General features: G+C 62.4%; 54 protein-coding genes (2 of these 54 running past the window's edge). 26 read left to right on the top strand and 28 right to left on the bottom strand.

Translation table 11 applies throughout. The features are described from left to right. Together cas3 and CKO25_RS03715 are read right to left on the bottom strand one after the other, a co-directional pair. Positions 1-1,597: the 5' portion of a CRISPR-associated helicase Cas3' gene (gene cas3 / locus CKO25_RS03710; protein ID WP_200386572.1), read on the bottom strand. The gene continues 1,076 nt to the left of window position 1, outside the view; only the first 1,597 of its 2,673 coding nucleotides appear in the window; the start codon lies at positions 1,595-1,597; its stop codon lies off the left edge, out of view. A gap of 424 nt (positions 1,598-2,021) precedes the next feature. Next, complete coding sequence (locus tag CKO25_RS03715; RefSeq protein ID WP_200386573.1) at positions 2,022-2,387, bottom strand: hypothetical protein; 366 nt, start codon at positions 2,385-2,387, stop codon at positions 2,022-2,024. 101 nt (positions 2,388-2,488) lie between these two features. On the opposite strand from CKO25_RS03715, the gene CKO25_RS03720 reads away from it, so the two are divergent. Then, positions 2,489-3,097, top strand: coding sequence for a nucleotide-binding protein (locus tag CKO25_RS03720; RefSeq protein ID WP_200386574.1), 609 nt, complete (start codon positions 2,489-2,491; stop codon positions 3,095-3,097). A gap of 126 nt (positions 3,098-3,223) precedes the next feature. Here CKO25_RS03720 and CKO25_RS03725 read toward each other — a convergent pair whose 3' ends face one another. Both CKO25_RS03725 and CKO25_RS03730 read right to left on the bottom strand, forming a co-directional pair. Further along, positions 3,224-3,802, bottom strand: coding sequence for a peptidylprolyl isomerase (locus CKO25_RS03725; protein ID WP_200386575.1), 579 nt, complete (start codon positions 3,800-3,802; stop codon positions 3,224-3,226). A gap of 191 nt (positions 3,803-3,993) precedes the next feature. Then, positions 3,994-4,623 (bottom strand): hypothetical protein, encoded by a 630-nt coding sequence (locus CKO25_RS03730; protein ID WP_200386576.1) that lies wholly within the window; start codon positions 4,621-4,623, stop codon positions 3,994-3,996. A gap of 304 nt (positions 4,624-4,927) precedes the next feature. Between CKO25_RS03730 and CKO25_RS03735 the strand changes: the two genes are divergently transcribed. Together CKO25_RS03735 and CKO25_RS03740 are read left to right on the top strand one after the other, a co-directional pair. After that, complete coding sequence (locus CKO25_RS03735) at positions 4,928-5,482, top strand: TerB family tellurite resistance protein (protein WP_242467373.1); 555 nt, start codon at positions 4,928-4,930, stop codon at positions 5,480-5,482. Positions 5,483-5,570: 88 nt separating this feature from the next. Further along, entirely contained in the window at positions 5,571-7,052 is a 1,482-nt protein-coding gene (locus CKO25_RS03740; RefSeq protein WP_200386577.1) for a helicase HerA-like domain-containing protein, read from the top strand. 40 nt (positions 7,053-7,092) lie between these two features. Here CKO25_RS03740 and CKO25_RS03745 read toward each other — a convergent pair whose 3' ends face one another. The 4 genes from CKO25_RS03745 to CKO25_RS03760 form a co-directional block, all read right to left on the bottom strand. Beyond that, positions 7,093-8,424, bottom strand: a complete 1,332-nt coding sequence (locus CKO25_RS03745) for an alpha-amylase family glycosyl hydrolase (RefSeq protein ID WP_200386578.1) — start codon at positions 8,422-8,424, stop codon at positions 7,093-7,095. Between the two features lie 188 nt (positions 8,425-8,612). Next, the gene (locus CKO25_RS03750; RefSeq protein WP_371829693.1) at positions 8,613-10,757 is read right to left on the bottom strand and encodes a glycogen synthase; all 2,145 of its coding nucleotides are present in this window, start codon (positions 10,755-10,757) and stop codon (positions 8,613-8,615) included. Between the two features lie 139 nt (positions 10,758-10,896). Beyond that, a complete protein-coding gene (locus CKO25_RS03755) occupies positions 10,897-12,735 on the bottom strand; it encodes an Hsp70 family protein (protein ID WP_200386579.1) in 1,839 nt (612 codons plus the stop codon). Beyond that, complete coding sequence (locus tag CKO25_RS03760; RefSeq protein ID WP_200386580.1) at positions 12,732-13,283, bottom strand: DUF2760 domain-containing protein; 552 nt, start codon at positions 13,281-13,283, stop codon at positions 12,732-12,734. Before CKO25_RS03760 ends, CKO25_RS03755 begins: the two co-directional genes overlap by 4 nt. Positions 13,284-13,602: 319 nt before the next feature. Between CKO25_RS03760 and CKO25_RS03765 the strand changes: the two genes are divergently transcribed. From CKO25_RS03765 to secF, 7 genes are all read left to right on the top strand, one after another. Further along, a complete protein-coding gene (locus CKO25_RS03765; RefSeq protein ID WP_242467375.1) occupies positions 13,603-13,851 on the top strand; it encodes a DUF2934 domain-containing protein in 249 nt (82 codons plus the stop codon). Between the two features lie 440 nt (positions 13,852-14,291). Then, entirely contained in the window at positions 14,292-14,834 is a 543-nt protein-coding gene (gene msrA / locus CKO25_RS03770) for a peptide-methionine (S)-S-oxide reductase MsrA (RefSeq protein ID WP_200386581.1), read from the top strand. A gap of 53 nt (positions 14,835-14,887) precedes the next feature. Beyond that, the gene (locus tag CKO25_RS03775; protein WP_200386582.1) at positions 14,888-15,598 is read left to right on the top strand and encodes an HAD family hydrolase; all 711 of its coding nucleotides are present in this window, start codon (positions 14,888-14,890) and stop codon (positions 15,596-15,598) included. 6 nt (positions 15,599-15,604) lie between these two features. Beyond that, positions 15,605-16,744 (top strand): tRNA guanosine(34) transglycosylase Tgt, encoded by a 1,140-nt coding sequence (tgt, locus tag CKO25_RS03780; protein WP_200386583.1) that lies wholly within the window; start codon positions 15,605-15,607, stop codon positions 16,742-16,744. A gap of 500 nt (positions 16,745-17,244) precedes the next feature. After that, positions 17,245-17,577: a preprotein translocase subunit YajC gene (gene yajC, locus CKO25_RS03785; RefSeq protein WP_200386584.1), complete on the top strand. Its 333-nt coding sequence runs from the start codon at positions 17,245-17,247 to the stop codon at positions 17,575-17,577. A gap of 192 nt (positions 17,578-17,769) precedes the next feature. After that, positions 17,770-19,626: a protein translocase subunit SecD gene (secD, locus tag CKO25_RS03790; protein ID WP_200386585.1), complete on the top strand. Its 1,857-nt coding sequence runs from the start codon at positions 17,770-17,772 to the stop codon at positions 19,624-19,626. Between the two features lie 116 nt (positions 19,627-19,742). Beyond that, positions 19,743-20,696 (top strand): protein translocase subunit SecF, encoded by a 954-nt coding sequence (secF, locus tag CKO25_RS03795; RefSeq protein WP_200386586.1) that lies wholly within the window; start codon positions 19,743-19,745, stop codon positions 20,694-20,696. A gap of 97 nt (positions 20,697-20,793) precedes the next feature. On the opposite strand, the gene rnk is transcribed toward secF, so the two are convergent. From rnk to CKO25_RS03810, 3 genes are all read right to left on the bottom strand, one after another. After that, positions 20,794-21,204 carry a nucleoside diphosphate kinase regulator gene (gene rnk, locus CKO25_RS03800; protein ID WP_200386587.1) on the bottom strand — a complete coding sequence of 137 codons (411 nt, stop codon included), beginning with the start codon at positions 21,202-21,204 and terminating at the stop codon, positions 20,794-20,796. 13 nt (positions 21,205-21,217) lie between these two features. Then, entirely contained in the window at positions 21,218-22,345 is a 1,128-nt protein-coding gene (locus CKO25_RS03805; protein ID WP_200386588.1) for an NAD(P)/FAD-dependent oxidoreductase, read from the bottom strand. Positions 22,346-22,463: 118 nt separating this feature from the next. After that, the gene (locus CKO25_RS03810) at positions 22,464-23,096 is read right to left on the bottom strand and encodes an arylesterase (RefSeq protein ID WP_200386589.1); all 633 of its coding nucleotides are present in this window, start codon (positions 23,094-23,096) and stop codon (positions 22,464-22,466) included. Here CKO25_RS03810 and CKO25_RS03815 point away from each other — a divergent pair. The 3 genes from CKO25_RS03815 (at position 23,095) to CKO25_RS03825 (ending at position 26,985) form a co-directional block, all read left to right on the top strand. Further along, entirely contained in the window at positions 23,095-23,784 is a 690-nt protein-coding gene (locus CKO25_RS03815; RefSeq protein WP_200386590.1) for an ABC transporter ATP-binding protein, read from the top strand. The two genes, CKO25_RS03810 and CKO25_RS03815, sit on opposite strands and share 2 nt — an antisense overlap. After that, positions 23,781-26,327 carry an FtsX-like permease family protein gene (locus CKO25_RS03820; protein ID WP_200386591.1) on the top strand — a complete coding sequence of 849 codons (2,547 nt, stop codon included), beginning with the start codon at positions 23,781-23,783 and terminating at the stop codon, positions 26,325-26,327. Before CKO25_RS03815 ends, CKO25_RS03820 begins: the two co-directional genes overlap by 4 nt. A 67-nt stretch (positions 26,328-26,394) precedes the next feature. Next, complete coding sequence (locus tag CKO25_RS03825; RefSeq protein WP_338115061.1) at positions 26,395-26,985, top strand: c-type cytochrome; 591 nt, start codon at positions 26,395-26,397, stop codon at positions 26,983-26,985. A 326-nt stretch (positions 26,986-27,311) separates the two neighbouring features. Here the strand turns inward: CKO25_RS03825 and CKO25_RS03830 are convergent, their stop codons facing one another. Next, on the bottom strand, positions 27,312-27,509 hold the full coding sequence (locus CKO25_RS03830) for an Alvin_2107 family globule sulfur oxidation protein (RefSeq protein WP_200386592.1): 198 nt from the start codon (positions 27,507-27,509) through the stop codon (positions 27,312-27,314). A 360-nt stretch (positions 27,510-27,869) separates the two neighbouring features. On the opposite strand from CKO25_RS03830, the gene CKO25_RS03835 reads away from it, so the two are divergent. From CKO25_RS03835 to soxZ, 5 genes are all read left to right on the top strand, one after another. Continuing rightward, positions 27,870-28,913: an AAA family ATPase gene (locus CKO25_RS03835; RefSeq protein ID WP_200386593.1), complete on the top strand. Its 1,044-nt coding sequence runs from the start codon at positions 27,870-27,872 to the stop codon at positions 28,911-28,913. Further along, positions 28,906-30,234: a vWA domain-containing protein gene (locus CKO25_RS03840; protein ID WP_200386594.1), complete on the top strand. Its 1,329-nt coding sequence runs from the start codon at positions 28,906-28,908 to the stop codon at positions 30,232-30,234. Before CKO25_RS03835 ends, CKO25_RS03840 begins: the two co-directional genes overlap by 8 nt. Before the next feature lie 53 nt (positions 30,235-30,287). After that, positions 30,288-31,796 carry a M48 family metalloprotease gene (locus CKO25_RS03845; protein WP_200386651.1) on the top strand — a complete coding sequence of 503 codons (1,509 nt, stop codon included), beginning with the start codon at positions 30,288-30,290 and terminating at the stop codon, positions 31,794-31,796. A gap of 382 nt (positions 31,797-32,178) precedes the next feature. Further along, complete coding sequence (soxY, locus tag CKO25_RS03850) at positions 32,179-32,652, top strand: thiosulfate oxidation carrier protein SoxY (RefSeq protein WP_200386595.1); 474 nt, start codon at positions 32,179-32,181, stop codon at positions 32,650-32,652. A 53-nt stretch (positions 32,653-32,705) separates the two neighbouring features. Next, a complete protein-coding gene (gene soxZ, locus CKO25_RS03855) occupies positions 32,706-33,017 on the top strand; it encodes a thiosulfate oxidation carrier complex protein SoxZ (protein WP_200386596.1) in 312 nt (103 codons plus the stop codon). Positions 33,018-33,188: 171 nt separating this feature from the next. On the opposite strand, the gene CKO25_RS03860 is transcribed toward soxZ, so the two are convergent. Further along, positions 33,189-34,169, bottom strand: coding sequence for a lysophospholipid acyltransferase family protein (locus CKO25_RS03860; RefSeq protein ID WP_207161954.1), 981 nt, complete (start codon positions 34,167-34,169; stop codon positions 33,189-33,191). A gap of 277 nt (positions 34,170-34,446) precedes the next feature. On the opposite strand from CKO25_RS03860, the gene CKO25_RS03865 reads away from it, so the two are divergent. After that, positions 34,447-34,875, top strand: coding sequence for a rhodanese-like domain-containing protein (locus CKO25_RS03865; protein WP_338115062.1), 429 nt, complete (start codon positions 34,447-34,449; stop codon positions 34,873-34,875). 29 nt (positions 34,876-34,904) lie between these two features. Here the strand turns inward: CKO25_RS03865 and CKO25_RS03870 are convergent, their stop codons facing one another. From CKO25_RS03870 to CKO25_RS03885, 4 genes are all read right to left on the bottom strand, one after another. Then, positions 34,905-35,447 (bottom strand): molecular chaperone Hsc20, encoded by a 543-nt coding sequence (locus tag CKO25_RS03870; RefSeq protein WP_200386597.1) that lies wholly within the window; start codon positions 35,445-35,447, stop codon positions 34,905-34,907. A 210-nt stretch (positions 35,448-35,657) separates the two neighbouring features. Continuing rightward, entirely contained in the window at positions 35,658-36,140 is a 483-nt protein-coding gene (iscR, locus tag CKO25_RS03875; RefSeq protein ID WP_200386598.1) for a Fe-S cluster assembly transcriptional regulator IscR, read from the bottom strand. Positions 36,141-36,288: 148 nt separating this feature from the next. Further along, entirely contained in the window at positions 36,289-37,083 is a 795-nt protein-coding gene (gene cysE, locus CKO25_RS03880; RefSeq protein ID WP_200386599.1) for a serine O-acetyltransferase, read from the bottom strand. A 26-nt stretch (positions 37,084-37,109) separates the two neighbouring features. After that, a complete protein-coding gene (locus tag CKO25_RS03885; RefSeq protein ID WP_200386600.1) occupies positions 37,110-37,916 on the bottom strand; it encodes an RNA methyltransferase in 807 nt (268 codons plus the stop codon). 76 nt (positions 37,917-37,992) lie between these two features. Between CKO25_RS03885 and CKO25_RS03890 the strand changes: the two genes are divergently transcribed. From CKO25_RS03890 to CKO25_RS03900, 3 genes are all read left to right on the top strand, one after another. Continuing rightward, positions 37,993-38,793, top strand: coding sequence for an inositol monophosphatase family protein (locus CKO25_RS03890; protein ID WP_200386601.1), 801 nt, complete (start codon positions 37,993-37,995; stop codon positions 38,791-38,793). A 149-nt stretch (positions 38,794-38,942) separates the two neighbouring features. Further along, on the top strand, positions 38,943-39,413 hold the full coding sequence (locus tag CKO25_RS03895) for an aminoacyl-tRNA deacylase (protein ID WP_200386602.1): 471 nt from the start codon (positions 38,943-38,945) through the stop codon (positions 39,411-39,413). Positions 39,414-39,513: 100 nt separating this feature from the next. Continuing rightward, entirely contained in the window at positions 39,514-39,996 is a 483-nt protein-coding gene (locus CKO25_RS03900) for a CDP-archaeol synthase (RefSeq protein WP_200386603.1), read from the top strand. Positions 39,997-40,078: 82 nt separating this feature from the next. Here the strand turns inward: CKO25_RS03900 and CKO25_RS03905 are convergent, their stop codons facing one another. Next, positions 40,079-41,032, bottom strand: a complete 954-nt coding sequence (locus CKO25_RS03905; protein WP_200386604.1) for a metallophosphoesterase — start codon at positions 41,030-41,032, stop codon at positions 40,079-40,081. Between the two features lie 200 nt (positions 41,033-41,232). Here CKO25_RS03905 and CKO25_RS03910 point away from each other — a divergent pair, with 200 nt between their 5' ends. After that, entirely contained in the window at positions 41,233-42,684 is a 1,452-nt protein-coding gene (locus CKO25_RS03910) for a GH1 family beta-glucosidase (RefSeq protein ID WP_338115063.1), read from the top strand. Then, complete coding sequence (locus CKO25_RS03915) at positions 42,681-43,583, top strand: glycosyltransferase (protein WP_200386606.1); 903 nt, start codon at positions 42,681-42,683, stop codon at positions 43,581-43,583. The genes CKO25_RS03910 and CKO25_RS03915 overlap by 4 nt, the downstream gene beginning before the upstream one ends. A 168-nt stretch (positions 43,584-43,751) precedes the next feature. On the opposite strand, the gene CKO25_RS03920 is transcribed toward CKO25_RS03915, so the two are convergent. From CKO25_RS03920 to CKO25_RS03965, 10 genes are all read right to left on the bottom strand, one after another. Next, positions 43,752-44,321 carry a Uma2 family endonuclease gene (locus CKO25_RS03920; protein WP_200386607.1) on the bottom strand — a complete coding sequence of 190 codons (570 nt, stop codon included), beginning with the start codon at positions 44,319-44,321 and terminating at the stop codon, positions 43,752-43,754. A gap of 282 nt (positions 44,322-44,603) precedes the next feature. Next, complete coding sequence (locus tag CKO25_RS03925; protein ID WP_200386608.1) at positions 44,604-45,473, bottom strand: amidohydrolase family protein; 870 nt, start codon at positions 45,471-45,473, stop codon at positions 44,604-44,606. Positions 45,474-45,577: 104 nt separating this feature from the next. Then, positions 45,578-48,883 (bottom strand): EAL domain-containing protein, encoded by a 3,306-nt coding sequence (locus CKO25_RS03930; RefSeq protein WP_242467376.1) that lies wholly within the window; start codon positions 48,881-48,883, stop codon positions 45,578-45,580. Between the two features lie 687 nt (positions 48,884-49,570). Further along, entirely contained in the window at positions 49,571-50,098 is a 528-nt protein-coding gene (gene rfaH / locus CKO25_RS03935; protein WP_200386609.1) for a transcription/translation regulatory transformer protein RfaH, read from the bottom strand. 272 nt (positions 50,099-50,370) lie between these two features. Beyond that, positions 50,371-51,108, bottom strand: a complete 738-nt coding sequence (locus CKO25_RS03940; protein ID WP_200386610.1) for an ABC transporter ATP-binding protein — start codon at positions 51,106-51,108, stop codon at positions 50,371-50,373. Positions 51,109-51,208: 100 nt separating this feature from the next. Further along, the gene (locus CKO25_RS03945) at positions 51,209-51,874 is read right to left on the bottom strand and encodes a DUF2796 domain-containing protein (RefSeq protein WP_200386611.1); all 666 of its coding nucleotides are present in this window, start codon (positions 51,872-51,874) and stop codon (positions 51,209-51,211) included. Positions 51,875-52,009: 135 nt separating this feature from the next. Continuing rightward, positions 52,010-52,456, bottom strand: coding sequence for a Fur family transcriptional regulator (locus tag CKO25_RS03950; protein WP_200386612.1), 447 nt, complete (start codon positions 52,454-52,456; stop codon positions 52,010-52,012). Between the two features lie 19 nt (positions 52,457-52,475). Beyond that, a complete protein-coding gene (locus CKO25_RS03955) occupies positions 52,476-53,330 on the bottom strand; it encodes a metal ABC transporter permease (protein WP_200386613.1) in 855 nt (284 codons plus the stop codon). Positions 53,331-53,333: 3 nt separating this feature from the next. Further along, positions 53,334-54,134: a metal ABC transporter ATP-binding protein gene (locus CKO25_RS03960; protein ID WP_242467377.1), complete on the bottom strand. Its 801-nt coding sequence runs from the start codon at positions 54,132-54,134 to the stop codon at positions 53,334-53,336. Next, the gene (locus tag CKO25_RS03965; protein WP_200386614.1) at positions 54,134-55,018 is read right to left on the bottom strand and encodes a metal ABC transporter solute-binding protein, Zn/Mn family; all 885 of its coding nucleotides are present in this window, start codon (positions 55,016-55,018) and stop codon (positions 54,134-54,136) included. Before CKO25_RS03965 ends, CKO25_RS03960 begins: the two co-directional genes overlap by 1 nt. A gap of 494 nt (positions 55,019-55,512) precedes the next feature. On the opposite strand from CKO25_RS03965, the gene CKO25_RS03970 reads away from it, so the two are divergent. Together CKO25_RS03970 and CKO25_RS03975 are read left to right on the top strand one after the other, a co-directional pair. Further along, positions 55,513-56,196, top strand: a complete 684-nt coding sequence (locus CKO25_RS03970; protein ID WP_200386615.1) for a hypothetical protein — start codon at positions 55,513-55,515, stop codon at positions 56,194-56,196. Positions 56,197-56,366: 170 nt separating this feature from the next. Then, on the top strand, positions 56,367-56,386 hold the beginning of the coding sequence (locus CKO25_RS03975) for a thioredoxin family protein (RefSeq protein WP_200386616.1). The gene runs 1,030 nt beyond the window's last position; only the first 20 of its 1,050 coding nucleotides appear in the window; the start codon lies at positions 56,367-56,369; the stop codon falls past the right edge of the window.

Genomic DNA, 56,386 nt, shown 5'->3' on the forward strand with positions numbered 1-56,386 from the left:
GGGTTTCCAGATCCTCCGCAGTCCCAGAGATCTGAATGGGTTCGAGGTGACGGCAATCGACATGCTCTCCGAGCGTCTCGTTGTCGCGCACCATCAATATCCGCGGATAGGGTATCTCAGGGCAGTTTGTTGCGCCCCAGGCGTTGAGCAGGGCGTCGCGGCGCTGGACTGGCAGGGTGGCACTCATCAAGATGACGGAGCAGCCCAGCGGTTTGAGCCAACGCAACAGGGCCTCGATCAGCCCACTGGTATAGGTGTCGTAGGCATGGATCTCGTCGAGCACGACGACCCGGTTGGCTAGTCCCCACAGACGCACGAAGTGGTGTTTGACATTGAGTGTGGCGAATAGGGCCTGGTCGATGGTGCCGACGCCATAGGGTGAGAGTAAGGCGCGCTTGTGCTGCGAGAACCAGGCGGAAGAGGCAATGGATTCGGCATTAGAGGCATCGATTCCGCGCAGTCGATGGATGCGTTCATCCAGCGCCGCAGATCCATGGACCAGTTGGATATCAATCCTTATCTCGGATGTGAGCCGACGGAGGAAGGCCAGGGCGCGATCAAACATGGCGTTGCCAGTCGCCTGGGTCGGCAGGGCCAGATAGAGACCACGATGCGCATTGCGGGCTTGGAGCCTGAGATGTGCGAGCAGCGCGAGCTCGGTCTTGCCTTCACCCATCGGGGCCTCGACGATGATCAGCGTCGGGCCGTCCGCCAAGCTCAACAGACGGTCGGCGGCCTGCTGGAGCGGCCGTGCCGTCACGGGGTATTCGGGTTGTCCAAGGATGAGTTGGATCAGTGTGTCGGTATCCGTCTCGCGCCTGAGCAGCGGTCGATGCCCTGGCCAGCCGATGGCGTCAAGTGCGATGTCCGCCAGCGCCCTGGCCTTTGCAGAATGCTCGGATAATAAATCGGCGCGTTCGCCCAGAGGAAACCAGTCGGTATTAGAGCCGATCCAGTCTGCCACGCTGGTCAGACCAGCGAGCCAGGCGACTGCGGGCAGGGACAATTCATCGAGCGCGGGTCCGTCACCAGGTTGCAGGGTTTCCCAGTAGACCCGCAGGATCTCGGCTCGAGTCTCCGACCACTCTCCAACTTCGTTCCGCGGCATCCCATCGCGGATTTCCAGTGTCCTTGGGATGTAGCCGTGATGGGCACCGACCGCCTTCGTGACGGCACTGATCCAACCGGTCTTTAAGAAAAGGGTCGGAAGCAGACGGCGTAAGAGAGCGGCTGAGGCGATGTCGTGACGTTGGATGCCGAAGGAGACCGGCTTAAAGATCAAGCCTGCCAGTTCGACGGTGCGTTGGCCCTCTGGCCATTTACTTTGGAAGCCTGGGATCGCCTTGCCGAAATCGTGGAGCCCGATGATGGCCGCTAGCCACTGACGGACCTCACCGGGAGGGAGTCCGAACGCACGCGCAGCCCAAGCTAAGGTTGCGGCTGATTCACGATCGAGGATGGCTTCCACAACCGCGGCGACATCAAGCATATGTGCAAGTAAGCCGTGTCCAATGGGATCACCGCTCTTAGCCCATACACGTCGAGCGCAATTGCCAAGTTCACTGAACCGATGCCGCCGAATCTCCATGGCCTTCATGTCTCGTCCAACGGATGTGAGACGCATCCGAAAAATGGATGTCAATCAAGTGTGTTTGTTTGTCCCCTCAAACCCGGGGAGTTACTCGATTCTAATCCGGTTCGATGCATGAGTGGAACTGTTTTCGTGTATGAGGAACTCTGCGTACTCAATGGCGACTTGAGAAACGAACGCCAGGGAATCCGCGGAGCTGTGCTGATGCAAGGCGCATCGACAGTGACTCCGCTAGACGAGCCAAACTCGCTGACGCTGGTCAATGCTGTTTGGTCTGGACAGATCAAGAGTCCCTGTCGTTGATCAGTGGTGCTCCTCAGATCGCTGCGTGAAGGATCTGAACTGTTCGTTCCTCGGAACTGGAATCCGACATGAAGCCGGAGGCGCCTGGCGGCATCCGGTTGCGTGGGTGAACTTGACGCCGCGGCCATCAGGGTCTAAGTGTCAGGTGTGCCTGTGCGCTGGACGGACTCGGACGGTCCGTCAGGGCGTTGGCGCACCGATCCGGGGCGGTCTGTCCCCGGCCATGCGGGAGGTTCCGATGACCGCGCCTTGCCAAACCCATCCGAATCACGACCACGTGCATGGCCCAGAGTGTGGCCACCTCGCGATCCGCCACGGCGACCATGTCGACTATCTGCACGACGGACATCTGCACCATCCGCACAGCGTCGATGGCGTAACGCATTACGACGAGCATCGGCTTGAGGTCGATGCGCAACACCCTGACGGCTGTCAGTCCAAGATGACTCGTTGCCAGGAGGATGGCCACGTTCACGGGCCAGGTTGTGGACACGCCGCCATTCCACACGGTGACCATGTCGATTATCTCGTTGATGGGCGTCTCCACCATCATCATGGTGATCATTGCGACGATCACGGCCCGGTCGAGCTGGTGTGAGGGGACCCACGCGCGTCCTGTTCTGGCACCGTAAGGGCGGCACCGGCAAGACCAGCCTCGCGATCGGCTGTGCATGTCGGTTCGCCCGTTCCCGGGTGCCGGGACAACGACCGCGTGTGTTATTGATCGACACCGACCCTCAAGGCAGTGCCGCCGCCTGGGGGGAACGCTATGCCGAGGACGCCGGGCTGGTGGTGCGTGCCGATAGCGGGCACGACCTCTGGGACCGCAATCAGGCGTTACTGGAGCGTTTCGATCGGGTGTTGGTGGATGCCGCGCCGAGCGTCACGGCCGAGACACTGGATCTGCTTGCCGGCACTGACCGACTGCTCATCCCAACCCGTCCAGCCTGGCCGGATGTCTGGGCACTGGAGGCGGTCGCCGAGTTGCTCGCTGATCAAGATCGCGCGGGTCACCGGCTGGTGGCTCGTGTGGTCTTCAATCAGGTGCGCGATGAAGCGCTCGCGCCGTTCGCCGCTGCGCTCGCCGAATTTGGGCTCCAAGCCCTACCGAACGTGATTCCCGCCGACCCGCAGTGGCCTGCGTTATTTCGCGGTGGGCCACCTCCAGACGCCGTTGCTGGATTACTCAGCGCGCTGGACTGATCCCGCTCCGCATCATCGCTCGGCGAGCGGGTTTTGCTGGTGTCGGACCGCGACTGGGATGGTGAGGCAGGCGCCACCGCGCGATGCGGCGGCGCCTGGTTTGGTGCGAGGGGGTCAGGATTCGATTTAGAGGACGCGGCAATCGGCGAGCATGACCTCGCTGCGCGTGCGGCCTTGTTGGCTCCCTTCTGCTTCCATCGCCTTGACGACGTCCATCCCCTCAACGACCTTGCCGAACACGACATGCTTGCCGTCGAGCCAGGGTGTTTCCGCGACCGTGATGAAGAACTGCGAGCCGTTGGTGTTGGGGCCTGCATTGGCCATCGACAGCAGCCCTGGGGTGTTGTGTTTGAGTTGGAAGTTCTCATCGGCGAACTTCTCGCCGTAGATCGATTCCCCACCGGTGCCATTGCCGCGCGTGAAGTCACCACCCTGGATCATGAACCCTGGGATGATCCGGTGGAAGGGGCTACCGGCGTAGGAGAGCGGCTTGCCACTCTTGCCGACGCCCTTCTCACCCGAACAGAGTGCCCGGAAATTCTCGGCGGTCTTCGGGACCACGTCAGCGAAGAGTTCGAAGGTGATGGTCCCAGCGGGCTTGCCGTCGATGGTGACGTCCATTTGGACCTGGGGGTTGGCTGCAAGGGCGGGAGTTGTCATAGCTGTTAGGAGCACACTGGTGATGAGAAAGGGTAATTTTGACATAAGCCGTTCCTGTCGTGGTGGGTGATCGAAAACCGCGTCTCCCGCGGCGCGAGCAGGCCGCGCGTTCGCGCGCGCAGCGCAGCGATCGGAACCGATCCATCACCGCGTTGAGAGACCCGATGGCGCAAGATAGCGAAAAATGAATCAGGATCAAAACTGAGGAGCGCGCGCGAGGCGGGCGCTGTCGAGCCTCAGGAGCTCTGCTCCGATTGGTCGGATTGCTCGCAGGGGAGGAGACCGTCCGGTGGCGGGTCACGCTGAAGCAGCGCATCCGGGAGCTCGCCGCGCCCAGCTTGGTAGAGTGAGCCGGATTCGAGCATGATCGTGACCATCACGACCAGCAACAAAGGCACCACGGCGATGCGTGCCCAGACGGCACTGGCCATGTCTTGGGATTCGAGTTTGCGTCGCTCCATTTCCTGCATGGCCGGTGGCAAGCTGCGCAGTTGCTCGGCGAGTTCGCCCTGGTCATCCTGGCCAAGGAAACCTAGACTCAGGATCGCCGCACACAAAAAGTAACCGATCAAGATCAGCCGGTAGCGGCGGCTTGCCAACCGCCAGTGGGTTTGGGCAAACCAGTTTCCGTCGTGGCGGGGGCGTCGGGATTGGCGCCAGGTAAAGGCAATCAGTCCCAGTGAGGCAACGAGCGGGATGCTGATCGCCAGCCACTTGACGCGTGCGATGACCGAATCCGGTTCCGCCACGGAGGCCGCGAGCAGGATTACCCCGATCAGGAGGTTGAAGACGATCAGGTTGATCATCGCCAACTCATGCGGTGCTTTCGCCTGGCGGCGGCTGGTTTCGGTAACCTCGAAGATCATGTTGTGACAGTCCTGAAGAGGGTGCGGTCGGTTGCCTCGGCGCGTCGCTGGGTGCGCCGTCTGGGTTGGCGCGTCGGTTGGCCGTTCACAGGCCGGCGATCCGCGGTCGGCCAACGGGCGGTCGATCGGAGCGACACACCGCCGAGCGTTCATTCTGTGATCTTTGACCCATTCAAGGCAATGACTCATTGGTGTGATCCATGGTGGTGCGCGGCGGGAGCTGGCGCGCCTCCTGACTGCGCGGTTTGTGCGATCATGAGTCCGTTGCGCAACCGCTGGTCTGCCGCTCACCGGATCAACCGGCATGAAGGGCCTGGTCGGGGGCGTTATTCGCACGCGGCGCCAGGCATCAAGCTGGACCGCCCATGATCACGGCACCCACGTCGATCAGGGCCAGGTTGCCGAAGGGGCCGAGACACGATCGAATAGGAGCCGAGAGGACATGGCGGAGATCAAGACCGCAGCAGAAAACAGCCCGGAGGCGATCCTCCGAGTCATTTGTCTCTTCATCATCAGCGATGGCGAAGTCAACGACGCGGAATTGCAGGCGCTCGATGACCTCGGGGTCTTCGAACGTTTCGGGGTGGATCGGGATGGCTTTGCCGCCATCTTCGACGGCTATTGCGATGACCTGATCGAGCATGCGGGCACCGCGCGCTTTGTCGGCCTGGCCGATCCCGAATGGGTCGACGCCATTTTGGCGCCGATCACGGATCGTGTGGCGCGCCGCACCCTTGCCCGTATGCTGCTCCTGTTGGCACGTTCCGACGGCTTCTTCGCGGATGCGGAATTGATGATTTATCGTCAGCTGTTGGATCGCTGGTCGATCGAGGTCGACTCGCTCGCCGACCCAGATTGATGTTGCATGCCGGATGGTAGCCCTGGGCGCGGTGATCGTCCGTGGTGACCAATATCGCGGCAGATTCAGTTATCAAGGAGGTCTTCAGATGTCGCACTCGATCCTTGTCGGGACTGGGACTGAGCCGGTCGCGATCCTCTCACGCATGGCCAACCGTCACGGTTTAGTCGCTGGTGCGACGGGCACGGGCAAGACGGTGACCTTGCAGCGTCTTGCCGAGCAATTCAGTCGCATCGGCGTGCCGGTGTTCCTTGCTGACGTCAAGGGCGACCTCGCCGGTATCAGTCTCGCGGGTGGTGGCAATCGGCGGGTCGCCGAGCGGGTTGCCGCCATGCGGCTCGAGCAAGAGGATGGGTTTGTCTATGCCGGCAACCCGGTGATGTTTTGGGATATCCACGGGGAACAGGGGCACCCCGTTCGCACCACCTTGTCCGAAATGGGGCCACTGCTGCTCGCGCGCCTGCTCAACCTCAACGAGGTGCAAGAGGGCGTCATCAACATCGTTTTCCATGTCGCGGATGAGAACGGCTGGCTCTTACTCGATTTGAAGGATTTGCGCGCGCTCTTAGTCTACGTCTCCGAGCAGGCGAGCAGTCTCCAGTCGCGTTATGGGAATGTGTCAGCGGCGAGTGTCGGTGCGATTCAGCGGCGCTTGCTCGCGCTCGAGAAGCAAGGCGGGGAACTGCTTTTCGGGGAGCCGGCGCTGGCGCTCCAGGACATGATGCAAACGGATGCGTCCGGTCACGGTTACATCAATATCCTGGCCGCCGAGAAGCTGATTCATACCCCAGCCCTCTATTCGACCTTTCTGTTGTGGCTGCTCTCCGAGTTGTTCGAGGAATTGCCCGAGGCCGGTGATCTGGATCGACCCAAGTTGGTCTTCTTCTTCGACGAGGCGCATCTGCTCTTTAAGGACGCCCCGAAGGTGCTGTTGGACAAGATCGAGCAAGTCGTGCGCTTGATTCGCTCGAAAGGAGTCGGCGTCTACTTCGTGACCCAGAATCCCATGGATGTCCCTGAAACGGTGCTGGGCCAGCTCGGCAACCGCATTCAGCATGCGTTGCGTGCCTATACGCCACGTGATCAACGGGCCGTGCGGGTGGCGGCCGAGACCTTCCGGCAGAACCCGGAGCTCGACACCGCCGCGGCCATCACAGCGCTCGGTGTCGGCGAGGCCTTGGTCTCGACACTCGACGAGCAAGGCATCCCGAGTATCGTGCAGCGTGTCGAGATTGCGCCGCCGGGCAGTCACCTGGGTCCAATCCCAGCCGATGCACGGCGTGACATCATGGAGCAGTCTTTGGTCAAGGGGGTTTATGACGTGGGCATCGATCGGATCTCGGCCTATGAGATCCTCGAGCAACGTGCGCAGGACGCGGCGGCGGCGGCGCACACCCCGGCGGTCGCTCCCGGGGCGGCGCGCGGCACGCGGCGCGGCAGCGCGCGACAAACGCCCATTGAGGCCTTTGCGACCAGCGCCATGCGCTCGCTCGGCAGCCAGATCGGGCGCCAATTGATGCGTGGCATCATGGGCTCGTTGAGCGGAGGCAACACCCGCGGGCGGAAATAACGGGGAGCTGATGGGGGGCGCGGGCTCCCGTCCACTGCGTTCAGCTCACCAGAGCCGGTTCGGTGATGGAACGCTTCGCGTCGCGCGTCCTCGTCTCTCCGGCACGCGACGGTGTCACCCAGACACGGGCCATGCCAGGTCCCAGGTCAAAATCGAACGAGCGCGTCAATGGGGTGACGGGCCACTCGGGCGAGACGTCCTGTAGTGTCTGTGTAATCCCGGTCAACTGCGCCAGATCCTCGACCCACAACTGTTGATGGTTCCAGATGTCCTTGTTCAGGACGAGCACCGCCTGGTCCTGGCCTTGCTCGTCGCTCTTGCGCAGCATCAGGAGTCCTGGGTTCGGAGACTGCAAGCGCTCGATCGGTCCCTCCTGGCAAAAAACCGGATGTAGGTCTTTGATTCGGTTGACCATGCCAATGAAGGATGTGAGATCGACCTCGGTGGTCTCCCACTCTTCAGGGCGGGTCGTCACCACATTCAGGCGGCGGCGAAACCCGAATTCATAACCGATCGGCATCATGAGGTGGCTGGAGAAGAGCGCGCTGAAGAGATAGCGTTGCTTTAAGGCGTTAATGTTGCCGTTGGACTCGTTGAAGAGTCGCTCGGTGTCGTGACTCTCGGGAAAGCTGATGGAGGGCGCGACCTGGCGTGTCAGATCGTATTGGTCGAGCAGCCATCCGCCATCGTAATCCCACCATTTCGAGCTATTGAAGATGGCGTCGAAACCGGCCGCCGCCGTCTCGCGGGTCTGCTCGGGCGAGCAGCCGAGGGTCTCGGCGACGAAGAGGACATGCGGATGTCGGGCGCGGATTCGGGTGATCAACTCGCGCCAAATCGAGCCTGGGATCTGATAGGCGGCGTCGCAGCGAAAACCACGGAAACCCAAGTCGATCAAGTGCTCGACCATCTTGAGACAGTAGTCGAACAGACCGGCGCGATCGGGTGAATGTTGGTGATCGAATTGCGCGAGGTCGTGCCAGACGACGCGGTTGCCGTCGGCTTCGACACAAAAGGCGCTGGCCACCTCGTTGCCCTCGCGCACGAACCAATCCGGATGTTCGCGAACGAGATGAGAGTCCTTGGCACAATGGTTGATCACCAGGTCGATCATCGCCGCGAGTCCAAGCTGTTGCGCCGTGGCGGTCATGTCACGGACCTGATCCTCCGGGCGGCGTGGAGACGGGGTCGTGACGAAGGCCTCATTGAGTGCGAAGTGGTCGGCGATCGAATAGAGCGACCCCGATTGTCCCGGGCGCTGAATGGGATTGACGAACACCCAATCGAAGCCCATCTCGGCGGCCCGTCGCAGATGTGGGGTCCAGTCCTCGAACCGGCCGGCAAGTCGTGGGAAGAGGTTGTAGATCTTCATCGAACCAAAGGGCTCCTCGCCGGGCCAGGGCTCGGCTGAATGGTGATGGCCATGGATGAGCGCGCATCTGACGCACTCATCCTCGAAGCAGCAGGTGCATCCGCCGGGACGGACGCGTCTGGATGCCACGCCAGTGGCTGGACCGGCGCGCTGGCGCTGGCTCCGGTGACGCGAAACGGGCGCGCGATTCAGCCCTCACGGATATAGTCGTAGATGTTCAGATAGTCCTGCCCCGGCTGGTTCCAGGAAAAATCGCTGCGCATGGCGTTCTTCATGAGTTCCCGGAAGTGGTCAGGATGGTTGCGATAACAGGCGATGGCACGTTCGAGCGCGGATTCGAGGCCGGCGTTGTCGAAGTCGCGGAAGACATAACCGTTACGCTCGTGCAGCGGCCGATGTGAATAATCCTTGTCGATGATGGTGTCAGCCAGTCCGCCGACTTCGCGCACCACGGGGATGGTCCCATAGCGCAGCGCGATCAATTGCGTCAGGCCGCAGGGCTCGAAGCGGCTCGGCACCAGCATCATGTCCGCCCCGGCATAGATGAGATGCGAGAGATCCTCGTCGAAGCCAATCTCGAGATGACAGTCCGGGCTGTCATTGAGCATGTGTTTCAGATTCCAAAAATCGGCATTGATGCCGTCGTCTGGACTGGAACCGAGCAGGACGAATTGAGCGCCGCGTTCGAGGGTATAGAAAATGGCATGGCGCACCAGCTCGAGTCCTTTCTGCGGATCGAGGCGGCCGATGAAAGCGACGATCGGCTTCTCATTGTCAGCCAGCATCAGCCGATGACGCAGTGCGCGCTTGTTGTCGTACTTCCCCTCGATGCTGTCGACGCCATAGCGGACTGGAATCTGGTGATCGATCTCAGGGTTCCAGACGTCGTAATCGATCCCGTTGACCACCCCACCATATTTCGCATGATGCAGATGCAGGGTCGGCTCCAACCCGAAGCCCTGTCCCTGATCCTTGGTCTCGAACGCATAGCGCGGTGAGACGGTGGTGACGAAGTTCGAGTAGACGATCCCTCCCTTCAGGAGATTCAATGCCTTGGGATACTTGTTGTCCCCGAGTCGCGCCCCGTCGAAGAAGCGCTCGGGGCGCTGGAGTCCGGTCGCCTGCAGGACTTCCACGCCGGTGACGCCTTGATGGGCAAAATTGTGGATGGTCAGGCAGACCCGTGGGTGGGTCATGCCAAGTGGCTGATAGAACTCGTACAGGAACACGGGAACCAGCGCCGTCTGCCAGTCGTGGACGTGGATCACATCAGGGTGTTTGCCGGCCTTCCAGAGGAACTCCATGGCCGCCCGTGAGAAGAAGGCGTAGCGCATGACGTCGTCGCGGAAGCCATAGATGCTGCCCCGATTGAAGAAGTTGTCGTGCGAATGCGGCTCGATGAAAAAGCACTTGCGACCATGCACGAAGCCGAAGAAGACCGTGCAGTGAATGGCTCCGTCATACCAGGGAACCCACAGATCCTGATACACCACGTGCAATTCGAAAATGTGGTCGAGACGCAGCGTGGCGTATTTCGGCAGGATAATCTCGACATGATTGCCACGGATCGCGAGCTCGCGGCTCAGTCCGAACACCACATCGGCCAATCCGCCAACCTTGGCGACCGTCGCCAATTCCGGGGTGATGTGGACGATGAACAGACTCGGGCGGCTCGGCATTGGGGGCGGTGGTGGTGGCGCGAGTTCGGCTGCAATAGGGGGCGATTCCGTCTCCTGGGTCTCTGGTGCCAACCATTCGGGCTCGGGCTCGGGAGCCGGTTCGGGCGCGTGCGCTGGTGGGGGTTCCTCGTCCCATGCGTCCACACGAGGCTCTGGGGCTGGAGGCGGCTGGGGACTGGCACTCGCGGTGCCGCTCGAACCAGCGTCCTCGAGGTGCGCCGAAACGACCTCTTGAGTGGGTTCGGTTGGGGAGCGGTCAGGTGTGGCGATGGGCGGGGCATCGTCCTCCCGCGCCCGCGCACTCACGACGCCGGGCCGTGACTCTGGCGTGGCGCTCGACGGGGTCTCGGCAGAGGCGGGATCCGGGTGCTTGGGCGGCGCCTGGACGCGGCTCAGGCCATCGCCTACGCGTTCGCCCCCAGCGGGCCCCGGGGGCGGCGTGGAGGCATCCGCCGCGGGCGGTCGCGGACGAGGGGGCGGCGTGGCCGGGTCGGAGGAATGCTGCGCTTGGGGTTCCGGGGGCCGGCGGGGTGGTTGTGGATCGGGCTGTGGTCGAGCCCCTGCGGCGGTCGTCTGATCGGGCCTGGTGCGTGGCTGTTGATTGGGCCTGGTAGGCGATCTGCTGAGCTTGGGTCCTTTCGGCTTTTTGGCCATGCCTCATGATTCCTGCTGCAATGTTCGGCTGCGACGCGCGGCCCGCTGGCAATGCTCGGGGCGACTGCCAGTTTAACCTAGGTCGTGGTGTCGCCGTGAACCGATCGGTCCAGCGGCGCACGCTGTGCACCCGAGGTGGTCAGCCGCCGCGGGTATTGAAGGCGACGTTCCACTGCTCGTGCGGCGCGTCGATCGGAATCGCCGTAAGTTCGAGAGTGCCCACCTCGGTGACGGTTGCCTGCAGCCGGACCTCGACCACTTCCCCCTGCTTGTGGTCTTTCGCGGGGAGGGTGGTCTGAATCTCGGCCAGTTCGTCGAGTTCGCCGTCACCCCACTCCTCAAGCAGCTCGCCGACCTGATCCTCGCGTCTGACACTGGAGCCAAAGAAGCGGAAGCGCACCGGTTCGCCGACGATCAAACCGAACTCCTGGGGCGGGGCGACCGGAGCGGATCCCTCCTCCAGCCCGAAGGGCACCAGGCAGAGGGCCTGGATCTCGGGTTCCAAGCCAGGAATGGCCGGCATGGCGCTTTCCACACCCACATAATAGGAGTGCGAGGTTCCGCCGCGGATCCGGATCCCCCCGTGGTGTCGGACATGGGCATAGAAGGCCGCGCCGCGCGCGACCGCCAAGTCGAGATCGCGGGCATCGAGACGGCGCGCCGGTGGTGCGTCCTCGGCGCTCAGCCATTGGTTCAGGACCTCAAGGACGCGCTCCTGCAGCAACGTGGCCTTGAACACACCACCGTTGAAGAGGACGGCGGTGGGATGCAGGAAGCTCGCGCCGGGCGTGGTGGCGACGAAGCCGGCGAGATCATCGGTCGCGCCGGCCTGCCGGCCGAGGAACGCGGCCAGGTGACGGGTGACCGCCGGGTCCTGGGCGTAGGGGAGACCGACCTTCGTCAGCGCGCCACGTGCTCGGCTGGCCGGCCGGCTGGCGGAATCGACGGCTGGGAAGAAGCCCTCGATCAGCGTCGACTGCACTTCATCCTGCGTCAGTTCGGTGCGAATGCTGCCGCCGATCAGCCGGGACCCGCGGCTCGGGACGACCACGGGCAGACTCGTGAGGCTGGCATCCGCGAGCAGGGACTCCTTAGCGACGCGGCAGCCGTGGGTCAAGGCTTGGAGCTGCCAGCGGTCCAATTCGACTCCCGACTTGGCGAGTTTCTGCTTCAACAGATGGGCAAGCGTCAGGTCCATGTTGTCGCCGCCGAGCAAGATATGATCGCCGACCGCGATGCGCGTCAGTTCCAACGCGCCCTCTTGTTCGGTGACGGCAATCAGCGACAGGTCCGTCGTGCCACCGCCCACGTCGACGACGAGAATCACGTCGCCAACCTGGACCTGATGGCGCCAGTCGCCCGCGCTCTCGTTGACCCAACTGTAGAGCGCGGCCTGCGGCTCCTCGAGCAGCACCAGATGCTCGATCCCGATCGCTTGGGCGGCCGCCGCCGTCAGTTCCCGGGCGGCGGGATCGAAGGATGCCGGAACGGTGACCGTGACCTGCTGGCGATTGAGTGGGTCATAGGGAAATTGCCCATTCCAGGCATCGCGCAGGTGGGCGAGATAGTGGATGGTTGCGTCGAACGGCGAGATGCGGGGGATCTCGTCGGGTGCCCCAGCCGGTAGGATGGCCGCCTGTCGATCGATATCCGGATGACACAGCCAACTCTTCGCACTCGAGACCAGCCGGATGGGCGTGGTCGTGCCCTGGTTGCGCGCAAGTTCGCCACAGACGCGATCGGGTTGGCTTTGCCAGGGCAGACTCAGGTCGCTGGCCTTGAACTCGTCGGGGTGCGGGAGATAGAGACACGACGGCAGGAGTGGGCGTGCCTCGACGGAACCAGGCCCCGTGAGTTGTGGAATCGAGACCATCCCCTGGACAATCGTCTCGCCCTCGCTCTTCTCCGAATCCACATAGGAGAGCGCGCAATGCGTGGTGCCGAGGTCAATGCCCACGGCATAGCGGTACTGGTTCATAGCTCGATCTCCGCGGCGGCAATGATCCGCAAGTCATGTCCACTGCTGGTCTGTGGCAGCGTCATCTTCTCGACTCGCCAACCCCGATGGACCAGGGTGCCATGGAAGGGTGGATCGCCAACGACGTTGCCCGTCGGGCGATTCGCCGCGGAGTCGAAGCCAGGCGCGAGGGTGACCCGGCTGCCCTCGGGCTCCTCGCGAACCGGGACGAGACTGAGATGGGTGTTGATGACCTCGCGACAGCCACGATGCACGACCCGCGCCGCCGCCCCGATCTCCTGGTCACGATAGGACTGGATGTCCTCCTGAAGAAAATCCATCAAGCGCCCTTCCCGCTGCAGCAGTCCGAGCAGCAGCAACGCTGAATCCGGCGCCGCGCTCGCCAGCGGGACGGCGGCAGGGGCCGCTGGCGTGGCCAGCGGGTGCGGTGTATCGCTCGTCGCGAGCCGCGCGACCGCTCGTGCAAATGCCGGGTCCTTCACGATACGTCGAAAGCTACTGAAGGCGATGAGTGCCCTCCGAAAGAAGGAAGGCGAGGCTGAAGCCATGAAAACATCCTCTTAAGAGATCGAATGGGCGAAGGTGCGGGCGGAAGGCGAGGCTGCCCGGATCCGCACGCGTGCATGTTACCGCGCGCATCGTCAATGCTCGACCTGTGCTGTTGCGGCCGGGTCGCGTGAGCGCACGCCAGACCGTCGCCTCCGCGGCCCATTCTGCTTGCGCCGGGTATAGAATCACGGGACTCGAGATCGGTCACGCGATCCGCTCCCGGCGTGGGCGCCCCGCCACGCATCCGCGGCCGCGCGCGCTGGCACTTGAAGTGGTCGCGCGGTGTGTGACCGCCTGTCTGTCTGCTTGAGTGAGATCATGACCATGAACCAGATCGTCCACCCCATGAGCGAGGCACCCAGCACTCACGAGCGTCATGAAATGATTGCGCTCGCGGCCTATTATCTTGCGGAACGCCGTGGTTTCGCCCCTGGTGGCGCGCAGAGCGACTGGCTCATCGCCGAGGCCGCCGTCGATGCCCTGATCGCCTCAGGCGCCGCACGGACAGCGCGGGCGTCGGGAACCCTGCGCGAAGGGCTGCGTAATGCCCTGAAACTCAGTGATTGAGCCGATCGGCGCCTGTGCCGGACGCTGGGCGAAGACGAACGATGGACCTTACGTAGGGCCGGGTGATGCGGGGTGATTCTTTCGTCGAGACAAAAAAAAGCGCGACGGGCGTCGCGCTTTAAAGTTACCACCAAAGGAGGATGGAGGAGTGCACCGAAGCGCGAAGCTTCAGTACATCACCAGTTTCTTATTTACTGTTTCGGTTGTCAACCCCCGCCGCGAGATTTTTGCAATTCGATATGGTCGAGATCCGCCAGCGTCGATCCGCCTGGAGCAGCCCCGCCGGTGACGAGCGGTCTAGTTGCGCTGTGCGGGAGGCGGCGGGTGACGCAGCAGGCGATCTCGATCCTGTTCAGGGATCCCACAACGAGGAGCTGTAACCGTGCCATGCCGCCCCAATACACTGTGCTCGATCCTTGTCTCAATGGGGAACTCAGCGCATGGCAACTGAATCAGCAACGCTCGGTGGAGGATGTTTCTGGTGTCTGGAGGCCGCTTTTCAGGGGCTGCGTGGTGTCGAATCCGTTGTCTCAGGGTATGCTGGCGGTGATGCGAAGCAGGCGAACTATTATGCGGTCTGCACCGGCACCACTGGGCATGCCGAGGTGGTGCAGGTGGCGTTCGACCCGGAGCGCATCGACTTCGCGACCCTCCTGCGCGTTTTCTTCACGATCCACGATCCCACGACGCCTGATCGACAAGGGGCGGATATCGGGCCTCAGTACCGCTCGGTGATCTTCTATCACGACGAGGTGCAGCGGCAGGTCGCGGAGCGCGTCATCGCGGAGCTGGAGCGCTCGGCAGTCTGGTCCGCGCCAATCGTGACGCAGATCCAGCCCCTTGAGACGTTCCATGCGGCGGAGTCGTCCCATCAGGATTACTATCGGCGCAACCCGTCGCAGGGTTACTGCCAAGTCGTGATCGCACCAAAACTTGCGCGGGTGCGCGCACGCCATGCCGAATTGCTCGACGAGACGCCCTGAACCGCGTCAAGGCACGGAAGGTTAATAAGACCGGGAGCTGAGATGAGAGCGCCATGACCACCGCCGCGATCCGCGTCATCACCCTCGATCTGGACGATACCTTGTGGCCCTGCGCGCCCGTGATCGAGGCCGCCGAAGAGGCCTTCTATGATTGGTTGTGCCGCCATACCCCCCGGCTCGCGACGGTCCATGATCTCGATAGTCTGCGGCGTCATCGCCGTGCCCTGATGACCGATCAGCCCGAGATCGCGCATGACTTGGGGCAGGTCCGGCGCCGTTCCCTGGCTACCCTGATGGCATCCTTCGACTATTCGGTGGAGTTGGCGGAAGAGGCCATGGCGTTATTCGACGTCCACCGCAACCGTGTCGAACCCTTTGACGACGTGCTGCCGGTGCTGCGTGGCTGGTCCACGCGCTTCCGTCTTATCGCCTTGACGAACGGAACGGCCAATCCAGAGGCGACGCCACTGCGGGGGTTGTTCGAGCGCCGCCTCACCGCCGCCGAGGCGGGAGCGGCGAAGCCTCATCCGGCGTTGTTTCAGTGTGCGCTGGCGCATGCGGGGTGCACGCCGAGCGAGTGCCTGCACGTCGGGGACGACCCCTGGATGGATATCGAGGCCGCGCGCGCGCTCGGAGTGAAGGCGGTGTGGGTCAATCGTGATGAGCGTCCCTGGCCGTCGGAACTGGCGCCGCCGGTGCTCACGGTCAGGGATCTGCATCAACTCGACGACTGGCTCGGTGGCGGTGGCGAACCAGCATGGTGAGACACGATGGAATTTGATGTTCTGGCCTCTGATGGTTTGACGCGGCGGGGCCGGCTGACCTTCGCGCGCGGAGTCGTCGAAACCCCTGCCTTCATGCCGGTTGGGACCTACGGCACCGTGAAGGCCATGACTGCCGAGGAACTCGAAGACTTAGGCGTGGAGATGCTTCTCGGCAACACTTTTCATCTGATGTTGCGTCCTGGCACCGATGTCATTCGCCGCTGTGGCGACCTTCATGACTTCATGCACTGGTCGCGGCCGATCCTGACGGATTCGGGCGGTTTTCAGGTCTTCAGCCTGGGGGCCTTGCGCAAGATCACCGAGGAGGGGGTACATTTCAGGTCACCGGTGGATGGTCAGGCGGTGTTTCTCGATCCGGAGCGCGCAATCGCAGTCCAACGCGCGCTCGGCTCGGACGTCGTCATGATCTTCGATGAGTGCACGCCCTATCCGGCCGACGAGGCGGTGGCGCGTGCCTCCATGGCGCTGTCGCTCCGCTGGGCGGCGCGTTCACGGGCGGCGCATGGTGACTCTCCCGCGGCCCTGTTCGGCATCGTGCAAGGAGGTATGCACGAGGGACCGCGTGCGGAGTCCCTGTCTGGTCTCCTGTCGATCGGGTTCGACGGCTACGCGATCGGCGGACTCTCGGTCGGTGAGCCTGCGAGCGAGCGACTGCGGATCCTGGATTTCCTCGCGGAGAAGATGCCCTGGGAGCGGCCACGCTACTTGATGGGGGTCGGAACGCCATGGGACATCGTGACGGCGGTCGGGCGCGGGATCGACATGTTTGATTGTGTGATGCCAACGCGCCACGCCCGCAACGGCTATCTCTTCACTCGGCATGGAACGGTGAAGATTCGCAATGCGAAGCATCGCATGGCGGAAGCGCCGCTTGATCCGGATTGTGGGTGCTACACCTGTCGACACTACAGTCGTGCCTATCTTCATCATCTCGACCGCTGCAAGGAGATCCTTGGCGCCCGCCTGAACACGATCCACAATCTTTACTATTATCAGACGCTGATGCGTGATCTGCGTGAGGCGATCGCCATGGGGCGCTATCGAGATTTTGTCGAGGCGTTCGAAAGCCAGCATGCCCCAGCGTCCGCTCTCGGGGGTGGCGCGCAGCCTCATCGTGCCTCATAAGGCGCTTCCATGTCGCGTGCCCTAGCCGCGGGGTTGCCCGTCGGCGCTCGGCTTGCGGCATGCCGCGGATCAAAGCGCGGACGCCCGTGGCGAGGACGCTGCAACTTGTTCCGGGCTATGCCATAATCCGCGCCGGAGTCGTCGATCCCGTGGTGCATCGTGTGACCCTTGGCGTTCAGCACGGCTTGGCACCAACCGGCACGCCCGGATGACGCATCCTGCAAGATGACACCGCCCTCGTGCGCGAAGGCAGATCCCGAGCGAGCGCTCGACGCCACGACCCTGTGTCTTGAAAAGACACATGGCCTCGGGTGCTGTCACCGCGACGATGATCGTGGTCATCCACGCGTGAGGCACCGCCGTGGCGGCGGCTCGACTCCTCTTGCACGACTCATTCGTTACAGCATTGTCACCAGGCCGAGGTTCCATGGGAACGCGGCCTTGTCCTGACCGCCGGATCGCGCTCGGGCGATCCCACAGACTAAAGGCATTCGATCAACATGAGCTTCTTTATCTCCGACGCACTCGCGCAAGCCGAGGGTGCTGCCTCCGGCGGCGATCCCTTTCTGGCTCTGCTGCCGCTCGTTCTCTTTGCGGTCGTGTTTTATTTCCTCCTGATCCGGCCCCAAGCGAAGCGCCAAAAGGAACACCGTAAGATGGTCGAGTCATTGGCCAAAGGAGACGAGGTCGTGACCATCGGCGGCATCGCCGGGCGGATCGCCGACCTTGGTGACAACTTTGCCGTGCTTGAGGTCGCCGAAGGCGTCACGGTGAAGATCCGCCGCGTGGCGGTCGAGTCGGTCATGCCGAAGGGCACCTTGAAGGATCTGTAACAAGCGACGGATCCTTGCGTGGGCGCGTGAGCTCGACAGGTCAAGGCGCGCCACGCAATCCCCAGGCCGCCCGCGGTGCGATCAGCGCCGGCGGGCGATCATCCCGCAGTGTGTTTCTTTACGCCCCACGCGTCGTGAGGATCGGCCTGCTCAGCCCCCGCGCTCGCACTCGCTGTAGCGACTGGAATTGCGATGAATCAATATCCCTTGTGGAAGAATATCCTGATCATTGGCGTCGTGATCGTCGCCTTGATCCTAGCCCTGCCCAATCTGTTCTCTCAAGATCCGTCGATCGAGATCACGGCGGCACGTGGATCGGAGGTGACCGATGCCAGTCTCGCGGAGGTCAAGGCAGTCCTTGAGAACGCGGAAGTCCCCTTCAAGCAAGTCGAGATCCGCGATGGCGGCAAGCTGTTCGTCAGCTTCGCGAGTTCAGGTGACCAGTTGCGTGGTCAAGAGGCCATCGAACGGACCCTCTCGCAACGTTACCGCACGGCACTGACCCTGGCCGCGGATCTACCCGGATGGGTGCGGGCGGTCGGTCTCAATCCCATGTCGATGGGACTCGATCTCCGGGGCGGGATCCATGTGGTGATCGACGTCGACATGGAGGCGGCCCTCGATCAGGCACTCGAGCGCTACGTTGGCGATATTCGGACCGAACTGCGCGACAAGCGCATTCGCTATCAAACGCTCGCGCGCGAAGGGTCGCGCATCCTGATCAAGTTCAATGACACCGAAGCGCGAGACACCGCGGAACGCGCACTGAGTCGCGAGTTCCGCGATCTCGAATTCCAGAGCTTGACCGAAGGGGGAAGTGCGGCGATCGCGGCAACCTTGCCGGTGGCCCAACAGGAGCAGATTCGCACCTTTGCCCTTCAGCAGAACATCACGACGCTACGCAATCGCGTCAATGCGCTCGGCGTCGCCGAGCCGAGCATTGCGCGACAGGGCGAGCGGCGGATCGTCGTGCAATTGCCCGGTGCCCAGGATCCCGGCCGTTTGAAGGAAATCCTCGGCGCAACCGCGACCTTGGAGTACCGCCTCGTCGACACCGAGAACAGTGTCGCCGATGCCATCGAGGGGCGCGTACCCGTGAACAGTCGTCTCTATCGTGAACGGGATGGCAGTCCCATTCTGCTCAATCGTCGCGTGATCGTCACGGGGGATCAGATCACCGACGCCTCGGCGGGATTCGACAGCCAGACGGGGAGTCCCGCCGTGTTCGTGAACCTCGACGGCCAGGGGGCGCGACGGATGCGCGATGTCACGACGGAGAACGTTGGTAAACCCATGGCCGTGGTCTTCATCGAGAATCAGACCACGACGGAGATGGTCGATGGGGAGGCCGTGAAGCGCACGCGCAAGGTGGAGGAGGTCATCAGCGTCGCGACCATCCGCGAGCCGTTCGGGCGCCGCTTCCAGACCACGGGTCTGGACGGGACCAACGAGGCGCATAATCTGGCCTTGCTGTTGCGCTCCGGCGCCTTGGCCGCCCCGATTCAAATCGTCGAGGAGCGTACGATCGGACCGAGCCTGGGGCAAGACAACATCGATCAGGGCGTTCGCTCCGTATTGATGGGACTCTTCCTCGTGCTCATCTTCATGGGTCTCTACTACAAGGTCTTCGGCTTGGTCGCCGATCTTGTCTTGGTCGTGAATCTGGTGATGATCGTGGCCATCCTGTCCCTGCTGCAGGCGACCCTCACCTTGCCCGGGATTGCCGGCATCGTGCTGACGGTCGGCATGGCGGTTGATGCCAACGTTTTGATCTACGAGCGAATACGAGAAGAGATTCGCAACGGAAACTCGCCGCAGGCCAGTATCCATGCCGGCTATGACAAGGCACTCTCGACCATCGTGGATGCCAATGTCACCACTTTGATCGCCGCTGTCGTGCTCTTCAGCTTTGGGACCGGGCCAATCAAGGGGTTCGCAGTGACTCTCTTCATCGGCATCATCGCCTCCATGTTCACGGCGATTCTGGGGTCGCGCGCCATCATCAATCTGATCTACGGTGGTCGCCGCGTGAAAAAATTGGCGATTTAAGCCGGATCGGATGAGAACGCAGCGAACGCGGATCGCGCACGGCCGGATACGGACCGACGCTGCGCCGATCCCAACCAGACACCCCCTCCGGGGTGTCGTCGAACAAGGGTGATGCGATGAAGGATTTGAGTGCCATCAATGAACTGAATATCGACTTTATGGGCATTCGCCGGCCCGCGGTCATCCTGTCCGGTGTGATCTTGCTCATCTTGCTGGTCGTCATGGTGTTCCGGGGGTTCAATCTCGGTCTCGATTTCACCGGTGGAACGGTCTTGGAGGTGGGATATCAAGAGCCGGTGGAACTCTCGGAGGTGCGCGCGGCACTGGAATCGAAGGGCTTCACGGGCGCGACTGTCCAACATTTTGGGTCGCGCACGGAGGTGATGATTCGCCTCGCCCCCCAGGAGGGTGAAGAGGCGAGCGCGCAGATGAGCGAGGAGGTCTTCCAGGCTCTCAGCGAAGCCGTCGCGGGTCGGGTTGAACTGCGTCGGGTCGAGTTCGTGGGACCACAGGTGGGTGAGGAGTTGCGCGAGCAGGGAGGGCTGGCGGTCTTGTTCGCCCTGATGGGGATCATGGTCTACGTGGCGCTGCGCTTCGAGTGGCGGTTCGCCGTCGGAGCGGTGGTTGCCATCATCCACGACGTCATCTTCACGCTTGGTATCTTCTCGCTCTTCTGGATCTCGTTCGACCTGACGGTGTTGGCCGCCATCCTCGCGGTGATCGGCTATTCCTTGAACGATACCATTGTCATCTTCGACCGGATTCGCGAGAACTTTCGCAAGATGCGCAAGGGGTCGGTGATCGAGATCACCAACACCTCGATCAATCAGACGCTGTCGCGGACGATTGTGACGTCCGGAACCACCTTGCTGGTCCTGATCGCCCTCTACGTGTTCGGCGGCGAGGCCATCAGCGGCTTTTCACTTGCCCTGATCATCGGAGTGGTGATTGGAACCTACTCGACGATCTTCGTTGCAACCGCGGCAGTGATCTTGTTGGGGGTCAGTCGCGCCGATCTCCTGCCCGTTCCGAAGGAAGGGGCTGAGTCCGGTGGGACGTCACTTCCCTGAGCCGTCCTGATTGCGGGTGCGGCGCGCGCGTCTGAACTTCCAAGCGGCGGCAGGCCGGGTGTGTGCCCGTTCGCCGCTGGGAGTCGCGGCACCTTGATCAGCGGTGAAAATCACCAGCGCGTTCGGGCTGGTAGATGATTTCAACGATGCGCACGCGCAGGCTCCCGCCGCCTGGCTTCGGCCATTCGATCTCGTCGTTCTCGGTGAGTCCGAGCAGGGCACTGCCGACCGGTGCGAGGATCGAGATGGTGCCGCTGTCATGGGCATCTTTGGGGTAGACCAGACGCAGACAGAATTCCTCCGAAGACGACTCGATGCGAAATCGCACCGTCGAGTTCATGGTCACGACGTTCGCTGGGACGTCCTTGGCGTCCACCACATCCGCTCGGTCCAGCTCGGCCGCGAGTTCAGCGCGGCCGGGTACCTTCGCATCATCAAGTGTTTCCAGCAGTCGCTCGAGTCGCTCCGCGTCGGTGGTGGAGAGGACGATCCTTGGTCGTGCTTGCATCGCGTGTCTTGCCTCATCGGTAGCTGCGCAAATAGAGCCATTCAAAGCCGCGCTTCATCCAATGGAAGGCGCGCCAGGATGGCAGAACTAAATTGTGTTTCTCGGTGCGGGCGACCAGCATCCCGGTATTGTTGGCGTCGACGATGCAGATCAACTCGACCTTGAAGGTCTCGTTTGCCGCTTCGCCGCGGAGTGCCTTGATCAAGTTCGTCGCGGCGGCACGTGCCTGCAGGTCGGCCATGTGCGCTTGCTTGGGCATCCAATCGGGTCCAGGAAAACTGCCTGAGTCCCCCGCAACGTAGACCTGCTCGAATCCCGGCACGCGGCAATGGGCATCGGCTTGCAGGAGACCACCCGACGAGCGGGGGAGGGTCGTGTTGTCGAACCAGGCGTTGCCGGTCATGCCCGGCATGAAGAGGATCAGATCGGCGTCGATCTCACCCCCTTCGGTGATGACCTTGGCGTCAGTGAAAGACTTGAGCTTGTGTCCAAGGTGTGTGGTGATGTCGCGCCGCTTCATCTCGGCCAAGATCCCGTCGACCGCCTTCGGACCGAGGCGGTTGCCAGGCCGTTCTGCGGGCGTGAAGAAGGTGAGCTGAAAGCGCTCGCGCCGCTTCTCCGCGCGTAACTGACTATCCATGCCGAAGAGGAACTCGAAGATGGGACCGCCCCGCATGGAACTGGGCTCGTTCGGGTTACCCGCAAATCCCATCGCGATGTGGCCTCCGTCCATGGCCTTGACCCGGTCACGAATCGCCTCCGCGGCAGCAATTCCTTCACAGGGCGTGATGGCGTGCTCAATACCAGGGAGCTTCTTGATGAAGCGTCCCCCGCTACAGATGATGAGTCCGTCGTTCGCGACCGGTCCCGCGGTTGTCTCGAGCGTGCGCCCGTCCGGGCTGAGCCCGGTCGCCTCCGCCGCGAGGTGCTCGACGCTCATCCGCTTGAAGAAGGGCGCGAGATCGATTCTGAGGTCCGCGCCCGTGCGAATCCCGCAGGGAATCCAGATCAGCCCTGGGTAGTAGATGAATTCGGGTTTCGGGCTGACCAGCGTGATCACGCACTGTGGTTCGAGGCGCCGGATGGTGCGAACGGCCGTGAGGGCGGCGAAGCCGGACCCAACGATGGTGATGCGATGCATGGATGACTCCGAATGATCTCAAGCGGAAGACGAGTGGCGGATCGCTGCCGCGGCCATTGTAGCGCGATCCGAGACACAATCCCGGTGCCGCGAGTGGCGCGGCGGGTTGGAGGTCTCCTCAGGTGCCGCGGTCGGCGCGCAACAGTGGCTCTAGGGTCGGCCACACATTCTCCAGGATCAGCGGTTGCGCCGCGGCTGTTGGATGGATGGTATCCGCTTGCATGAGCGCGCGGTCTTGCGCGACGCCGGCCAGAAAATCCTCGATCAAGGGGATGGATTGCTCGGTGGCGATGTCCCGGAACACGGCTTGAAAGCCCTCGGTGTAAGCCGCACCATAATTGGGCGGTAAGCGCACCGAGGCGAGGACAACCTGGCTTCCAGCGGCATGTCCGAGGGCGATCATCTCAGTCAGGTTGTCACGGATGCGCTCGAACGCCATTCCACGTAAACCGTCATTGGCCCCGAGCTCGATCAGCAGGATGGTCGGACGGTGTTGTTCGAGCAACGCGGCGAGACGCGTCACTCCCCCCGCAGTCGTTTCACCCGAGATGCTTGCATTAATGATGCGCTGTGGCAGTCCCTGGTCGCGTAAGCGAGCCTCGAGGAGGCTCACCCAGCCCCGTTCTTGGTCAATGCCATAGCTCGCACTCAGGCTGTCGCCGAGGATGAGGAGGACCGGTTCGCGTCCGACGTCCTGGCTCGCCGCCAAGCCCGGAATGATGAGAGTCGTCAGTAGGAGTAATCGGATCATGTCAGGTGAAAGGCCTCAGGCCGTGTCGAAAGCGATCGCCCTTGGGAAGCATGTTACTGGCCCAAGCGGTGGCTTGACCATCTTGGAACGACTCGACCTGGAGATCCTGCCCGGCGAGGCGGTCGCGATCCTCGGGGCCTCTGGTTCCGGCAAGTCGACCCTGCTCGGACTGCTCGCGGGGCTGGATCGTTCCAGCACGGGCGAAGTCTGGTTGTGCGGTGAACGGGTCGACGATCTCGATGAGGACGGGCGCGCCGCCTTGCGCAGCGGACGGGTCGGGTTCGTGTTCCAGAATTTTCAACTGCTCACGACGCTGACGGCACGCGAGAACGTTCTCCTGCCGCTGGAATTGACGGGGACGCGGGATGCGGCGCAGCGCGCCGATGAGGCCCTTGAGCGCGTCGGTCTGACCGCACGTGCCGGGCATTATCCGCGCCAACTCTCCGGTGGCGAACAGCAGCGTGTGGCGATCGCTCGCGCCTACGCACCACGTCCGGAGGTTCTCTTCGCCGATGAACCAACCGGCAATCTGGATCAGGTCACGGGAGAGCAGATCATCGATCTGCTGCTGGACCTGCGCAGTGAGGCCGGTGCGGCGCTCGTCTTGGTGACGCATGATCCGCGGCTGGCCGAGCGCTGTGATCGGCGTCTGCACATGCGGGCTGGACATCTGGAGGCCGGCGCGTGAAGACCTGGCGCATCACACTGCGGCTCTTGAATCAGGACTGGCGCAGCGGAGAACTCTATCTTCTGGCTTCGGCGTTGATCTTGACGGTTGCCGCAATCACGGCGGTCGGCTTCTTCACCGACCGGGTCGAGGGCGCGATGGCACGCCAAGGCGGTGAGCTCATTGCGGCGGACTTGGCGCTGGAATCAGCCACGCCCGTGCCCGCGACCTACGCCGAGCAGGCGCGTGCGCTCGGGCTTGAGACGGCACGGTTCATCGACTTTCGCAGCGTGGTCCTGAGCGATGCGGGTCCACAGCTCGTTCAGGTCAAGGCCGTGGATCCAGCCTATCCGTTGCGCGGACAACTCCAGGTGCGCGACGGCCTCGAGGCGCCGGAAACACCGACAACGACTGGCCCGCCGCCCGGAGAGGCCTGGGTCGAAGCGCGCTTGTTGCACTTGCTCGAGGCCCGTCTGGGTGATGAGGTGACGTTGGGTGAGACCAATCTCCGGCTTGGCGCCATCCTGAGCGATGAGCCAGATCGTGCTGGAGCCCTGTTCGCGATGGCTCCGCGTATCCTGATCAACGAAACGGATCTGGCGGCGACGGGGTTGATCAGCGAGGCCAGTCGCGCCGAGCATCGACTCTTGATCGCGGGCGAGGCCAGTCGGGTGGAGCGTTACCGATCCGGGATCGCGACCAGCCTCCCGGTCAATCTGCGTCTGATCGACGCCGCCGATGCGCGCCCTGAATTCGCCGCGGCGGTCGAACGGGCGTCCCGCTTCCTCCATCTGGCGACCTTGGTCACCCTGTTGGTGGCCGGTGCCGCCATCGCCCTGGCAAGTCACCGGTTTGTCGAGCGTCAGACCGACGCCGTGGCCGTCATGCGATGCCTGGGCGCACCCCATCATCTTCTGATGCGGATTTTCATCCTGCGGTTGTTGGCGTTTGGATTGGTCGCGAGTCTGGTGGGATGTCTGATCGGCTGGCTCGGGCAACTTGGACTCAGCCTCATGCTGGCCGAATGGTTCACTACCGACCTGCCGCCACCCTCATGGACGCCCGTACTGGTTGGCCTGGCGACGGGTCTGTTGGCGCTCTCCGGCTTCGCGTTACCACCGCTCTTCCAATTATCCCAGGTCTCGCCCCTGCGCGCCTTGCGTCGCGACCTCGGCCCTCCCCGTGGCTCGGCCATCTTGACCGTCTTGGTGGCCGCGCTCGCCATGGCGCTGTTGATCGTGTGGCAGGCGGGGGACCTCCAACTCGCCTGGAAACTGATCGCTGGGGTGCTGGGCGCGGTCCTGAGCCTGGTGCTCGTGGTGTTGCTGCTGGTGCGAATTGCCGGGCGGATCGCGGGGCGCGCGCGCGGGGTCTGGCGGCTCGGCTTGGCGGCCTTGGCACGGCGCCCGACGGGTGCTGTCCTGCAAATCTCCGGTTTGGGGATCGGCATCCTGGCACTCCTGCTGCTAGCCGTGGTCCGCGTCGATCTGCTGCGCGCCTGGCAAGAGAATCTCCCGCTCGGGGCCCCCAACCACTTCCTGATCAACATCCAGCCGCAAGATGTCGAGCCACTCCAGGAGTTCTTGCGGGAGTCTGGTGTGACTGCCCAGGAGTCGGCGCAACCGCGGGACGCGTCAGCCGATGTGGGAGCGACCAGAATCGATCCGATGATTCGGGGCCGCTTGATTCGGGTCAACGCGCGCTCAGTCAGTCCGTCGGATTTCGCTGATCCGCGCGCGGAGCGTCTCGCCTCGCGTGAGTTCAACCTCAGCTATGCAACACAACTGCAGCCGGATAATCGAATCCGCGCGGGGTCCTGGTGGTCGGGCGAGGACGCGCAGGCTCAGTTCTCGGTCGAGGAAGGGATTGCCGAGACCCTGGGCATTCGCTTGGGTGACGAGATCACCTTTCTGGTTTCCGGTCGCGAGGTCAGCGCGCCGGTCACCAGTTTGCGCGAGGTGCGCTGGGACAGCTTCAACGTCAACTTCTTTGTCATCTCCTCACCGAGCGTGCTGGCCGCCGAGCCCGCGACCTTCATCACGAGTTTTTTCCTCCCTCGCGATCGCGCGAGCCTGGTCGCCGAGTTGGTCCGGCAATTTCCGAGTGTCACGGTGTTGGATGTGGACGCCTTGCTCGCGCAGGTCCGCCAAGTCGTCGACCGTGGTGCCATGGCGATCGAGTACGTCTTTTTGTTCACCTTGGCGGCGGGTTTGCTGGTCATGTACGCGGGCATTCAAGCCAGTTTGGAAGAGCGGCAGCGTGAACATGGCATTTTGAGGACGTTGGGGACTGGGCGCCGCGCGCTGTTGACGAGCCTGGCGGTCGAGTTCACCGCGGCGGGACTCATCGCGGGGACGCTTGCCTCGGTGTTCGCGGGATTGATCGGCTGGCTCCTGGCCGAGCAGTTGTTTGGACTCACGCTCACCTTCAACCCGTCATTGTGGCTGTTCGGCGTCTTGGGCTCTGCCCTGCTGATCGGGTTGGCCGGAACGATCGCGACCTATCCGTTGCTGATTCGCCCGCCGCTCAGGGCTATCCGAGACGCGGTTTCCGGGGGCGGTTGAGCCTGACCGCAACCGAGCAAACGCATCCTAGCGAGGCCAGTCGTGTGAGCGAATGACACCGGCGAGTGTGTCTGAGCCCAAGTGGGTGAGTTTGAATCCGAGCGAGTTGGTTGGCTTTCTGGGCCCGACCGTAGCGCATGCCGATCTGGCCGATGCACGGATGTTGGCCGAGACCTGTCACGGCTGTCATGGTCCAAACGGGGTCAGCATGGGGCCGGCGGCCCCGACGATTGCCGGTTTCGATCGTCAGTATCTGATTCGCGTCCTGCAGGAATTTCGCGAGGACGAGCGCGAATCCACGATCATGGGTCGGATCATGACCGGCTATCGCCCGGCCGAGATCCGGCGAATGGCAAGTTACTTCGCGGCGCAGACCTGGGCGTCCGCCGACGTGCAACTCGACCGGGTTGTCGTGGAACAGGGGCGTGCGATCCATGAGCACGCGTGCGTCGAATGCCATCAGGACGGGGGCCGTCATCAGGACCGGGATACCCCCCGCATCGCCGGGCAATGGCCCATCTATCTGCTCTTTCAACTGGAGTCATTCCGGGACCGCCCAACCAGTATTCGTCAGCCGTCGAAGATGCGTGAGGCCCTCGAAGCACTCTCGGACGATGACCTGGGGGCCTTGGCGCAATACTACGCGAGTGAACGGTGAGATCAGCCCATGATGGATTGATGCGAGCAGAGCGGTTTGAATCCGTTCCAACCTGTTGGATTCCACACCCTGTCACCCGGTTGCAGGCGCGCAGTGCCAGCATCTCGGATGCCGATGAGGACGCGCTGCGGAGTCCCGTGTGCTGATCGCACTGGGCCTCAACGGACGCTCAGGATCCCTCGCTTCAGTGCTGGGTCAGGACGAGGGGGCACTGGCTACCGAACTCGAGCGGCTGTGCTCATCGTCGATGTCCGACCCATGTCCCAACCCGGACCCGATTGGTTAAGGCGGGGAGCCCGCCTTGCTGGTTGCTTACAGATCGGGCTTTAGCCTTTGACCCACTTCTCGAAGTTGTCGGTGTTCTTCGCTTCGCCGTCGCTGTAGCCGGCCTCGTAGGGCTCGGTAAGGCGCTGCTCCTCGCGCTTGGGATTTTGCAGGAAACCGCACTGCCAGCCTTGGATATATTCGTCATCGACGCCGAGTTGTTCCATCTTAGTGACGGCATCGTAGTAGAACTGGTTCATGTCAGATCTCCGGGCACTTTCTTTTTGTGGAAGAATCATGCAGAAGGATAGCACCTGACGGTGCCCTGCCTTCGCGCTGGTTCGAACAGTCTGGCGGGATGCGAATCCCGTGTCCTCTCGTCTTTTAGGTGGAGCCTAGCCCTCACCCTTGCAGGAAGCATCGGGCTGAGAAGGGACATTAGAATACAGCGTTTTTCTTATGTTTGACAAGGCGATCGCGCATGCTGGACCGCCACTGGCCAGGTTCGCGCGGGCATGTCTTGTGAAGTTGACGTCGAAATCCCACTTTTTCTCTCAGACTGAATGAGAGTCGTCCGCGCCATCGACCGCTGCAAGAGCGATGAGGAACATTTTAACGCCATGCGTCCATCCCAGCTGCTTCGCGTCCTGGAGCGCGAATTCGCAAGTACTGCCCAGGGCCATCACACCCCCGTGATGCTTTGGGGCCCACCTGGTGTGGGAAAATCTCAAATGGTGTCGCAGATCGCCGCCAATCATCAGGTGCCGATGATCGACATCCGACTGTCGCAGATGGAGCCCAGCGACCTGCGGGGGATTCCCTTTCGGGATGGCCCCCTCGTCGAGTGGGCGGTGCCGGCCACCCTACCCGATACCGAGCGCCACGGACGTGCCGGGATCCTGTTCCTTGATGAGATCACCTCGGCACCGCCCGCCGTCTCCGCCGCGGCCTACCAGTTGATCCTGGATCGCCGACTGGGTGAATACTGTGTGCCGGAACACTGGGCGATCTTCGCCGCCGGGAATCGCCAGGGTGATCGCGGTGTCACTTACAGCATGCCCGCGCCACTCGCCAACCGCTTTTCGCATTTCGAGGTCGACACGCATCTCGATGACTGGGTGGCTTGGGCCTATCAGTACGGGGTGGATGAGCGCGTGATCGGCTTTCTCCGCTTTCGCCCGGAACTGCTGTTCGATTTCGACCCGGCGCACAATCCCGTTGCCTTTCCCTCGCCGCGTTCCTGGGAGTTCGCACACCGCTGTCTGAAAAAGTTCGAGGACACGCCGGAATTGCTGCAGGGCACCCTGCAGGCCTGCGTGGGTCCCGCCGCCGGGATCGAGATGGCCGCCTTCGTGCAGAGTCTGGATCAAATGCCCGACCTCGATGCTATTCTGGCCGGTGCTGAAGTGCCGGTGCCGCGGGAAATCGATCTTCAGTATGCGGTGGCGGCCGCACTGGTTGGTCGTGCCATCCGTGCCCTGCGGCATTCGGATGGAGAGGAGATGATCGGCCACATCCTGGCGTATGCAGAGCGGTTTCCGCAACGTGAGATGGGGGTGATGTTGGTATCGGACCTGCACCGTGCGGTCGGCGACCGACTCTTCGCCGTCCCTGCCTTCGCGTCCTGGGCGCAGGTCGTCGCCGATGTCATGCTCTATGAGTGATGCGCAACCGAAACGGGCTCGCGATGCCTGGTCTGGCGCCGCTCTGCAAGCCATCGAAACCAAGTTGGCCGCGGCACGAACCCGCCTGATTCTCGACAAGCCGTTCCTGGGCGCCTTGGTCATGCGTCTGCCGATGCATGCCTCTGATCCCGATTGGTGCCCGACGACGGCGACGGATGCGCGTGCCTTCTACTATAACCCCGACTACATCGGCAGCCTGAGCCTGAATCAGACCCAGTTCATGCTCGCGCACGAGGCGTTGCATTGCGCCTTGTCGCACTTTGCCCGGCGCCAGCATCGCGTGAAACACCGTTGGGATCTTGCCTGCGACTATGCGATCAATCCGCTGCTGATCAACGACGGACTCACGCCACCGCCGAATGCGTTGATGATGCCAGCCTACCAGGGGATGACGGCCGAGGAGATCTATCCGCTGATCTCCGAGCAGGATGAATCGGAAACACTCGACAGGCACGCCTACGATCAAGACCAGCACGAGGGCGGCAGTCGCGCCGGCATGACCGAGCGGGATCTGGAGCGAGACGGCCAGACACAGGAACAAGACCCGCAAGAGGCCGGCGGCCAAGGGGCGGGTGCGGACCATCCTGAGACCTCCTTGCGGAGCGAGCAGGGTCAACTGGGACAGCAGGGGTCCGGCTTGGCCACCGCGCCCCCGCCGCTCAGCGCCGAGGAGCAGGAGACCCTGGCGGTGCAGTGGCAGCAGCGGCTGGCGGGTGCGGCGCTGCAGGCGCAACAAGCGGGAAAACTCGGCGCTGAGATGGCGCGCCTGCTCGAGCATCTCTTGCAACCGAGGCTTCCCTGGCGGATGCTGTTGGCGCGCTACATGACGTCCGTTGCGCGCGAGGACTACAGCTATGCACGCCCGTCACGGCGACCGGGTGACTTCATCCTCCCGAGCTTGCGTAGCCATCGGATCGAGTTGATCGTGGCGGTCGATACCTCCGGGTCGATCAAAGAGGCGGAGTTGGCGGAGTTCGTCGGTGAGATCGATGCACTCAAGGGCCAGATTCGCGCCCGCGTGACCCTCTTGCCCTGCGACGCGGCACTCTGCGACGGCGCGCCCTTCTGGTTCGAGCCTTGGGATACGTTCAGGCTCCCAGCCCGGATCGGCGGTGGTGGAGGGACCAGCTTCCGACCGGTCTTCGATTGGGTTGAGCGTTCGGGACTGCGCCCGGATCTGCTCGTCTATTTCACCGATGCGCATGGCGAGTTCCCGACTGCCGAGCCCGTGTTTCCGGTCATCTGGCTGGTTAAGGGTCGCGCACAGGTGCCCTGGGGCCAACGCATCCAATTGAATTGAGGGTGACGATCGCGAATGGAACTCCATCACCCCGTCATGCGTCTCAGCGAGTGATGAGAATCAGAACCCTATTCATTCGTGTCCGTGGCGCCCTGTTGCTGCTGCTCCTGCTGGCTTTCGTGAGCCGTGCGGCGGCCGAGATCGATCGGCTCCCGGACATTCGGCTCCCGGACATGGGGAGCTCGGCGGATCGGGTCATGACCCGATCCGCCGAGGCACGCTTGGGGAAGGTGTTCATGCGCCAAGTCCGCAAGGCGCTGCCGGTCTGGGATGATCCACTCGCTTCCGACTACATCGAGACGCTCGGGCGGAGTCTGGTCGAGGCTGACGAGACCGCGGCTGGTCGCTTCACCTTCTTTCTGATCGATCAGCCAACGGTGAATGCCTTCGCCGGCCCGGGCGGCTATATCGGTGTCTATGGTGGTCTGGTGTTGGCCGCGAATTCCGAAAGCGAGCTGGCGGCGGTGATGGCGCATGAGGTCGCTCATGTCACTCAGCGACACCTCATGCGTGCTTTCGAGGATCAGAGCAGACTCGGGATTCCGACCATGGCCTTGATGATTGCCGCCGCCGTCTTGGGCGCACAAGTCTCACCCGACGCCGGTGCGGCAGCCGTGGCCGGGGTCCAGGCCGCCGCGATTCAACGCCGGATCAACTTCACGCGTGAGAACGAGCGCGAAGCCGACCGAATTGGCATCCAGACCCTCGCACGGGCCGGTCATGACCCATTTGCCATGGCGGGGTTTTTTGATCGGCTCTCGAAGGCGACGCGTGTCTATGAGACAAACGCCCCGGAATTCCTGCGCACGCATCCCGTCACGGCCGAGCGGATCGCTGATTCGCTCGGCCGTGCCGAGCGTTTCGGGGCCCGGCAACGCCCGGATAGTCTCGGATTTTTGCTGACGCGCGCCAAATTGCGCGAGCGCTCGTATCAACGGGCCGAACAGTCGGTTGCGCATTTCAACGAAACCCTGCGTAAAGGGCGTTTCCGCGACGAGGTTGCCGAACGGTACGGTTATGCCCTGGCCTTGCAGCGTGCGCGGCGTTTCCGAGATGCGAAAAATCAGTCTGATCAACTGCTTGCAGGGCATCCCAGTCAGGCGGAGTTCATCATTCTCGATGCCGAACTCAACGTGTCCCTGGGAGAGCGAGAGACGGCTTTATCACATTTGCGCCAATCGGTCAGCCTCTTTCCGAGCCAATGGCCATTGCGCGTGGCCTACGCCGATGCCTTGCTCGCCGCTGGTGAGCCAGCCCGCGCGGTGAGTGAATTGCGGTCCGTTGTGCGTTTGCGCCCGGGCAATGCGATGCTCTACGACAAGATCGTTCAGGCGGCAACGCAAGCCGGCGACCAAGCCACCGTCGATCGCTTCCGGGCCGAAAAGCTCTATGTCGAGGGAGACCTGGAGCCAGCGATTCGGCAGCTTGAGCTGGCCTTACGGCGCCGCGAGGTTCCGTACCATGATGCCGCGCAGATTCAAGCGCGGCTCGATCTCTGGCGTGAGGAAGAACGCGAGGAACAGCGCCGAGGCAACCAGCCGTTGCGGGCGGCTTCACCCTGATCAGCGTTGAAGTCCGTTCCAGTTCGCTGCCGAGTGCGGTACCATTATTCCCTGCACCGGTGTCGGGAAAGCGCCCGCCCCTAGGATGGCCGCATCGCCCGTAACCGACACAAGAAGACGATCGTGAGAAGAATAAGATCAAGGTGATGTGGAGGATCCCACCGTTCTCGGTGACATGGTCCCAAACGGGGTCAAGATGCCGAGAACCTATCCGGTTGAACACGGTTGCGCGGCCTGAAGATGGATCCTCAAGAGACTGCTGTCCGGTCTCTCACCTTGCCTTGACCCGAAGTGGCGTCCGGTCGGAGTCAGCCGGCGGCCGCTCGTATGCGAGCGATGCAGATCGCATTTCAATCCACCCATGCTCCAAAGGAGATCATCCATGATCGATGCAAAACGTCGAATCCTGCTGAAGGGTTCAATCGCCGCGGGTTCAGTTGGTGTCGCGGTTGGCGCCGGGATTCTGTCGCCGAGTCTGGTGCTAGCCAATTGGAACGAGGCCGCCTTCAGCGCGAAGAGCCTGCCTGACGCACTCAGCAGCCTCATGGGCTCGGATGCGACCGAGACCAACGACGCGATCAAGATCAAGGCCCCTGACATCGCTGAGAATGGCGCCGTGGTGCCGGTGACGGTCGAGATGGATCTGGATGGAGTCAAGTCGATCGCGATCGTCGCGAGCGAGAACCAGACCCCTCTGATTGCGTCTTTCGACCTTGGTGAGTCAGCGATGCCTTTTGTGTCGACCCGGATCAAGATGGCACGGACATCCGATGTCGTTGCGGTCGTTCAAACCGGCGATGGCCTCTTCAGCAATGCGAAGGAAGTCAAGGTGACGATCGGCGGCTGCGGCGGCTGATTCGGAGAACCTCCCGTACATCTGGAACAGACTCAACCCCGAGGTAAACAACCATGTCCGATATCAGAATCCGCGCCCGGATCAAAGACGGTGAAACCGAAGTGAAGTGCTTGATGAACCATCCCATGGAAACCGGCTTGCGCAAGGATAGCAAGACCGACGAGCTGGTTCCGGCGCACTTCATCCAAGAGGTCGTCTGTAAACTCAAGGACGAGGTGGTCATGACCGCGAACTGGAGCGGTGGTGTCTCGCGGAATCCCTACCTGGCTTTCAAATTCACGGGTGGCGAGGTCGGTGATCCAGTCGAGATCACCTGGACCGACAACCTCGGTCAAACCGAGACCGCAACCGATCAGATCTCCTGACGAAGAGGGCCTGCGCGCTTGGTCACGCAGGTTGAACGCAGAGGTTCATGCACAAGGATGTGTATGATGCCGCTTCGCCGCACTCACCCCGCAGTCATCCATTCCCCCTCGATCACACGGCCTCGGATCCGACCAGCTGTGCCCACGTCGCCGTTCTAGCACGGGTTGGGATCATGATCTCAGCTGCTCTCGCAGCCGATCGATCCGCTCGAGGGTCTGGCGATCGTCGTATGGCCCAAGATAGATCGGTGCCTCCCCGTTCGGACGTTTTCTGAAGCGTTTGTAAGGCCAGAGATACTGTTCCGGACAGGTCGCAACGCACTGCTCGATGCCGCGGTTTAAAGCCGTGGCCGCCGCGAGATCGTCATCGCTGTCGATTCCCTCCGGCGCGGGCAAGCAGTGCATCCGGAATCCTTGATCCGCCGCGAGACGTTCGGCGAACATGAAGATGACGGGGGCGCCGGTCTTGCGCGCGAGTCGATTGACCAACAGCATCGTAAAGGCGGGGATGCCGAAAAATGGCGCGAAGACCGCGCCTTTGTTGGCCTTGGGTTCCTGATCGGGGAGGATGCCAACGAACTCACCACGTTCGAGTGCTTGCACCAACACGCGGATGCCTTTGGCCGTGATCGGTGCCAATTCGGCTCCACTGCGCGCGCGTGCGGCACGAATGAGATCGTCCAGATACTTCTGTGGCTTGTAAAAGATCGCTGTCGGGCCTTGGGCGGCCAGGTAGAGACCAGCGAGTTCCCAAGCGCCTAGATGCGGGGAGAGGACGATCAAGCCCCGACCGTTGCGGCGTTCCAACAATTCAGCGCCGCGGACCTCGCGCACGAGGCTCAGCACGGTTGCGGCGGGCCGCAGCCAGAGATAGCCGATTTCCAGGTAGGTCTTGCCGAATTCGCGTAGATTTCGGTTGCGCAGTTGTTGCTGGCTCGCGTGGTCCAGCTGTGGACAACAGAGTCCAATGTTCAACAGCGCATTGCGACGCTGCTTGTTGGGCCAAACGGCGATCAGTGCGCCGATCAGCATGCCCAGGCGCTGCAAAAGGCGTAATGGCAACCGGGCCATCAAGCGGACAACGCCGCTCGCGAGGGCGTCCTTGATCCCATGATCTCCCAATGGTTGGGTGGGGTTCGCGGGCTTCCTCAATGTGTTCTCCTCGAGACCGTCTCACGGTGTTCAGCGCGGTGATGATTCGATATGGGGGGGCGTGCATCCCAGTGCAGATTCTGACTGACTCCACGACATGAGGAGAGGAACCCGCATCATCGGCGGCTGTTCCACCTCTGGGATGTTGCCCCTGCGCCAGGGCGCGTCATCTCTCAACGGATGGGCTCCACGGCGCCCGACACAGTACACTCTCAGGTCTTGGTTCGTCACATCATTGTCGTTTCCGGATCACAACCACCATACGAGGAGCCACCACGTGAACCATGATCATCCCAGAGCGTTGACGCCGCAAGAGGCCTTCGACATGCTCGCGGCGCAACCTCAAGCGCTGCTGGTCGATATTCGCTCCTCAATGGAATTTCTCTTTGTGGGACACCCGAAAGGGGCGGTTCATGTTGCCTGGATCGATGAACCCGATTGGGTCGTCAATCCCCATTTCGTCACCGAGATTCGCAAACTCTTGCTCGGTGGCGCGGTGTGCGAGTCGGATGGCCCCTGCGCGCCGGTCATTCTCATCTGCCGCAGCGGGAAGCGCTCGCTCGAGGCGGGGAAGGCGCTGATCGAGGATGGTCTGCAGGCCGTCTATCACGTTGATGAAGGGTTCGAAGGCGATCTCGATGACCAACATCATCGCAGCAGCCTCGGCGGTTGGCGTTTCCGGGGATTGCCTTGGGAGCAGTGCTGAGGGCCGCGCGGTCGCTCAGGATCGGGGGGTTACTGAGCCCCCCGCCCCGCGGCCTCGCGTTGATGGGACTCGACATGGCGCAATGTCCGCAGAACCTCGCAGGCCGCGGCAAGATTCTGTCGCGAGGGTTCGGCCAGCAGGTGCTGCAGCTTTTTCTCGAGTGATGCGGCCTGCTCGGCGAGACTGGTTAGCAGCGTGGCGACTTCGGCAGCCGCGTCGGGCCGATTCGAGGCCTCGACACGACACTCGCGCAGCTCGAGTTCAGTGATGAGGTCGGCATGCTGTCGAGTCTGACGATCGGGGTCATGAGCCGGATCGGCGAGCAGTTCAACGAGATGAGCGGCGCGTGCGATGGGGTCGAGAAGGGTGCGGTAGGCCCGTTCGATTTCATTCAAGCCGCGCCGGAGTCCTGGCGTGATGCTGTCGTCGTCACCCGCATCAGGGCGCGTCGTGTCGTGCCAATCGCGATATCCCGCCGCGAGGGCACTCGCATCGATCGCAAAATCAGTCGGCAGGCCAAACAGGTCGAAGTAATTGCGACGGCCGTGGGGAACGGCGAAGATCCTCGTCAATGCCTCTGTGCCTCGAACAATCCAGCAGCAGGATCATCCTAGTCTAGCCGGGGCAAAATTCAAAGGATGATTCGCGACGTTTCGGGACGCTGTCCCGAGGTTCGGGCGAGACGACCTGATCCGACTCGCTCCGCACTCGGCGCGTCAGCCGGGAGGGGTGAGCATGGACAACCGCATGCGCGGCCGTGACCCGCTCCCGAGGATGTCCCGTCAGGCGTTGGCGCCGACCCGCCCGATGCCGAGTTTCACGTCGACCGCTGAGCAACTGTTGCCGGTACGTCCGGGATGCTCGTCTCGGCGGTCCACCAATTGCTGCAGGCTAATGCGGTTGAGGTAGTCATAGATGCGATCGCTGAGATCGTGCCATAAATCGTGGGTCAGGCAGGGTCCGTTGTTCTGGCAGTTGTTCGCACCACCACACCGAGTGGTGTCGACGTTTTCGTCCACCGCCGCGATGACCTCGGCGATATGGATGTCACAAGCCTGGCGAGCCAGGTTGTAGCCACCGCCCGGTCCGCGCACGCTCGTCACCAGGGAGCGGCGTCTGAGCTTGGCGAACAGTTGCTCCAGGTAGGACAGTGAAATGCCTTGTCGTTGCGCGATGTCAGCCAGGGCAATCGGTCCATGCCCCTGGTGAATGGCGAGATCGAGCATCGCGGTCACCGCATAGCGGCCTTTCGTTGTCAGTCTCACGTCTCACTTGCTCTGTATTGGTGTTGCATTGGGCAATGATACGTTACCCGACAAGGGTGATCAATTAATCCATGCGGCTCTTGTGACTAAGAGGCGCTTGGATCGCGCTGGCGATGCCGCCGCGGCAGCCTGTTCGTCATCGCGATCCTCAGTCCTGCTTGCGCACTGGGGTCATGTCGGTGTCCAGGACATCCGTCGCGGGTGGTATTTCCAGGGTGTCGAGGGTTGGGTCGTGTTCAAAGTGCTCCATGATTCCGTTCAATTCCAGTGCTTGTGACATGCGCTCCATGCGTTGATCCATATGGTGGATGTGGTCGAGCATGCGGTTGATCGCGTTCGCAACGGGATCGGGTGCATCACGGGTGGCGCCGTAGGCATCGAAACCGATCCGTTTGGCCGTGTCGGCGCGCCGCTGCGACGCCGCGTCCTGGGGCGGTTCGATGATGCGCCCCGGGACGCCGACAACGGTGGCGCCGGGCGGAATCGATTTAATCACGACCGCGTTCGAGCCGATCCGCACGCCGTCTCCGATCAGGAGTGGACCCAGCACCTTCGCGCCCGCGCCAACGACCACATCGCGTCCAAGGGTCGGATGGCGTTTCCCTTTCTGCCAGGTCGTGCCGCCAAGCGTCACACCATGATAGAGGGTGCAGTCATCACCGATCACGGCGGTCTCACCGATGACCACGCCCATGCCGTGGTCGATGAAGAAACGTCGGCCGATGACGGCGCCGGGATGGATTTCGATCCCGGTGAAGAGCCGGGCCACGTTCGAGAGCAGGCGCGCGAGCCACTTGAAATTCCGTCGCCACAGACGATGCGTGAGGCGGTGGATCAGAACGGCGTGGACCCCGGGATAGGTGGTGAGGACCTCGAAGCCATTGCGTGCCGCGGGATCGCGTTCGAACACACACGCAATATCTTCCTTCAGTCGATCAAACATGGAAAGCAAGCCTCCGCGAAGAGCGTTCAGGTCTCGGGTGGCGAGAGCGCGCTCGGGGGCGTGCCGTCCGCGGCGTTGGGCGCGGATTGCCGTGCTCGCTTGCGACCTTGAGCGGCACTGAGAATGCCGCGCAGAATGTTGAGTTCGACTCGATCGGGGCGGGCGCGGTTGAACAATTGGCGCAGCCGCAACATCAGCTTGCGCGAGTGCTCGGGATCGCCATAACCAATGGTCACCAAGGTTTCGGCAAGGTGTTGAAACAGCCCCTCGAGTTCATCGGCGGTGGCGAGGTCGCGGGTGCCGGGGTTCGGTTCGACGGGACGGGTGCTCAGCACGCAACGGCGGATCTCATAGGCGAAAACCTGCACGGCCGCCGCGAGGTTGAGTGAACTGAACTCGGGGTTGGTTGGGATATGAACGAGTTGGTGGCAGCGGGCGAGTTCGTTGTTGGTCAACCCCGAGCTTTCGCGCCCGAACAGGAGCGCCACCTCACCGGCCGCAGCCTCCCTGATCAACTCCCGCGCGCACTCCGCCGGGTCGAGTGTCGGCCATTCCAGGGTTCGTCGGCGCGCGCTGGTGCCGATCACGAGGCGGCAGCCCGCGAGTGCCGATGGGAGATCCGGATGGATGCCGGCGTGTTGCAGCACGTCATCGGCGCCGCAGGCGCGTGCCAAGGCGTCGGCATCCAGGGCCTGTTTCGGTGTGACCAGTTCTAGACGCGACAGGCCCATGGTCTTCATCGCGCGGGCCGTTGCTCCGATATTGCCACTCAAGCTGGGCTCGACGAGGACGAAGCGGATGCGGGTCAGTGTGGTTGTCAGTGGCTCAGTCATGGGAGTGCAAGTTCTTCAGAAGATGATTACATTGTCAATCTTTGAATCATGACGCGCATCGGTTATCGTGCACCTTATGCAACATCCAAGCCTGAATATCGCCATCCGTGCCGCGCGCAGCGCGGGGAAGCTCTTGATCCGTTACCTCGACCGGGTCGATCTGCTCAAGGTCGAGTCTAAGAGCCACAATGACTTCGTCAGCGAGATCGATCGCAGTGCCGAGGCCGTCATCATCCAGGAATTGCGCGCGCGCTATCCAGATCATGCCATCCTCGCCGAGGAGAGCGGCGCGCAGGGCCGGGGAGATTGGCTTTGGGTCATCGATCCGCTCGATGGCACGACCAACTATCTCCACGGATTCCCCCAATTCTCGGTTTCCATCGCATTGCTGCATAAAGGACGGCTCGAGTGTGGTGTGGTCTATGATCCATTGCGCGAGGAGATGTACACCGCCGCGCGCGGACAAGGCGCGCAACTGAACGATCGGCGCCTGCGTGTCGCCAGTCGCCCTTCACTTCAAGGCGCGTTGATCGGAACCGGTTTTCCCTTTCGCAACCAGCGTCACATCGATGCCTATCTTGGCATGTTCAAGGACATGACGATGGCCACCGCCGGGTTGCGGCGTCCCGGTTCCGCGGCGCTTGATCTCGCCTATGTCGCGGCGGGCCGCACCGACGGGTTCTGGGAGATCGGCCTCGCGCAGTGGGATTGTGCCGCGGGGGCGCTGCTCGTGCAGGAGGCGGGCGGAACCGTCACCGATCTGGCGGGTGGGAAGACGTATCTCGAGACAGGCAACCTGGTGGCGGGGAACCTGAACGTGCACCAAGCCATGCTCGAACTCCTCCGGCCGCATCTGAACGAACGCTTGCCGGCCTGATCCGCTTAGGCCCTCTGCAGGGCCACCGGCGCGCTCAACAGACCCCAACATCAGCCCACCGGTCTGGTCCATGCTGCCTATGAGTCTGCCTTTTCTCGTGTCAAAAGGTCTAGACTATCGGTTGGTTCCAGCCGACGCAGGAGAGACCTTTGTCCATTGCAAAGACACTTGAGTGCTACCTCAAGGAACAATGCATCGAATACCGACTGGTGAAGCACGCCCATACCGGTTCGAGCATGGAAACGGCTGCAGCAGCACGCGTGCCGAGTGATCTGTTGGCGAAGGCGGTGGTGTTCCGGGCCGCAAGATCCTACATCCTCGTGGTGGTCCCGAGCGACGATCAGGTGGATCTTGAGCGGATCCAGGCGCTGGTCGAAAAACCCGTGCAATTGGCGACGGAAGAAGAATTAACGGGGCTTTTTCCCGATTGTGAGCCGGGTGCCGTACCGCCGATCGGGGTTGCCTACGAATTGCGAACCTTGGTTGATCAGCGCTTGCTCGGGCGGCACGAGGTCTACTTCGAATCAGGCGATCACGAGCACCTCATCAAGATCAGCGGCGATCAGTTTGCCATGCTTATGGACGGCACCGAGCAGGTCGATCTCGGGCGCACGATCTGAATGCGGGCATCCTCACCCAATCCAGGATGGGGTTTGATCAACGCGGGCGATCCGGGGTGTGCCGATCGCGGTTGTCTCGGCGCGGCCTGATCGTCTGATCATGTTCGCGGTCCTGCAGACATTTGCCCTGGTGGTTTGTGCCAATGCAGCGCCAGTTCTGGCCGCCTTGTTGCTGGGATCACGGCTGGCCTCTCCGCTTGATGCCGGATGGCTGCTGCGCGACGGACGCCCGCTGCTGGGGCGCTCCAAGACGTGGCGTGGCGTCGTAGCAACATTGGTGTTGACGCCACTGGTCGCGCTGCTCCTCGGCTTGTCCTGGACGGTGGGCCTGATCGTCGCGCTCGGTGCGATGTTCGGCGACATCCTCTCCAGTTACCTCAAGCGTCGCCTGGGTAAACCGTCGAGCGCGCCAGCCGCCTTACTGGATCAGGTGCCCGAGTCGTTGATTCCCGTGATATTGATCCGCTCAGCGATGGGGCTTTCATACGGTCAGGCGGCGCTGGTCGTGGTTGGCTTTACCGTCATCAACCTCGCGCTGACGCCCGTGGCGCGGTGGCTGCAAGGTTTGCGACGAGGGTGGTGATCCGCGGCTTGATCCGAGCCTGGAATCGCCTCGCTCCTGCCTGTCTCCTCGAGACCTGTTGTGCTCATCGGATGGCGAGGGCTCAGGCGCGTCGCAATTCGTGCACCGTCACTTCGGGGGGGCAATTCAGTCGTGCGTTGACCACCGAGGTGCCGGCGCCGACCGAGGTATAACCGATCAGGTCGCCGTAGCGCCAGGGGCCCGCGGCCATCGCGCGCGGACAGCGCGCGTCCCAAACGATCGGGATGCCACCCGGCAAGCAGATCTGGCCGCCGTGCGTGTGTCCACTCAGCATGAGGGCAAAGCCGGCATGGGCCGCCAGACGATAGATCTCGGGGGTATGGGAGAGCAGAATGGCGACCGCCGTCTCGGGAATGTGGGCGGTCGCCCGATCGATATTGTGAACCTGATAGTAGTGTGCGTCGTCGACTCCGGCGAGGTGCAAAACCTCGCCAGCGCGCGTGAGCATGACGGATTCGTTCAGGAGCAGCTGAATGCCGAGCTCCTCGAGACCGGGGACTAATCGCAAGCTATCATGGTTCCCCAGGATCCCGTACACGGGTCCCTGGAGATGCACGCGAATAGTCGCCATCCCGGCTAACACCCGGTCGATCGGCCCAAACGTGCGTGCGCGGTAATCGCCGGTCAGTACGCAAAGGTCGTAGTCGAGTCCGCGAACAGCCTGCGCGATCGCATGGGTGTTCTCGCTGTCCATATCGACGTGCAAGTCAGTCAAATGCAGGATGCGATAGCCATCGAATGCCGCGGGGAGCCGGGGGATGGTGACGCGGTGTTGTTTCACCTGAAGCTGGCGCGCATTGCGCTGGGCGCGGCCATAGAGTCCGCTGACGCGCAAACAGGCACGAATCACACCATGGATCGAGTACCAATTTTCTGGATAGAAAAAATGCGCCCCCGGGCGGCGCAAGACGAAGACTTCGTGGTCCTGTTCCAAGCCAAGGCGCTGACGCAGGTGCGTGCGACCAATACGCTGCGTCAGTTTCGAGAGATCCGTGATCGGGTCTAAGGGTTCCATGATAACCCTGTCGAATGTTTCACTGATCCATGGGGTGGCTCGCACCGCTTAGACGCCCCCCTCGCTGTTCATCAAGCGAATGGTATCATGAGCATCAGGTCCGGTGTCTGTCTGCCGCGCCGTGGGGGATTTGGGTTCGCGGGCGGCCAACCTGGCCCCCCCTGGTGTGGAAGGGACTTGGCGGATGGACCGAGTGTGGTGTGCTGGACTGTCGCACCTGCTTTGACGAGGCCCTCGCCAAGGTGAAGCGCATCCAATTTCCTGCTGGTTTTCAATGGGGAGCCGCGACCGCGGCCTTTCAGATCGAGGGCGCGGCCGACGCCGACGGGAAGTCCGCCTCGATCTGGGATCGCTTCGTGGCGCAACCCGGGCGCATCCGGGATGGCAGTCATGCGAAGGTCGCCTGTGACCATTATCGACGCTACCGCGAGGATTTGGATCTCATGGCGGCGCTCGGTATGGGTGCCTACCGTTTTTCGGTCTCTTGGCCGCGCGTAATCCGTGCGCCGACGCGTCGAGAAAACCCCGCTGGCCTGGACTTCTATGATCGTCTCGTCGACGGTCTGCTCGAACGCGGGATCACCCCGTTTCTGACACTCTACCACTGGGATCTGCCGTGGTTCGAACAGGAGCAGGGTGGCTGGGGGTCGCGCGAGACGGTCTGGCGCTTTGCTGACTATGCCGAGGTGGTCGCGCGCCGGCTCGGCGATCGCGTTCAGCATTGGGTGACGGTCAACGAACCCTTGACCGTGGTGACCGCCGGTTACCTCTCAGGCGATCACGCCCCAGGACGGCGCAACCTGATGCTCGCGTTGCGGGTTGTCCATCATCTGCTCTTGGCGCATGGTGCCGCGCTGCAACGGGTGCGCGATCGGGTTCCCGCTGCCCAGATCGGGCCGGCACTGAATCTCTTTCCGGTCGTTGCGCGCACACGCGCGGACCTGCGGCTGGCCGAGCGGATCGATCGATTGGTGAACCGACTGTTCGTCGACCCAATCCTGACGGGGCGCTATCCCGCGTTTCTGCAGCGGATCCTGTCACTCTTCGGCTGGACCCTGCGCCCGGGTGATCTGGAGTTGATCGCGCAGCCCATCGACTTCATCGGTGTCAATCACTATGCGCGGATCATCATTGAGCGAGGCGTCCTGCCCTGGTTGAGCGTTCGACTCGCGCGCAGCCCCGATCCGCACGCCAGTCATACCGATATGGACTGGGAGATCTTTCCACGTGGACTACTCGACACCCTCACCTGGCTGCGTGAGCGCTACGGCAATCCCCCCGTCTTCGTCACCGAGAACGGTGCGGCCTTCCACGATCGGGTCGAGGCGGATGGGCGGGTGCGTGATGCGTCACGGCGGGAATTTCTGGAGGCCTACCTCTTCATGTTGAATCGAGCGATCGCTGGTGGGAGTGACGTGCGTGGTTATTTCGTCTGGAGCCTCCTGGATAATTTCGAATGGGCGTTGGGTCTGTCCAAACGCTTCGGCTTGATCCATGTGGACTACGAGAGTCAGAAGCGGACGCTGAAAGCGAGCGCTGATTGGTACGCATCCGTGTGCCGCACGGGCGGTTTCGCGTTGTCTGAGTCGGTCTATCTCGCGCTCTTGGCGAGCGCGCTCAATGAGCCTGAACCCAGTGAGGCACATGCATGAACGCCAGCGTGATCATTCCCACCCTGAATGAGGCAAAGCTGCTGCCAGGATTGCTCGACCGCCTGGCGCGGCAGACCTGTCAGGATTTCGAGACCATCGTCGCCGATGCCGGCTCGACCGATGGGACCCGCGAGATCTGTCGCGAGCATGGGGTCATTCTGACCACGGGCGGTATGCCGGCGGTCGGGCGCAATCGTGGTGCGGCGATGGCACGTGGTGAGCGGTTGTTCTTCTTCGACGCCGATGTCCTGCCACCTGAGGATTTCATGGAGCAGGCGCTCGCGGAAATGGCGACACAAGGGCTGCGCCTCGCCACCTGTCGGTTCACACCCGATTCGGATCATCCACTCGATCAGTTGCTCTTCGAATTGGCCAACCAGTTCGTGAAACTGAGTCTTGAGGTGGACCCGCATGCCGGAGGCTTCGCCATTTTTGTCGACCGTGACCTCTTTGAGATGGTTGGAGGATTCAACGAATCCTTGCGTCTCGCCGAAGACCACGATTTCGTGCGGCGCGCGGCGCGTCATGCGCCTTTGGGGATGCTGGAGTCGACCCAAATCAAGATGAGCGTGCGGCGACTCGAGAAGGACGGGCGTTTCAGTTATAGCGCGAAATGCATCCGGGTCGAGCTCCATCGTCTCTTCAAGGGCGAAGTGACCGAGGATATCGTGGACTACCAGTTTGGCTATGATCAACCCAATCCATCCACGCGCCCGGATGAAACACTCGAGCGCCTCATTGCGAGAATGGAGGACTGGCGGCGCGAGTACGCCGCCATGCTCAAGCGCCTCTCCAATGACGTGAAACGCTCGCCCGAGGTGCACGAGGCGATGACCGATTTGCGCGGTCGCTTCGATCAATTGAAGGACGCGGTGCGGGCCTATGTAACGCGCCGCTGAGTCCGCCTGGCCCCGCTCGAACACGGCACGGGCTGGATTCGCACCCGCAGTCACTCCAGGCGTTTCAGTGTCCAGATAGGGTCCATGGCGCGCAGTGATTCCCTGCCGGATCCAGGTTCGCGCTTGGGCCTGCGGCCTGTCATGGACACCGCTCGGGAGCGGGTGCCTTCAGCTCGCGAGCACGACGTCTTCGTACAGGTCGGCCACGGACAGGGTGACCTCGAGGCCACCGCAGCGGAAGGTCAAGCCCCCGTCCTCGATGATCTCGTGGCGCCACTCTCCTGCCTCCGTGCGCCGAAACCGTTCCACGCGACGGCAGTTCTGCGCCACCAGCAGATAGTCGCGCAGGGACGGCAGGGTGCGGTAGGCGATGAGCTTCTCGCGCCGGTCAATGATCTCGGTTGAGGGCGAGAGCACCTCGGCGATCAGACAGGGCGATGTCTTGTAGAGCGACTCCCGATCGTCCGGATCGCAGGTCAAGACCACGTCTGGATAATAGAATGCCTCATGTGCCGACACCCGCACCTTCATGTCGCTGATGAAGACGCCGCAGGGTGTGCCGCGGGTCGCTGTGCGCAGGTGAAACGCGATGTTTAGGCTGATCCGATTGTGCGTCTCACCGGCTCCAGCCATGGCAAAGACCTGACCGGCGACATATTCGTGGCGGATGTCGCTGGCGAGCTCGCCTTGTAGATAGTCGTCAGGATCAAGGTGAAGAGGTGTCGCGGGTTGTGTCATAGGGGTTGTCCTCTGCCAGTGGGACGCAAGCGCGACCAGTTTACGCCACCGCGCCGGCGACGTCTTGCGGTCAGAGTACGAGTCAATCGGAGTTCCTCTCCATGCAGGAGGGAGTCGCATTCGTGCGGTGCGCAGTAGCACTACCCAAAGACTTGGATGATCGGCTTGCTTCGGATCGGCCAGCGGCTGCGGGGGTCTCGGCGGCAAGGATGTCGCCGTGAAGCCTCCAAGGATGGATTCACGGCGACATCCACAACTGCTGGCTGACCCGCAGCCGAATACTCATTGGTGACTGGGATGTCCGATTCGGATCCGCAGCATGGCCCGTGCGTTGTCCCGGCCGATTTGCTGTGCCACCTCTGTGGGCAGTTGCGCCAACCAACCACGGATGTGCTCGACCACCTGGTCGAAATTCCGCCATCGATTGACGCTGAAGGTATCCACCCCGATCACGAAGCGGTCTGGTCGTTCGATGAAGAGTTCGCGCCATTCGGGCAGCAAGCGACCTTCCGGCGCGATTCGCTCGTCCCGCACAGAGGTATCAATCCAGAGATGGTCCGGGTAGCGATCGAGATAGTCGCGCAGGCGTTCGGGGCGCGGATCGGTACCGAGATGTGCCCAGAGAATCCGGGCCTGTGGCCACAGCTCGAAAGTTCGGTCGATAATCTCTGGGTCTCCGTGAATCATCAGCACCAGGTTCCGCCGGGCCGCAAGGTCGACAATGGCTTGGAACACCGGGCTGTTGCGATGGCTGGCGAAGAGATGGATCTCACCAATGCCGACCCAGTGATGCTCGTCCAGCCATTGTTCCATGCGGGCTGGCAGTGTGTCATCGCGGAACCAGTTTTCCTTGTCGAGCGGGTCGCGGTAAAGACCGGCGAACGGGAAAATCCGTTCCGGGGCAGCTTGATAGAGCGTTTGCACCCGCTCTGGTGGGGTGCTGGTGACAATCGCCTGCTCAATGCCGGATCGATCGAACCGAGCCAGGATGTCCGCCGGTGTGAAATGGGCGGCGTCACCTTCCGAGTAGTGCAGATGCGCATCGAACAAGGGCATCCGCGCCATGGCCGGAGTGACCAACAGGCTCAACAGAAGACCGCCTACCAGTGTCCGCGGGACGCGCGAGGCTCGGTTGCGTGCATGCGGTGTCATCTCGGTGTCTCTCTATTGTCTTCGATGGTCTCGGTCTCTGGCGTGCTGCACCCTATCGCGCCCGGGGAGTCACATACAGTCTGTTGGTGCCGGCTCGGAATAGACTAGATCGCTGTACTCAAGGCCTGGAACAAGGCGTAGCAAAAACGGGTGTCTTCGCTGGCCTTGCGCAGGGAGATCGTCTGGCTGTGCCGTTCGAATGGACTCTGCTCCCCGTCCGGGGTAGCACCGACCTTCCAGTAGCCCATGGACCAGTCGGCGAAGAGCCGCTGCCCGGCATAACCGCGCACCACCACCAATGGCTCGCTGTGGCGCGGGTCCTCGGCGATGCGCGCCATCAGCGCCTCCACCGGCTCTTGACGTCCTTCAAGGAGTTGCATGAAGTAGCCGTTCTGGTAGATCAGCAGTCCGGTGATGCCCTCGGGCCGATTGCTCGCGCGCGATTGCGCGACGATCTCATCGATATGCTCGCGCCCGAGCGCCTCGTTGGCCCGGCTGAGGTAGATCAGGTAGTAGACCCGTGAGGCGTTGCATGGCGGCTGTCGATGGTTCTCTGCGATGGCCTCGAGCAGGGCCTGCTCGGGCATCGGCCGATACAGATGAAACCCCTGGAGCGCGTCGCATTTCAGTGCCTGCAGCTCGAAGAGCTGGGCCTCGTTCTCGACGCCTTCGGCGATCAGTCGCTTGCCGAGTGCGTGCCCCATCTTGACCATCGCGCTGATGATCAGGCGCGCATCCTCGCGGTGCTCGATGCCGTCGACGAATGCGCGGTCGATCTTGATCTGCGAGACCGGTAAGCGGAGTAGCTGCAGCAGCGAGGAGTAACCGGTGCCGAAATCATCGACGGCAACCTGCATGCCGAGTTCAGCGAGGGCATGCAGGATCCGCAGGTTTTTCTCGACGTCGGCGAACAGGGCGGTTTCGGTGAGCTCGAGCAGTAAGCGCGTTGTGTCGGCACCGGTGCGCTGAAGAATCAGTGCGAACTCATCGATGATGTGCTCATCGTTCAACTGTGCCGCGGAGAGGTTCAGCGAGAGGTAGGGCGGACTGTCTGGGTAGGCCTGTGCAAGCCGCTGCTGTGCGCTGCACGTCTGCTCGAACACCCAGCGCCCAATCTCGACGATGGCGCCGGACTGCTCAGCGATCGGCACGAAGAGGGCGGGCGAGACCGGACCGCTGCGCGGATGCCAGCGCAGCAGGGCCTCTGCGCCCTGGATGCGCAGACTGTTAGCGGCGAGGATCGGCTGGAAGGCCAGGCTCAGCTCGTTGCGCGCAATGGCGTGGCGTAGGCCGGTGACGAGGCTCAGACGCTCTTTGGACTGCTCACCCAAGTCGCGTGAGAAGGACCGCCAGGTGTTACGCCCCTGGGCCTTGCTTGCGTGCATGGCAATGTCGGCATTGCGCAGCAGCACATCGGCACTGATCGTGGTGCCGAGGCCGAGCGCGAAGCCGATGCTGGCGGTGCAGGTGATGTCGTGGTTGTCCAGCTGCAGTGGTAGGCGCAGCACGGCGTTGATCTGTTCGGCCAGTCGCACGACATCGTCGGTGTGCGTGACCTGTTCGCACAGCACCACGAACTCATCGGCACCCAGGTAACCGACGGTGTCGCCTGGATGAACCTGACCGAGCAGCCGTCCGGCGACCTGCACCAATGCCTGATCGCCGATCGGATGGCCGTAGTTGTCGTTGAGCAGCCTGAAGTCATCCAGATCGATAACGAGGACGGCCACCCAGCGCCGGCGGTGCTCGGAGCGCTGCAGCGCATGTTCGAGTCGGTCGCAGATCAGAATCCGATTGGGTAAACGCGTGTTCGGATCGTGGGTCGCGCGCCACCACAGATCTTGCTCGGCGAGCTTCTTCGCGCTGATGTCCTGTAGGGCGGCGACCAGCACCACGCGATCCGCGTCGATGAATTTGCTCAGCGAGGCGACAGCAGGGAATAGGGTGCCATCCTGGCGATAGCCAGTGATCTCACCGCGATGCCCCATTGGTAGATGCTGCAAGGGGCTTTGCTCGAAGGCGCGCATGGCCTCGCGATGACCGGGTCGCTGATGGGGTGGCAGCAGCAGATCGACCTGCAGATGAGTGAGCTCCGATAAGGTATAGCCGAACAACTTCGCCGCGCCAAGATTGGCTTGCAGGATCCGACCGTCGGCCTCGGCGGCAATCACGGCCACGTCGACGATATCGAGGATGCGATGAGAGAGGTCCGAGACGCCAGCATCGCAAACCGGGATCGGTCGATCATCCAAGTGAGACCGGGAGAATAACTCGGTGACGTTGGGTGTGCGCGGGCTTCGCGAGCGATAGCGCTCGGGAATCCGCGGCGCGATCCGGCCAAAGGACTGGATGATCTCGAAGGTGCCATCGGCTCGGCAGCGGGCGAGGAAACTGTTGACCTCGGCGTGATGACTGCACGGATCCATGCGCACTTCACCTTGGCAGGAGTCGACGCGCACCTGTTCCAGTGCCTGAACGACGCTTGCTGGCTCAGTGCAACCGGCGGCCTTGACCGCCTGCGCGTAGGCGTGCACACAGCAGTAGGCGGCCTCACCGAAGTTGGTCAGCACGCCGCGGCCGTTGGGCCACAGGGCATCGACCTCTGGATGCGCGCGCAAACGCTCCAGGTAGGCGCGACTCCGCGCGGTATCGACCGACATGAAGTAGGTGTTGGAGGAGTAGAGCCCGGTGCGAACCTCGGGCTTGAGAAAGCCGGCCATGGCCTCGTCGAAGTGGCCCATCACCACGGCGATCTTCTTCAACCCATGCGTGGCGAAGTCGTTCAGCAGCTTGATTTGGTCGCGTCCGGCAAAATACGGAACGAAGACGTCGGCGCCCGAGGTGCCGAGCCGATCGAGGAGAGCCGCGAGTCGCTGTGCTGGCAGGCCGAACGGCAGATAGTCTTCGCCGACCACTTCGCCGCCGATCCTCGATAGCGCACGTTTGGCGACGTCGATCGAGCCGAACGGCCATTCGTAGTTGTGGCCAGCAAAGAACATCTTCGGGCCATAGCGCTCGGCCATGAAGGGAATCATCTGCTCGATCTGCTGATTTGGCAGCGCGGCGCAATGGAAGAAGAAGCGCCCGGCGATGCTGCCTTCATAGAAGGAGAAATTCAGGTAGGGGACCTGCCTGGGCTCGGTGATCTGAGCAGCGATCGCGATGCGGGAATTGCTGAGCAGGTTGCCAATTAACGCCGAGCAGCCATGCTCCTCAAGCAGCCGCTTGGCTGCGCGCAATGCCGTATCCGGCATGCTGCCATCGTCCTCGATGACGAGCTCGAGCGGGCGACCGAGCAGACCGCCGCTCGCGTTGATTTCCTCGACGGCGATCTGAGCAGCCCAGGAGATCTCCTGGCCGTAGAGATCGGCAATACCACTGAGCGGTGGCATCAAACCGATGCGAATCATCTATCCCCCTAAAGAAACACCGATAAAGAAACACCGAGACCGCGTGTGCTCAGTCTAACCAATGACATGCCTTGGAGACGGACGTGCTGTTGTGCCCGTTCTGTGTTCTGCGACAGCCTCGGACGGTGACCAGTCGATACGATCAAAAGGCGTGCGTTGGCGGTATCGACACTGTTGATGGAGAACGGTGGGTCTGATTTCCGCCAAGACGGCTTAACACAGATTTCTGGTCGATCCATATCCGTTCTAAAGGGTCTGTGTCAGGGGGAATGCATTGTCCTGGACAATAATACTCGATTCGAGGACCTGTCAATCATGCCTGCGCCAGCGCCTCGATTTCTGAGTCGGCACCGGCAGGGCTTGCACGCTGGAGGCTGGAAGCGGCTGCGTTGGATAGCGCCAAGCCGGCCTTCGGGCGTTGGTCGCGGAGGTCACGCCGTCACCCCGGCCCGACTGACGGCCGGGCGTGTCGGCGAGGCTAGGGGACGGCAGGAGCGAATCGCAGACGGCTAACCGGGTGCGCTCGCGCGCTCAGCGCGCGGAGCACGCGCTCAAGACACCTCAGGAATCCTCTTGAACGAGTCGTCTGGCTCCCGGTAGCCATCGGGTTTCTGACGCTTGGGGAGCTCGACCTTCTCGCGGTCATGGCATCAACGCCCGATTCCGGATCCTGGTCCCGGTGGGGACTCAGGCTGAGCGACGAATGTCGGCGATCGGGATGGTCACAGACACCGGACGATGCAGCATCTCGAGCAAGAGTTGCACGCGCTGCTCGCCACGATGGGTTTGGAAGATGGCATCCAGTCCGCGGAAGGGTCCTTGAATGATCTCGACTTTCTGGCCCGGCTGCATCACCGTATTGAGCGGCTGAGCCGCGAGCCGGCAGCGAATCTCATCGATCAGTTGATCCTCGACCGGCAGGGCCTCGCCGCCAAAGGCGACCAACCGCGAGACACCGCGGGTTGAGCGCAAGGGATACCAATTGTCGACCCAGCGCTGGAGTTGAATGAAGAGGTAGTTCGGGAACAGGGATTCTTCGACTTGGACGCGCCGGCCGCGACGGATGTGTTCGACCATCAGGCACGGTCGATAGACGCAATACCCTTGCTGAGCGAGGTTGAATTCAGCGCGATCCTCCTGACGAGGCTTCGATTGCACGAGATACCACAGGGGGCGTGCCGCGCTCTCTGGGTTCTCCTGTTCGCTCCGCTGCATCGCCTTCAGTCCTGAATCACGTGGTCTCGCTGGCTCCATCCGCCGGGATGATCCTCCAGTCTGCAGTCTGTCCCGGTGGCGGCGCCTGTCCTACGCGGTGATCGAGACCCAATCTCCATTCATAGCATGACGATGAAGCTCATCACGCTGGAGTCCAGACGCGCTCAACTGCATAAGTGATGTCTTGTTGAGTGGAAGTGTAGCACGCGCGCATTGGTTCGCAGGACACCAGCGTTCGGGCTTGAGCGGACGTGCCGTGTTTTCATCAGAGATCAATGGATTTCGCCGTTGATGAGACGAACCCGCCGATCGAACAACGCCGAGAGTGCTTGATCGTGGCTGACAACAATGAGCGTCATTTTCGAGTCGGCGCACTCTGTGAGCAGAAGTTGGAGAAAATCCTCCCGCCGATCGGCGTCGAGCGCCGAGGTCGGTTCGTCAGCGATCAGAATCTCGGGTGCGCCGATCAGGGCGCGCGCGGCGGCGACTCGCTGTTGCTGCCCCACCGAGAGTTGCGTCACGGGTTGCTTGGCGCATGCGGCCTCGCCCAGGTCGAGTTGTTCGAGCAGTCTGAGGGCCTCGGCCCGCAGGGCCTGCGACGTGCGCTGGCGCGGGCCGGGACGCATCGCCTGTGCGCGCTCGCGCCGCCGTCGCGAGAAGCGACAGGGGAGCAGCACATTCTCGAGGATGGATAAGTACGGAATCAGATTGAACATCTGAAAGACGTAACCGATGTGATCGGCGCGAAAGTGATCCCGCGCGATCGCGGTCATGGTGTCGAGCCGTTGCCCGAGGATGTGGATGCGGCCTTGACTGGGCGTGATCACGCCGGCGAGCAGGTTTAGCAGGGTCGTTTTGCCGCTGCCGCTCGGACCTTCGATCAGGATGCGCTCGCCGGGCGCGATCCGCAGTCGCTCGATCGAGAGCAGGCTCGAGGCATTGGAACGCCACCGAAACCTCAGTCCATCTAGGTCAACGATCGGTCTGGGGTGCAGGTCTTGGCGCGTCATGTCGGACGTCATTTGGCGCGTCCCAGCCGGCGCGCTCCTTGGCGCGTCTGTCCCGGCGCCGCGGGGCGGTGCGTCCGTGGCCTGATGGTGTCCGTCACGCCTAGAAGGGCACGAAGTTGACAACGGCCTGTCGCGGCGTCAGCTCAGCGCGGCCTTGGCCCTCGGCCGTCACGTAACTCACTAGGATCCGTTCGACGGCAGGAAAGCCGGCGAAGAGTCCCAGTGCAGCGGACCCGAGCTGGTCGGGTTGATCGCAGATGAATTGGTAGGTGACGACCACATCGGCGTGTTGGTCGGAAGCGTCGTGTCCCTGTTGATGAGAGTGCGAATGGGTGTGTTCACTGCCGCTCGCTGGGGCATCGTCGAAGCCGGTTTCGAAGGCAGCCGATGCCATGCGGCAGCGCGCATCGGTATTGAAGCGGATCATGGCATCGCCAGCCAGCAAATTGCTCTTCGCCAGCGCGATCGTCGCGCGTTCCTCGTCGCTGCGCGGCGCGCGCTCGAACCCAACGAGGCTGGCAGCGGGACAGATCAGCTCGACATGCACCAGGTCATCCTCGGTCGCGACCGTCAGATGGGCGAGTCCGTGAACATGTGGAGCCTCCGTTCGCTGTGCGTTGGGATGCGCCCATAGATCAGCACTTGCAATACTGGCGGCGAGCCACGGGATCAAGGCGATCATGATGATCTGAACGCTTCGGCGGTGCGATGGCATCGGCGTGTTGCCCTGGATGCGATCTGGGTCAGGTTGCGGGTTCTTGTGCATCGGTACCACTCTCTGAGTCATGACGACATTCAACTGACAGCAGGCGCTTGCATCAGGTTTGAGGGGGGCCGGGTGATGGCGCGGCGCCTGATGGGGCCTCGAGCCGTCTGCATGACCGCACGGCGAGTGATGGTCTCAACCGTTTTTCTCGGCGCACTGGGCACAGGTCCCGATGACCTCCACGACCCGTCGTTGCGCGCGAAAACCGCTGACATCGGCCGCGCTGCCCAAGCTCTGCGTGACGGCTGCGTCGTCGATCTCGGTCACCACCCCACAATCATGGCAGATGAGAAATTGGCTGGAGTGCGGATGCTCAGGGTGATTGCAGCCAACGAAGGCATGCATGCTCTCAATCTTGTGAACGAGTCCATGTTCGAGCAAGAAGTCAAGGGCGCGGTAGACCGTCGGAGGGGCGAGGGTGCGGGCCCCGTCACGCATGGCTTCGAGAATCTCGTAGGCACCGAGCGGACGGTTGGAGGCGCACAGGATGGCGAGCACCCGGCGGCGTTGCGTGGTGAGCCGGACTCCGCGCTGTTGGCAGATGGACTCGGCGCGTGTCAGGACATCGGTACTCATCGGCATGTTCAAGATCCGTCTCCCGTCAGCTCGCACTCTTCAATGCCTTGTAGGCCGCGCGTCGTCGCTGCAAGACACGACTGATGAGCGCGGAGACGACATAGGCACCGCCAGCGAGCAAGATCATGGTCGGTCCGGCCGGCAGGTCAGGGCCGAAGGATAGCGCGAGCCCGGTTGAGGTGAACAGTCCGCCGAGCAGGGTGGCGATCACCATCATGCTGCCGAGCGAATGCACATAATGCCCCGCGATGGCGGCTGGAAGGGTGAGGAGGGCGATGACGAGAATGAGTCCCACGACCTGGATCAAGAGCACGACCGTGACCGCGACGAGGCAGAGGAGCAGGAGGTAGAAGGCCCCGACCGGAACCCCGCGCAAGCGCGCGAACTCCTCATCGAAGGTCACCGCGAGCAGTTGTCGATAGAAGAGGGCGAGGATCAGCACCAAGACGAGATCGAGTGCGGCCATGAACCAGAGTTCTCGATGCGGAACCAAGAGGATGTTGCCGAACAGAAAACTCATGAGATCAGTTGAGTATCCGGGGGTCTTGGAGATGAAGAGGATGCCGATCGACATTCCAATCGCCCAGATTGCACCGATCAGCGTGTCTTCCTGCGCGTTCCAGTAGAGTCGCACGAGTCCGATCAGCACCGCGGCGAACACCGCGGCGAGCAGCGCCCCAAGCACTGGGTCGAGACCGAAGTAGAGGGCCGCGCCCATGCCGCCGAGCACCGAATGGGCAATTCCGCCGGCCATGAAGGCGATACGCTTGACCACCACAAAGGTCCCGATGATGCCGCAGCCTAGGCTCGCGAGCAGTCCGGCCATCAGGGCGGTTTGGAGGAAGCTGTGTTGGCCGAGCGCTTGAAGGAAGTCGTGCATCGATCAATGCTCGTGCCGGAGCTCTAACGGTTCGCCGCCATGGGCGACCTGACGGATGTTCGGGCCGTAGAGCTGATGGATGAAGTCGGCATCGACACTGGCGGTGCTGTGACACATGAGCGTACGGTTCAAGCAGGCGACACGATCCACATAACCCGAGATAAAGGCGATGTCGTGGGAGACGACCAGGATCGTCAGGCGTTCGTTCAAGCGCGCGAGAAGATCGAAGATATCGCTTTCGCGGCGCTGATCGATGTTTGCAGTCGGTTCGTCGAGGATCAAGATGTGCGGCTCAGAGACCAGGGCGCGGGCGAGCAGGACGCGCTGCAGCTGCCCGCCCGAGAGCGTTCCAATGCGCCGTTCCGCCAGGTCGAGCGCCTCGACTTCGGCGAGGGCCGTTCGGGTGGCGGCGCGATCGCTTGCGCGATGCCAACCGATGCCAGTGCCTCGCCCGAGCCGCCCCATGAGGACGACCTGTGCAACGGAGATCGGGAAATCGCGCGGAAAGGTCGGGAACTGGGGGACATAGCCGATCCATCGAACCGCATGATGGGGGGCTCGGCCTAGGACGTGAATGCGTCCCTGCTGTGGCTCCAGAAGCCCAAGCACCAGTTTCAGGAGTGTGCTCTTGCCCCCGGCGTTCGGACCGACGAGACCGACAAACTCACCGGCAAGGATCTCGAGGTCGACGCGCTCGAGTACCGGTGCCTCACCGTAGGAGAAACTCACCCCGTCTAGGCCGATGACGGGGGCGCCGCGCGCCGGTCTCGGGTGCCTGGATGGAGCCATGGTGGTGGAGCCCATCAGGAATCCTGTTCCGGCGCAAGCTGCTTGGCTAGGTGACGAAGATTGTTGAAATAATCCCCAGACAGTGGGTCGATGACGACGACTTCACCGCCGATGGCCGCGGCGATTTGTTCAGCGGCGGCGGAGTTGTATTGTGGTTCGACGAAGATAACGCGGGTTCCCCGCTGGCGGGCCTGCTCGATCAAGCGAGCGAGGGCGCGGGGGCCGGGTTCCTTGCCTTCGTGCTCAATGGCGATTTGGGTCAGGCCATAATCGTCGGCGAAGTATCCCCAAGCCGGGTGATAGACCATGAAGTGGCGGTCGTCGAGGCTCGCGAGGCGTGCACGGATCTCCTCATCCAGCGCCTCGAGGTCGGCCGCGAAACGGTCGTAGTTGGCTTGAAAAGCGGCCGCATGCTCGGAAGCGAGTGCGGTTAAGGCGTCACGGATGCGCGCGGCCATGAGTTTGACGCGTTGCGGGCTTGTCCAGACGTGTGGGTCGATCGCGTCGAGTGGATCGGCGTGCCCATGGTCGTGGTCATGACCATGATGGTGGTGATGGTCGTGTTCACGTCCTTCGAGACCGTCTCGCGCATCGAGCAGGGTCATGCGCGGATTGGCCGCTTGCAGCCGCGACATCCAGGCCTGTTCAAAGCCGACGCCGGTGCGCACGTAAAGGTCGGCGGCGGCAAGTGAGGCGATCTGGCGCGCGGTGGGTTCGTAGGCGTGTGGATTCTGCCCAGGCTGCACCAGCGTCACCACCTGTGTGTGGTCACCGCCGATGCGTTCGACGAAGGTCTGGAGTGGGACAACGCTGACGAAGACCGAAAGCGGATCTGCCGCGACGGCGCTCGCGCGGCTCAGGACCAAGACCAAGAGGACGGAGACGAGACGCTCTCGCATGGTTGGCAGGCTCCAGTGGTGGTCGAATAGGGTGTTGCGATCGGATGACGGAAGCAGCGCGGCGCGTCGGTGCCCTGCTCGCGCGGATCGACCGAACGAACAACAGTCCGTGGCCGCGGAGGATCACCCCCACTCTGAGATGGCAACAATATAACAACTCGGCCGCGCCTTCCAATCCTGCCGTTGCAAGTCACCGATTCTCAACACCCGATTCCGCGCCGTGGTGAGGCAGGTCCGTCCTGCATGACGCCCCCCGAGCGTCCTTGATTCCGATCCTCGCAGGATTGCCCCGAGTGAGTGTCGCGGCGGACCTGGTGAGAGGTTGCGTCAGCGGCGGATTTTCCGCAGGATGCAGCGGCGCTGGCTGCGGCGTGAGCAATGGCAAGGAGGGGGGCTTCCTGCATGGTCCGTAACATCGATGATCGGTTCGCTCTCAGCGTGCGGACGGTTATGGTTCGATTATCCGGGGTTCCCTCAGAGGGCGGGGTGGTGCCATGAGCCTGACCACAGAGTTCCTCTGGGCAGTCGGTTTGAGCCTCTACGTGCTCGCGGTACTGGTGTTGACCCGGATACCCTATCAAATGATGGTCGCCCGTGGCATGGAGCCCATCCGTGCCGTGTATTACAACCGCAAGATCGTCCACATGCTCGGCGGCGGCGTGGGCTCGCTGATGGTGCCGCTCGTCTTCACCAGTCCCTGGTTTCCGCTGATCTGCGGGTTATTGCTGACGCTCTTGACCCTGGCCGCGCATGTCACTGGCATGCGGTTCAGTTGGTTTCAAACCGCCGATAACCGCAACGATGTGAAGTTCGCGCTCATGTGGGCGATTTCGGTCTCGGCGCTCTGGTGGTTGCTCGATGATCCCTGGCTCGCCATCCTGCCGGCACTCTACATGGCCTTCGGTGATGGCGTCACGGGCATCGCGCGGAACCTCATGATCAAACGCCGCTCGAAAAGTCCCGTTGGAAATGTGTTCATGTTGCTGGTCTGTGCCCCCTTGGGTTGGGTGATCGGGGGGCAGGCACAGCCCGCGATTCCGGAGTGGGGACTGCTCTCCGCGCTGGTCGCAACCTGGATCGAACGCTACGAGTTTGGTCCGATCGATGACAACGTATTGATCACGGTCGCTGCCTCTGGGGTGCTGCTGCTTGGGGCCTTGGTTGGCCCGATTCGATAGGCGCTCATCGCCATGTCGCCGCGACCGTCCAGATCCCAATCATCAGAGGCTACGGAAGGGAGCAGCACGTCCGGCTAGGGTCTCTCGCAAGGCGTCAGAACCCGCTTTCATCAATAAGATCGTCTGAACGACGGCCGCACACCCCACACCCATCACAGGAGACATTGTCAATGCTGAGTTCGCAACCGCG

This window comes from Thiocapsa imhoffii, from assembly GCF_016583985.1.
Lineage (GTDB): Bacteria > Pseudomonadota > Gammaproteobacteria > Chromatiales > Chromatiaceae > Thiocapsa > Thiocapsa imhoffii.

Excerpts from the sequence above, each read along its gene's own strand:
- secD (WP_200386585.1), top strand. The coding sequence starts at position 17,770 with ATGAATCAATATCCCTTGTGGAAGAATATCCTGATCATTGGCGTCGTG.
- soxZ (WP_200386596.1), top strand. The coding sequence starts at position 32,706 with ATGTCCGATATCAGAATCCGCGCCCGGATCAAAGACGGTGAAACCGAA.
- CKO25_RS03840 (WP_200386594.1), top strand. The coding sequence starts at position 28,906 with ATGAGTGATGCGCAACCGAAACGGGCTCGCGATGCCTGGTCTGGCGCC.
- CKO25_RS03920 (WP_200386607.1), bottom strand. The coding sequence starts at position 44,321 with ATGACACAACCCGCGACACCTCTTCACCTTGATCCTGACGACTATCTA.
- CKO25_RS03945 (WP_200386611.1), bottom strand. The coding sequence starts at position 51,874 with ATGCACAAGAACCCGCAACCTGACCCAGATCGCATCCAGGGCAACACG.
- CKO25_RS03775 (WP_200386582.1), top strand. The coding sequence starts at position 14,888 with ATGACCACCGCCGCGATCCGCGTCATCACCCTCGATCTGGACGATACC.
- CKO25_RS03730 (WP_200386576.1), bottom strand. The coding sequence starts at position 4,623 with ATGATCTTCGAGGTTACCGAAACCAGCCGCCGCCAGGCGAAAGCACCG.
- CKO25_RS03835 (WP_200386593.1), top strand. The coding sequence starts at position 27,870 with ATGCGTCCATCCCAGCTGCTTCGCGTCCTGGAGCGCGAATTCGCAAGT.
- CKO25_RS03970 (WP_200386615.1), top strand. The coding sequence starts at position 55,513 with ATGAGCCTGACCACAGAGTTCCTCTGGGCAGTCGGTTTGAGCCTCTAC.
- CKO25_RS03740 (WP_200386577.1), top strand. The coding sequence starts at position 5,571 with ATGTCGCACTCGATCCTTGTCGGGACTGGGACTGAGCCGGTCGCGATC.
- CKO25_RS03885 (WP_200386600.1), bottom strand. The coding sequence starts at position 37,916 with ATGACTGAGCCACTGACAACCACACTGACCCGCATCCGCTTCGTCCTC.
- cysE (WP_200386599.1), bottom strand. The coding sequence starts at position 37,083 with ATGTTTGATCGACTGAAGGAAGATATTGCGTGTGTGTTCGAACGCGAT.
- CKO25_RS03890 (WP_200386601.1), top strand. The coding sequence starts at position 37,993 with ATGCAACATCCAAGCCTGAATATCGCCATCCGTGCCGCGCGCAGCGCG.
- rfaH (WP_200386609.1), bottom strand. The coding sequence starts at position 50,098 with ATGCAGCGGAGCGAACAGGAGAACCCAGAGAGCGCGGCACGCCCCCTG.
- rnk (WP_200386587.1), bottom strand. The coding sequence starts at position 21,204 with ATGCAAGCACGACCAAGGATCGTCCTCTCCACCACCGACGCGGAGCGA.
- CKO25_RS03960 (WP_242467377.1), bottom strand. The coding sequence starts at position 54,134 with ATGGGCTCCACCACCATGGCTCCATCCAGGCACCCGAGACCGGCGCGC.
- CKO25_RS03930 (WP_242467376.1), bottom strand. The coding sequence starts at position 48,883 with ATGATTCGCATCGGTTTGATGCCACCGCTCAGTGGTATTGCCGATCTC.
- CKO25_RS03750 (WP_371829693.1), bottom strand. The coding sequence starts at position 10,757 with ATGGCCAAAAAGCCGAAAGGACCCAAGCTCAGCAGATCGCCTACCAGG.
- msrA (WP_200386581.1), top strand. The coding sequence starts at position 14,292 with ATGGCAACTGAATCAGCAACGCTCGGTGGAGGATGTTTCTGGTGTCTG.
- CKO25_RS03940 (WP_200386610.1), bottom strand. The coding sequence starts at position 51,108 with ATGACGCGCCAAGACCTGCACCCCAGACCGATCGTTGACCTAGATGGA.
- CKO25_RS03905 (WP_200386604.1), bottom strand. The coding sequence starts at position 41,032 with ATGGAACCCTTAGACCCGATCACGGATCTCTCGAAACTGACGCAGCGT.
- tgt (WP_200386583.1), top strand. The coding sequence starts at position 15,605 with ATGGAATTTGATGTTCTGGCCTCTGATGGTTTGACGCGGCGGGGCCGG.
- CKO25_RS03830 (WP_200386592.1), bottom strand. The coding sequence starts at position 27,509 with ATGAACCAGTTCTACTACGATGCCGTCACTAAGATGGAACAACTCGGC.
- CKO25_RS03760 (WP_200386580.1), bottom strand. The coding sequence starts at position 13,283 with ATGGCTTCAGCCTCGCCTTCCTTCTTTCGGAGGGCACTCATCGCCTTC.
- CKO25_RS03815 (WP_200386590.1), top strand. The coding sequence starts at position 23,095 with ATGTCAGGTGAAAGGCCTCAGGCCGTGTCGAAAGCGATCGCCCTTGGG.
- CKO25_RS03810 (WP_200386589.1), bottom strand. The coding sequence starts at position 23,096 with ATGATCCGATTACTCCTACTGACGACTCTCATCATTCCGGGCTTGGCG.
- secF (WP_200386586.1), top strand. The coding sequence starts at position 19,743 with ATGAAGGATTTGAGTGCCATCAATGAACTGAATATCGACTTTATGGGC.
- CKO25_RS03755 (WP_200386579.1), bottom strand. The coding sequence starts at position 12,735 with ATGAACCAGTACCGCTATGCCGTGGGCATTGACCTCGGCACCACGCAT.
- CKO25_RS03900 (WP_200386603.1), top strand. The coding sequence starts at position 39,514 with ATGTTCGCGGTCCTGCAGACATTTGCCCTGGTGGTTTGTGCCAATGCA.
- CKO25_RS03950 (WP_200386612.1), bottom strand. The coding sequence starts at position 52,456 with ATGCCGATGAGTACCGATGTCCTGACACGCGCCGAGTCCATCTGCCAA.
- CKO25_RS03725 (WP_200386575.1), bottom strand. The coding sequence starts at position 3,802 with ATGTCAAAATTACCCTTTCTCATCACCAGTGTGCTCCTAACAGCTATG.
- CKO25_RS03955 (WP_200386613.1), bottom strand. The coding sequence starts at position 53,330 with ATGCACGACTTCCTTCAAGCGCTCGGCCAACACAGCTTCCTCCAAACC.
- CKO25_RS03965 (WP_200386614.1), bottom strand. The coding sequence starts at position 55,018 with ATGCGAGAGCGTCTCGTCTCCGTCCTCTTGGTCTTGGTCCTGAGCCGC.
- CKO25_RS03805 (WP_200386588.1), bottom strand. The coding sequence starts at position 22,345 with ATGCATCGCATCACCATCGTTGGGTCCGGCTTCGCCGCCCTCACGGCC.
- soxY (WP_200386595.1), top strand. The coding sequence starts at position 32,179 with ATGATCGATGCAAAACGTCGAATCCTGCTGAAGGGTTCAATCGCCGCG.
- CKO25_RS03765 (WP_242467375.1), top strand. The coding sequence starts at position 13,603 with ATGACCATGAACCAGATCGTCCACCCCATGAGCGAGGCACCCAGCACT.
- CKO25_RS03925 (WP_200386608.1), bottom strand. The coding sequence starts at position 45,473 with ATGACACCGCATGCACGCAACCGAGCCTCGCGCGTCCCGCGGACACTG.
- CKO25_RS03845 (WP_200386651.1), top strand. The coding sequence starts at position 30,288 with ATGAGAATCAGAACCCTATTCATTCGTGTCCGTGGCGCCCTGTTGCTG.
- yajC (WP_200386584.1), top strand. The coding sequence starts at position 17,245 with ATGAGCTTCTTTATCTCCGACGCACTCGCGCAAGCCGAGGGTGCTGCC.
- CKO25_RS03735 (WP_242467373.1), top strand. The coding sequence starts at position 4,928 with ATGAAGGGCCTGGTCGGGGGCGTTATTCGCACGCGGCGCCAGGCATCA.
- CKO25_RS03745 (WP_200386578.1), bottom strand. The coding sequence starts at position 8,424 with ATGAAGATCTACAACCTCTTCCCACGACTTGCCGGCCGGTTCGAGGAC.
- CKO25_RS03915 (WP_200386606.1), top strand. The coding sequence starts at position 42,681 with ATGAACGCCAGCGTGATCATTCCCACCCTGAATGAGGCAAAGCTGCTG.